The 52,208-nt window shown below is 71.8% G+C and carries 52 protein-coding genes; 27 read left to right on the top strand and 25 right to left on the bottom strand.

What is annotated here, in order from left to right:
* Positions 1-120 precede the first annotated feature (120 nt).
* Both ACLQ26_RS32505 and ACLQ26_RS32500 read right to left on the bottom strand, forming a co-directional pair.
* A complete protein-coding gene (locus ACLQ26_RS32505) occupies positions 121-1,464 on the bottom strand; it encodes a M16 family metallopeptidase (protein ID WP_425748177.1) in 1,344 nt (447 codons plus the stop codon).
* Positions 1,461-2,753 carry a M16 family metallopeptidase gene (locus tag ACLQ26_RS32500; RefSeq protein ID WP_425748176.1) on the bottom strand — a complete coding sequence of 431 codons (1,293 nt, stop codon included), beginning with the start codon at positions 2,751-2,753 and terminating at the stop codon, positions 1,461-1,463. Before ACLQ26_RS32500 ends, ACLQ26_RS32505 begins: the two co-directional genes overlap by 4 nt.
* Positions 2,754-2,860: 107 nt before the next feature.
* On the opposite strand from ACLQ26_RS32500, the gene ACLQ26_RS32495 reads away from it, so the two are divergent.
* Positions 2,861-3,622 (top strand): phosphodiesterase, encoded by a 762-nt coding sequence (locus ACLQ26_RS32495; RefSeq protein WP_425748175.1) that lies wholly within the window; start codon positions 2,861-2,863, stop codon positions 3,620-3,622.
* On the opposite strand, the gene ACLQ26_RS32490 is transcribed toward ACLQ26_RS32495, so the two are convergent.
* Positions 3,589-3,807 (bottom strand): hypothetical protein, encoded by a 219-nt coding sequence (locus ACLQ26_RS32490; RefSeq protein WP_007464321.1) that lies wholly within the window; start codon positions 3,805-3,807, stop codon positions 3,589-3,591. The two genes, ACLQ26_RS32495 and ACLQ26_RS32490, sit on opposite strands and share 34 nt — an antisense overlap.
* A gap of 274 nt (positions 3,808-4,081) precedes the next feature.
* Between ACLQ26_RS32490 and ACLQ26_RS32485 the strand changes: the two genes are divergently transcribed.
* From ACLQ26_RS32485 to ACLQ26_RS32475, 3 genes are all read left to right on the top strand, one after another.
* On the top strand, positions 4,082-5,176 hold the full coding sequence (locus tag ACLQ26_RS32485; protein WP_425748174.1) for a 3-deoxy-7-phosphoheptulonate synthase: 1,095 nt from the start codon (positions 4,082-4,084) through the stop codon (positions 5,174-5,176).
* 260 nt (positions 5,177-5,436) lie between these two features.
* Positions 5,437-5,670 (top strand): hypothetical protein, encoded by a 234-nt coding sequence (locus ACLQ26_RS32480; RefSeq protein ID WP_425748183.1) that lies wholly within the window; start codon positions 5,437-5,439, stop codon positions 5,668-5,670.
* A gap of 50 nt (positions 5,671-5,720) precedes the next feature.
* On the top strand, positions 5,721-5,915 hold the full coding sequence (locus tag ACLQ26_RS32475; RefSeq protein ID WP_363679722.1) for a hypothetical protein: 195 nt from the start codon (positions 5,721-5,723) through the stop codon (positions 5,913-5,915).
* 64 nt (positions 5,916-5,979) lie between these two features.
* Here the strand turns inward: ACLQ26_RS32475 and ACLQ26_RS32470 are convergent, their stop codons facing one another.
* Genes ACLQ26_RS32470 through ACLQ26_RS32460 form a run of 3 tightly spaced genes read right to left on the bottom strand, consistent with a single transcriptional unit; the run spans position 5,980 to position 7,233 of the window.
* Positions 5,980-6,519, bottom strand: a complete 540-nt coding sequence (locus ACLQ26_RS32470; RefSeq protein WP_425748173.1) for a DUF1360 domain-containing protein — start codon at positions 6,517-6,519, stop codon at positions 5,980-5,982.
* A gap of 49 nt (positions 6,520-6,568) precedes the next feature.
* Positions 6,569-6,895 carry a hypothetical protein gene (locus tag ACLQ26_RS32465; RefSeq protein WP_425748172.1) on the bottom strand — a complete coding sequence of 109 codons (327 nt, stop codon included), beginning with the start codon at positions 6,893-6,895 and terminating at the stop codon, positions 6,569-6,571.
* A complete protein-coding gene (locus tag ACLQ26_RS32460) occupies positions 6,895-7,233 on the bottom strand; it encodes a DUF6158 family protein (RefSeq protein ID WP_363679728.1) in 339 nt (112 codons plus the stop codon). Before ACLQ26_RS32460 ends, ACLQ26_RS32465 begins: the two co-directional genes overlap by 1 nt.
* Positions 7,234-7,362: 129 nt before the next feature.
* Here ACLQ26_RS32460 and ACLQ26_RS32455 point away from each other — a divergent pair, with 129 nt between their 5' ends.
* Together ACLQ26_RS32455 and ACLQ26_RS32450 are read left to right on the top strand one after the other, a co-directional pair.
* On the top strand, positions 7,363-7,797 hold the full coding sequence (locus ACLQ26_RS32455; RefSeq protein ID WP_425748171.1) for a hypothetical protein: 435 nt from the start codon (positions 7,363-7,365) through the stop codon (positions 7,795-7,797).
* Positions 7,798-7,823: 26 nt separating this feature from the next.
* Positions 7,824-8,150, top strand: coding sequence for a DUF3817 domain-containing protein (locus tag ACLQ26_RS32450; protein ID WP_007464337.1), 327 nt, complete (start codon positions 7,824-7,826; stop codon positions 8,148-8,150).
* Positions 8,151-8,164: 14 nt separating this feature from the next.
* Here the strand turns inward: ACLQ26_RS32450 and ACLQ26_RS32445 are convergent, their stop codons facing one another.
* Positions 8,165-8,647: a DUF6232 family protein gene (locus tag ACLQ26_RS32445; protein WP_425748170.1), complete on the bottom strand. Its 483-nt coding sequence runs from the start codon at positions 8,645-8,647 to the stop codon at positions 8,165-8,167.
* Positions 8,648-9,173: 526 nt separating this feature from the next.
* Here ACLQ26_RS32445 and ACLQ26_RS32440 point away from each other — a divergent pair.
* Positions 9,174-10,151, top strand: a complete 978-nt coding sequence (locus ACLQ26_RS32440) for an NlpC/P60 family protein (protein ID WP_425748169.1) — start codon at positions 9,174-9,176, stop codon at positions 10,149-10,151.
* 71 nt (positions 10,152-10,222) lie between these two features.
* Here the strand turns inward: ACLQ26_RS32440 and ACLQ26_RS32435 are convergent, their stop codons facing one another.
* The 4 genes from ACLQ26_RS32435 to ACLQ26_RS32420 form a co-directional block, all read right to left on the bottom strand.
* Complete coding sequence (locus tag ACLQ26_RS32435; RefSeq protein WP_363679734.1) at positions 10,223-11,212, bottom strand: sigma-70 family RNA polymerase sigma factor; 990 nt, start codon at positions 11,210-11,212, stop codon at positions 10,223-10,225.
* 400 nt (positions 11,213-11,612) lie between these two features.
* Positions 11,613-12,569, bottom strand: a complete 957-nt coding sequence (locus ACLQ26_RS32430; RefSeq protein ID WP_363679736.1) for an N-acetylmuramic acid 6-phosphate etherase — start codon at positions 12,567-12,569, stop codon at positions 11,613-11,615.
* Positions 12,566-13,480 (bottom strand): MurR/RpiR family transcriptional regulator, encoded by a 915-nt coding sequence (locus ACLQ26_RS32425; protein ID WP_425748168.1) that lies wholly within the window; start codon positions 13,478-13,480, stop codon positions 12,566-12,568. Before ACLQ26_RS32425 ends, ACLQ26_RS32430 begins: the two co-directional genes overlap by 4 nt.
* Before the next feature lie 75 nt (positions 13,481-13,555).
* Complete coding sequence (locus tag ACLQ26_RS32420; protein ID WP_425748167.1) at positions 13,556-14,572, bottom strand: NAD-dependent epimerase/dehydratase family protein; 1,017 nt, start codon at positions 14,570-14,572, stop codon at positions 13,556-13,558.
* Between the two features lie 104 nt (positions 14,573-14,676).
* Between ACLQ26_RS32420 and ACLQ26_RS32415 the strand changes: the two genes are divergently transcribed.
* Entirely contained in the window at positions 14,677-15,369 is a 693-nt protein-coding gene (locus ACLQ26_RS32415) for an SDR family NAD(P)-dependent oxidoreductase (protein WP_425748166.1), read from the top strand.
* Here the strand turns inward: ACLQ26_RS32415 and ACLQ26_RS32410 are convergent.
* A complete protein-coding gene (locus tag ACLQ26_RS32410) occupies positions 15,354-16,121 on the bottom strand; it encodes a dTMP kinase (RefSeq protein ID WP_425748182.1) in 768 nt (255 codons plus the stop codon). The two genes, ACLQ26_RS32415 and ACLQ26_RS32410, sit on opposite strands and share 16 nt — an antisense overlap.
* A 119-nt stretch (positions 16,122-16,240) precedes the next feature.
* Between ACLQ26_RS32410 and ACLQ26_RS32405 the strand changes: the two genes are divergently transcribed.
* The 5 genes from ACLQ26_RS32405 (at position 16,241) to ACLQ26_RS32385 (ending at position 18,733) form a co-directional block, all read left to right on the top strand.
* Positions 16,241-16,888, top strand: coding sequence for a nucleotidyltransferase family protein (locus ACLQ26_RS32405; RefSeq protein WP_363679745.1), 648 nt, complete (start codon positions 16,241-16,243; stop codon positions 16,886-16,888).
* Positions 16,885-17,160 (top strand): hypothetical protein, encoded by a 276-nt coding sequence (locus tag ACLQ26_RS32400; RefSeq protein ID WP_425748165.1) that lies wholly within the window; start codon positions 16,885-16,887, stop codon positions 17,158-17,160. The genes ACLQ26_RS32405 and ACLQ26_RS32400 overlap by 4 nt, the downstream gene beginning before the upstream one ends.
* Before the next feature lie 10 nt (positions 17,161-17,170).
* Positions 17,171-17,947: a metallophosphoesterase family protein gene (locus tag ACLQ26_RS32395; protein WP_007464361.1), complete on the top strand. Its 777-nt coding sequence runs from the start codon at positions 17,171-17,173 to the stop codon at positions 17,945-17,947.
* Complete coding sequence (locus tag ACLQ26_RS32390) at positions 17,938-18,081, top strand: GPGG-motif small membrane protein (protein ID WP_007464364.1); 144 nt, start codon at positions 17,938-17,940, stop codon at positions 18,079-18,081. The genes ACLQ26_RS32395 and ACLQ26_RS32390 overlap by 10 nt, the downstream gene beginning before the upstream one ends.
* Before the next feature lie 157 nt (positions 18,082-18,238).
* Positions 18,239-18,733 carry a TspO/MBR family protein gene (locus ACLQ26_RS32385; protein WP_425748164.1) on the top strand — a complete coding sequence of 165 codons (495 nt, stop codon included), beginning with the start codon at positions 18,239-18,241 and terminating at the stop codon, positions 18,731-18,733.
* Positions 18,734-18,788: 55 nt separating this feature from the next.
* Here ACLQ26_RS32385 and ACLQ26_RS32380 read toward each other — a convergent pair whose 3' ends face one another.
* Positions 18,789-19,562, bottom strand: coding sequence for a peptidoglycan DD-metalloendopeptidase family protein (locus ACLQ26_RS32380; protein ID WP_425748163.1), 774 nt, complete (start codon positions 19,560-19,562; stop codon positions 18,789-18,791).
* Positions 19,563-19,811: 249 nt separating this feature from the next.
* On the opposite strand from ACLQ26_RS32380, the gene ACLQ26_RS32375 reads away from it, so the two are divergent.
* The 5 genes from ACLQ26_RS32375 to ACLQ26_RS32355 all read left to right on the top strand — a co-directional run bounded on the left by ACLQ26_RS32375 (position 19,812) and on the right by ACLQ26_RS32355 (position 26,129).
* Positions 19,812-21,158 carry an ABC transporter substrate-binding protein gene (locus ACLQ26_RS32375; protein ID WP_425748162.1) on the top strand — a complete coding sequence of 449 codons (1,347 nt, stop codon included), beginning with the start codon at positions 19,812-19,814 and terminating at the stop codon, positions 21,156-21,158.
* 70 nt (positions 21,159-21,228) lie between these two features.
* Entirely contained in the window at positions 21,229-22,275 is a 1,047-nt protein-coding gene (locus ACLQ26_RS32370; RefSeq protein WP_425748161.1) for a carbohydrate ABC transporter permease, read from the top strand.
* 1 nt (position 22,276) lies between these two features.
* On the top strand, positions 22,277-23,245 hold the full coding sequence (locus ACLQ26_RS32365) for a carbohydrate ABC transporter permease (protein ID WP_425748160.1): 969 nt from the start codon (positions 22,277-22,279) through the stop codon (positions 23,243-23,245).
* A 68-nt stretch (positions 23,246-23,313) separates the two neighbouring features.
* Positions 23,314-24,360, top strand: a complete 1,047-nt coding sequence (locus tag ACLQ26_RS32360) for a LacI family DNA-binding transcriptional regulator (RefSeq protein ID WP_425748159.1) — start codon at positions 23,314-23,316, stop codon at positions 24,358-24,360.
* A 95-nt stretch (positions 24,361-24,455) separates the two neighbouring features.
* Complete coding sequence (locus tag ACLQ26_RS32355) at positions 24,456-26,129, top strand: glycoside hydrolase family 13 protein (protein WP_425748181.1); 1,674 nt, start codon at positions 24,456-24,458, stop codon at positions 26,127-26,129.
* Between the two features lie 165 nt (positions 26,130-26,294).
* Here ACLQ26_RS32355 and ACLQ26_RS32350 read toward each other — a convergent pair whose 3' ends face one another.
* The 3 genes from ACLQ26_RS32350 to xylA form a co-directional block, all read right to left on the bottom strand.
* The gene (locus tag ACLQ26_RS32350) at positions 26,295-27,713 is read right to left on the bottom strand and encodes an MFS transporter (RefSeq protein ID WP_425748158.1); all 1,419 of its coding nucleotides are present in this window, start codon (positions 27,711-27,713) and stop codon (positions 26,295-26,297) included.
* Positions 27,714-27,797: 84 nt separating this feature from the next.
* Positions 27,798-29,222 carry a xylulokinase gene (gene xylB, locus ACLQ26_RS32345; protein WP_425748156.1) on the bottom strand — a complete coding sequence of 475 codons (1,425 nt, stop codon included), beginning with the start codon at positions 29,220-29,222 and terminating at the stop codon, positions 27,798-27,800.
* Between the two features lie 9 nt (positions 29,223-29,231).
* Positions 29,232-30,419 carry a xylose isomerase gene (gene xylA / locus ACLQ26_RS32340; protein WP_425748155.1) on the bottom strand — a complete coding sequence of 396 codons (1,188 nt, stop codon included), beginning with the start codon at positions 30,417-30,419 and terminating at the stop codon, positions 29,232-29,234.
* 77 nt (positions 30,420-30,496) lie between these two features.
* Between xylA and ACLQ26_RS32335 the strand changes: the two genes are divergently transcribed.
* Positions 30,497-31,735, top strand: a complete 1,239-nt coding sequence (locus ACLQ26_RS32335) for an ROK family protein (protein WP_425748154.1) — start codon at positions 30,497-30,499, stop codon at positions 31,733-31,735.
* A 118-nt stretch (positions 31,736-31,853) separates the two neighbouring features.
* Positions 31,854-33,527 (top strand): SpoIIE family protein phosphatase, encoded by a 1,674-nt coding sequence (locus ACLQ26_RS32330; RefSeq protein WP_425748153.1) that lies wholly within the window; start codon positions 31,854-31,856, stop codon positions 33,525-33,527.
* 30 nt (positions 33,528-33,557) lie between these two features.
* Here ACLQ26_RS32330 and ACLQ26_RS32325 read toward each other — a convergent pair whose 3' ends face one another.
* The gene (locus tag ACLQ26_RS32325; protein WP_425748152.1) at positions 33,558-34,247 is read right to left on the bottom strand and encodes a MarR family winged helix-turn-helix transcriptional regulator; all 690 of its coding nucleotides are present in this window, start codon (positions 34,245-34,247) and stop codon (positions 33,558-33,560) included.
* Positions 34,248-34,304: 57 nt separating this feature from the next.
* Between ACLQ26_RS32325 and ACLQ26_RS32320 the strand changes: the two genes are divergently transcribed.
* Complete coding sequence (locus ACLQ26_RS32320; RefSeq protein ID WP_425748151.1) at positions 34,305-35,435, top strand: PP2C family protein-serine/threonine phosphatase; 1,131 nt, start codon at positions 34,305-34,307, stop codon at positions 35,433-35,435.
* A gap of 10 nt (positions 35,436-35,445) precedes the next feature.
* Here ACLQ26_RS32320 and ACLQ26_RS32315 read toward each other — a convergent pair whose 3' ends face one another.
* The 7 genes from ACLQ26_RS32315 to ACLQ26_RS32285 all read right to left on the bottom strand — a co-directional run bounded on the left by ACLQ26_RS32315 (position 35,446) and on the right by ACLQ26_RS32285 (position 44,050).
* Positions 35,446-36,930, bottom strand: a complete 1,485-nt coding sequence (locus tag ACLQ26_RS32315) for a sugar transferase (RefSeq protein ID WP_393299520.1) — start codon at positions 36,928-36,930, stop codon at positions 35,446-35,448.
* A gap of 213 nt (positions 36,931-37,143) precedes the next feature.
* Positions 37,144-38,898, bottom strand: coding sequence for a substrate-binding domain-containing protein (locus ACLQ26_RS32310; protein ID WP_425748150.1), 1,755 nt, complete (start codon positions 38,896-38,898; stop codon positions 37,144-37,146).
* A gap of 165 nt (positions 38,899-39,063) precedes the next feature.
* Positions 39,064-40,101 (bottom strand): lactonase family protein, encoded by a 1,038-nt coding sequence (locus ACLQ26_RS32305; protein ID WP_425748149.1) that lies wholly within the window; start codon positions 40,099-40,101, stop codon positions 39,064-39,066.
* 147 nt (positions 40,102-40,248) lie between these two features.
* Complete coding sequence (locus tag ACLQ26_RS32300) at positions 40,249-40,851, bottom strand: GTP-binding protein (RefSeq protein WP_425748148.1); 603 nt, start codon at positions 40,849-40,851, stop codon at positions 40,249-40,251.
* On the bottom strand, positions 40,832-41,221 hold the full coding sequence (locus tag ACLQ26_RS32295; RefSeq protein ID WP_425748147.1) for a DUF742 domain-containing protein: 390 nt from the start codon (positions 41,219-41,221) through the stop codon (positions 40,832-40,834). The genes ACLQ26_RS32300 and ACLQ26_RS32295 overlap by 20 nt, the downstream gene beginning before the upstream one ends.
* On the bottom strand, positions 41,211-41,633 hold the full coding sequence (locus ACLQ26_RS32290; protein ID WP_425748146.1) for a roadblock/LC7 domain-containing protein: 423 nt from the start codon (positions 41,631-41,633) through the stop codon (positions 41,211-41,213). The genes ACLQ26_RS32295 and ACLQ26_RS32290 overlap by 11 nt, the downstream gene beginning before the upstream one ends.
* Positions 41,633-44,050 (bottom strand): nitrate- and nitrite sensing domain-containing protein, encoded by a 2,418-nt coding sequence (locus ACLQ26_RS32285; RefSeq protein ID WP_425748145.1) that lies wholly within the window; start codon positions 44,048-44,050, stop codon positions 41,633-41,635. Before ACLQ26_RS32285 ends, ACLQ26_RS32290 begins: the two co-directional genes overlap by 1 nt.
* 349 nt (positions 44,051-44,399) lie before the next feature.
* On the opposite strand from ACLQ26_RS32285, the gene ACLQ26_RS32280 reads away from it, so the two are divergent.
* From ACLQ26_RS32280 to ACLQ26_RS32260, 5 genes are all read left to right on the top strand, one after another.
* Complete coding sequence (locus tag ACLQ26_RS32280) at positions 44,400-44,999, top strand: hypothetical protein (RefSeq protein ID WP_425748144.1); 600 nt, start codon at positions 44,400-44,402, stop codon at positions 44,997-44,999.
* 11 nt (positions 45,000-45,010) lie between these two features.
* The gene (locus tag ACLQ26_RS32275; protein ID WP_425748143.1) at positions 45,011-46,153 is read left to right on the top strand and encodes a hypothetical protein; all 1,143 of its coding nucleotides are present in this window, start codon (positions 45,011-45,013) and stop codon (positions 46,151-46,153) included.
* 199 nt (positions 46,154-46,352) lie between these two features.
* Positions 46,353-48,011: a sodium:solute symporter family protein gene (locus tag ACLQ26_RS32270; RefSeq protein ID WP_425748141.1), complete on the top strand. Its 1,659-nt coding sequence runs from the start codon at positions 46,353-46,355 to the stop codon at positions 48,009-48,011.
* 14 nt (positions 48,012-48,025) lie between these two features.
* Complete coding sequence (locus ACLQ26_RS32265; RefSeq protein ID WP_425748140.1) at positions 48,026-48,334, top strand: hypothetical protein; 309 nt, start codon at positions 48,026-48,028, stop codon at positions 48,332-48,334.
* Between the two features lie 115 nt (positions 48,335-48,449).
* A complete protein-coding gene (locus ACLQ26_RS32260) occupies positions 48,450-48,836 on the top strand; it encodes a hypothetical protein (protein ID WP_363679799.1) in 387 nt (128 codons plus the stop codon).
* A 127-nt stretch (positions 48,837-48,963) separates the two neighbouring features.
* Here ACLQ26_RS32260 and ACLQ26_RS32255 read toward each other — a convergent pair whose 3' ends face one another.
* Positions 48,964-50,766 (bottom strand): glycoside hydrolase family 6 protein, encoded by a 1,803-nt coding sequence (locus tag ACLQ26_RS32255; protein WP_425748139.1) that lies wholly within the window; start codon positions 50,764-50,766, stop codon positions 48,964-48,966.
* A gap of 589 nt (positions 50,767-51,355) precedes the next feature.
* Between ACLQ26_RS32255 and ACLQ26_RS32250 the strand changes: the two genes are divergently transcribed.
* The coding region (locus ACLQ26_RS32250; protein ID WP_425748138.1) for a hypothetical protein at positions 51,356-52,208 on the top strand (853 nt) is incomplete at its 3' end.

Raw genomic sequence — 52,208 nt, 5'->3', positions numbered from 1 at the left:
CTGGGCAACCCCAGCCGAACGCCTGGACCACCTCATCGCCGCCTAACGATTGCACTCACCCCTTGACCCCAAGCCGCGGCGGGTGACGATAACTTCATGATCAACGGGGTCTGGCGCGGGTTAGGGGTGGTTGAGGAGGGTTCCTAGGTTTGCCGACTCTAGGTCGTCGCGGATTACTGCGGCGTCGCCTTCGATGACCAGGGTCAGCGACTCCGGGTGTAGGTGGGTGGCCGCCGCCTCGGAGACCTGGCCGACATCGGCCTTGAGCAGTTCCTCGCGCAGTTGGGCGTGGTAGTCGTCCGGCAGGTCGTGCACCACGAGCGTGGTCAGCGCGGACGCGATCGCCCGAGGGCTCTGCAACTCGACCGAGAGCTGACCTGCCCGCCAGGACCGGGCCACCGCCAGCTCCTCCTCGGTCACGCCGCCGGTCTGCGTACGAGTGATCTCGCCCACCGCCTCGACCAGGGCCGGCGCGGTGACGGCGGTCTGCACGCCTGAGCTGACCGCGAACCGGCCGAACCGGCGCGACGAGGCGAACTCGCCCCGGATGCCGTAGGTGTAGCCGCGCACCTCGCGGATCAGGTGGTTGAGCCGGGACGTGAACGCCCCGCCGAGCACCGTTCCGGCGAGCGTCATCGGCACGTGGTCGGGGTGCGCCCGGTGCGGCGACGGGTGGCCCAGCCGCAGCGTGGACTGCACCGAGCCGGGGCGATCCACCAGGATGATCCGGCGCTCGGCGCGCAGCGGCACCTCGATCGGGCCGCCCCGCTCGGCCGGACCGCCTCCGGTGCCGGCGAACGCCGCCCCGGCCAACGCGTCCAGGTCGATCCGGTCCAGGTCACCGGCGACGATCAGGGTGCCGGGCCGCAGGAACCACTCGGAGTGGAAGACCGTGATGTCCTCGACGTCCAGGGCGGCCACCGAGTCCGGGTCGCCGTACATCGGTCGTCCCCACCTGTTGTCGGCGCCGAACAGGTCGGCGCGCAGAGCGGCGTCGGCGCGCGGGCCGGGGTTGGCCCAGTCCATCCGCAGCGCGGTGGCCTCGTCGTCGCGGACGCGCCGGACGTCGGCCGGGTCCAGCCGGGGCGTCCGGACGGCCTCGGCGAGGAGCTGCACCGCGGCGGTCAGCCGGTCCACCGGGACCTGCACGCTGATCTGGAACGAGTCCCAGTCCAGCCCGGTCACCAGCTCGGTGCCGAGCGCCTCGATGGCAAGCGCGTACGCCGTGGCGTCCCGCTGCGCGGTGCCCTCCTCCAGGGCCTTGGCGAGCACCCCGCCCAGCCCTTCCTTGCCGGTCAGCTCCCGGCCGGCGCCGGCGTCGAGCAGCAGCAACGCGACGGCGAGGTTCTGCCCGGGCAGGTGCGCGGCCACCACCTGGCCACCGCCGGCCGCGCGGCGGACCACCGGCGGGAACCGGTACGGGCGAGCGGCACCCGGGCCGGGACGGTCGGCGATCAGCGTCATGCGGTCTCCTCGGGCAGGTAGGTCAGGGTCACCCGGTCGGCGGCGCCGAGCACCTCGGCGGCCGTCTCGGCGATCTGCTCGGCGGTCACCGCGAGCCAGGCGGGCAGCCGGTCGGCGGCGCGGGCGGGGTCGCCGAACTGCGTGGCGTACCGCCCGAGCGTGTCCGCGCGGCCGTCCACCGTCGACATCTGCCGCCACCACGCCGTGCTCAGCAGCGCCTTCGCCCGGTCCAGCTCGGCGGCGGTGACCGGCACGGTGGCCAACTCGTCGACGACCTCGGCCAGCCCTTCGGCCAACCGCTCGGCGCTCACGCCGGGGCGGGCGGTGGCGGTGGCGATCAGCGGCGCCGGGGCATGCGCCAGGTCCACCCCGTACGCCCCGACCAGGTCGGGTTGGGCGATCCGCTCACCGTCGGCGAGCCGCTGGTACAGCCGACTGCCCCGGCCGCTGCCGAGCACTGTGGCGAGCACTGTGAGCACGTCGTACCCCGGGCTGCCGAACGGGTGGCCACGGTGCGCGACGTAGACGCGCGGCGCCGGCACGTCGGCGGTCACCGTCTCCACGGCGGGCTGGCCGGTCGCCGCGACGGTACGCCCGTCCGGGGCGGCCGGGATGTCGTCGCGGGCGGGCAGCGCGCCGAAGTACTTGTCGGCAAGCGCGAACACGTCGGTGGCCCGGGCGTCGCCGACGACTGTGAGCACCGCGTTGTTCGGCACGTAGTACGTCTGGTGGAACGCCTGGAAGGTGGCGAGGTCGGCGGCGTTCAGGTCGGCCATCGAGCCGATTGTCGAGTGGTGGTACGGATGCCCCGGCGGGTAGAGCAGCGGCAGCAGTCGCAGCCATGCGTCGCCGTACGGGACGTTCTCGTAGCGCTGCCGGCGCTCGTTCTTCACCACGTCGCGCTGGTTGTCGAGCGTCTCCTGGGTCAGCGCCGGGACCAGCCCGCCCATCCGGTCGGCCTCCAGCCAGAGCGCCAACTCCAGGTGCTCGGCCGGGACCGTCTCGAAGTAGTTCGTCCGGTCCGGGTTGGTGGTGGCGTTGAGCGAGCCGCCGGAGCCCTGGATCAGCTTCATGTGCTCGGTCTTCGCCACGTTCACCGAACCCTCGAACATCAGGTGTTCGAAGAGGTGGGCGAAACCGGTCTGCCCGGCCGGCTCGTGCCGGGATCCGACGTCGTACCAGAGATTGACGGCCACCGCGGGGGCGGTGCGGTCCTCGCTCACCACCACGCGCAGGCCGTTGTCCAGTCGGGACGTCTCGATGGGCCAGGGGTAACCACTGTCGGGCATGGCACGACGCTATCCGATCTCGCGGGCGGAAAGGTGACGTGCGGCCGGTCGGCGAGCCGACCTCGCCGGCGGGGCATCGAGTCCGCCCGTCGGGGTACCGCGCAGGAATGACCCCACCGACCCCCGCCCCGCCCGCGCGCCGGCGCAGTGCCGGACCGGCCGCCCGCGCCGTCGCAAGCGCCTCGGCCGCGCTCGGCCGGCTGCGCCGCGGCCGGCTGCTGCATCCGGCCGGTCGCTCGTTCAGCGCCGAGGTCACGATGTGGGGTACGCCCGGACCGCCCACCGGGGTCGCCCTCCTGGACGACCCCGGCCGGTACGCGGCCACTGTCCGGCTCTCCAGGGGGACGCCCACGCCTGATGGCTGGCCGGACGTGCTGGGCCTGGCGGTGCGCGTGCACCTCGACGCCGGCCGCCCGTTCGACCTGCTGGTCAGCTCCAGCGGCGCCGCGCCGGTGCTGCGGAACCTGCCGCTGCCCCGGCGCGACTTCACCGGGACGTACAGCACGATCATGGGTTATCGCACGGCCCGGCGCCGTCTGTGGTTGGCCGCGCTGGCGGACCCGGAAGCTGTCGACCTCGGCCGCGGTCTGGCCGCCCTCGCGGCCGCGGCCCGGACGGACGCGCCGCGCCTGGTGCTCGCGGTCGCGTCCGCCGTGGGGCCGTGGCACCCGGTCGGGCAGGTGACCATCGGTGCTCAGCTCGCTGCCCGGGAGGACGCCGCGCTCGCGTTCGACCCGGTGCGCAACCTGCCACCCGGCCTGCGGGCGGCCGGCCCGCTCGCCTGGCTGCGCGAGCAGACCTACCGGGGGTCACGCCGGGCCCGCGGCGCGGCGACTCAGTCCGGGGGTTCGACGGCGGCCACCGTCTGATCCGAGGTACGCCGCTCCAGCACCGTGTCCGGGGCGGCGTTCTGGTCCTCCTCGCGGATGTCCGACTCGGCGAGGATGGCCTCCGCCTGTGCCTGCGGGTCGTCGCTGCCCGCCGCCACCTCCTCGGGAAGGAGGTGGTGCGCGCGGGACTCCACCCGCTCCTGATCGCTCTGCTCGTCAGTCATGGCACAGCTGTTACCCCCGGCCCGCCCTCGGCACGCGATGTTCACTCCGCATCTTGGGACGATGGGGCGGGCACCCCCACCCGGTCGGGTACGCTGGTTCCCGTGACGCGGACGTATCCATGGTTTAGGCAGCCGGCTCGCAGGCCGGTGACTTCACCATGAACTGACGTCACCACAAACCGAGCCGGCTGGGCAGGAGCTGTCGTTCCTGCCCTTTTGCGTACGAGCAGCCGGCTCGTCCCGGGCACCGGCCCCGGGCACGGTCGGCGGAAGGATGCCCACCGTGACGACCCCGGAGACCGATCGGGTAAGCGATCAGCGGATCGACCGTGTCGTGCCGCTGACCACACCCGCCCTCCTGCACCACGAGTTACCCCTGGACGCACCGCTCGCCGCGGCCGTGTTGAACGGCCGGCGCGCGGTGGGCCGCGTGCTGGACCGCGAGGACGACCGCCTGCTGGTGGTGGTCGGTCCGTGCTCGGTGCACGACCCGGCCGCCGCCCTCGAGTACGCCGAGCGTCTGCGCACCGCCGCCGACCGGCTCGCCGACGACCTGCTGATCGTCATGCGGGTCTACTTCGAGAAGCCCCGGTCCACAGTCGGGTGGAAGGGCCTGATCAACGACCCCGGGCTGGACGGCAGCGGCGACGTCAACACCGGCCTGCGCCGGGCCCGGGCGCTGCTGCTCGACGTCCTGCGCCTCGGACTGCCGGTGGGTTGCGAATTCCTCGACCCGATCACCCCGCAGTACATCGCGGACACGGTGGGCTGGGGCGCGATCGGCGCCCGCACCGTGGAGAGCCAGGTGCACAGGCAGCTCGCCTCCGGCCTGTCCATGCCGATCGGCATGAAGAACCGCCCCGACGGCAGCATCGGCACCGCCGTGGACGCCATCCGCGCCGCCGGCGTGCCGCACGTCTTCCCCGGCATCGACTTCTCCGGCACCCCGGCGATCATGCACACCCGCGGCAACACCGACGGGCACCTGGTGCTGCGCGGCGGTGGCGGTCGGCCCAACTACGACGCGGAGTCGGTGGCCGGCGCGCTCGACCTGCTCCGGGCGGCCGGGCTGCCGGAGCGGCTGGTGATCGACGCCAGCCACGCCAACAGCGGCAAGGACCACCGCAACCAGCCGCTTGTCGCCGCGGACGTGGCCGCGCAGATGGCCGCCGGCCAGCGCGGCATCACAGGCGTGATGCTGGAGTCGTTCCTGCTGCCCGGCCGGCAGGACCTCGACCCGACCCGCGAGCTGGTATACGGCCGTTCGGTCACCGACGCCTGCCTCGGCTGGGACGACACCGCAGAGGTGCTCGACCACCTGGCCACCGCCGTACGGGCCCGCCGGGCCACCCTTCCCACCCCGGCGTGAAGGTGTGACGGCCGGCACTGCGGTGCGCGGAACACGGAACGGTGGAGCCTGGTTAACTGAGGTGTCGGTGTGCTCAGTGTCCCCGGGCCTCACCTAAATAGCCCTCGCGGAATACCGTTCGGCTGGAGCCGCGTCGCGCCACTCGCCGAGAGGCGACCTACACACCGACACCAGCGCCGCCCCCGGCCCACAAGGCTCGGGGGCGGCGCTGTCTGTACGGGGCCACCGGCGCGACGTTTGACCGATTCCGACCCGGGTAGCTGATCGACGTGACCGACGACGCATCAGTGGCCGACGAGCCGGACACCGAAGCCCTCGACGACCTGCTCGACGACATCTTCCGAGGTCAGGAGCGGGTCACCCAGGCGGAGATCTATCGCCGGGCGGTGGCCGCCGAACTTCCCCCGGAACTGCTCGCGCGCATCGACGCGCTGCCCGAGGGCGAGTACGCGGTGGACGAGGCCAGCGACCTGCTGGGCGGCACCGTCGCGTGAGCCGGACCAGCGGAACCAGCGGAACCAGCGACCCCGAAGGGACATCCACCATGACGCACCACGAGGACCGTGACGAGAAGGTCCCGGCGCTGGGTCAACCGCCGAAGGGCAGGGACACCACGCCCGAGCCGGACTTCGCCAACGAGCACGACCGCACTGCGGTGGACCGGGACATCATCACCGGCGAGGACGAGGACGAACGGGAGCCGGAGTCGCCGCACGGCTGGTCCGGTATGCAGCGTTGACGCGTACGACGGCGGGGGCCGGCGAATCCGCCGGCCCCCGCTCCGCTGCGCTCGTCGTGTCGGTTCAGTCGTCGTCGTGTCCGCCCTCAGCGGCCTGCTGCGCGGTGGCGTACGCCATCTGGAGGAAGTCGGACGCGGCCACCGCCGTCAGCGCGGTGGCCACCAGGCGCGTGAGGCGGGGGGCGAGAACGAGGCCCCCGGTCAGCCCCGTGGCCACCCACACCGCCAGGCAGAACGGGCAGCTCAGCAACTCGCCGATGGCGTGCCGGGTGGGGCTGCCCGAGTCGCGGACCTGCTCCATCACCTCACCGCTGCCGATCGGCCGGTCGTAGCGGGTGAACGGCGCCCGCAGTGGGCTGGTGACCGCGTCCTTGGACAGCAGCCGGCTCAGCTTGTGCGTGGCGATGGAGAGCAACACGACGTCGGCGGGGGCGGGACGCTCGGGCACCGGGCGGCCGGTCACCTTGACCAGGCCGGCGAGCACCCCGGCCACCCCCGCGTAGGTGCCCATCGCCGCCACGTAGCCGCCGAGCGGCCGGTGTTCGTGCGGCGCGTACGCCCGGCGCAGCCGTGCCGCCTTCTGTCGCAGGCCAGTGTCGGTCACCGTTCTCCTCACGTGTCGTCGTGGCGCGTAGGTAGCCCGCGGTGGGGTCTCAGCCGGCCTGGAGGTTGTCGGCGACCTCGCGGGCGAGATTGGTGAGCGCCTCGTCGGCCAACTGGTCCGGGTCGGCGCCGGAGCCGTCGGACAGGTCGAGCTGGATCCGTGCCCCACCGGAGTCGGCCGGATCCACGCGGATCTCGGCGGCCCAGTCGGCGTCGCCCCAGCGGGCGCGCAGTTCCTCGCCGCTGATCTCTGCCGGAGGGCTCCCGTCGCCGCGCAGCGGCGCCGGGAGCCAGGCCGAGGCCCGAGCCGGGTCGGTGGCCGTGTTGAAGACCACCTCGGGTGGCGCGGACATGCCGCGCACCACTCGCGCCGGCATCAGGCGTCCCGCAGGCGGCTCGGGTCGACCTCCCGGCCCGGGTGCCGGGCCAGGTACTCGGTCTCCAGTTCCGCCGTGCGTCGCAGGTGGTTGGCGAGCGCGGAGTCCGCCGCGTGCCGGAGGGTGTCCAGCCGGGTGCGGTGCAGGCTGTGCATCTCGCGGATCAGATCCTCGTCGGTCAGCTCCGTCGGGTCGACGCCCAGCGTGTCGCCGTCGAGGTCGGCGCCTCCGGGGTCGGCGAGGTGGTCGCCGCCCCACTCGGGCACCCGCTGCTCCGGGCTCATCTCCGTGCTGCCGCTGGACGGAAAGCCGTCCTCGCGTACCGATCCGGTCATCATCGCCCCCCTGGTCTCGTTTGGGCTGGCGTCTAGACGGATGCCCACACCGGGTGACGCCAAACCCTCCCGCCGCGAGGCAGCTACGACACCGTGTCGGAGAGCGCCGCCGTTCCCGGTACCCTCGACGCCATGAGGTGGCTCTGGACCCCGGCGTGGATCGCACGTCATGTGGCCATGGTCGTGCTGGTCGTGGGCTTCCTCGGGCTGGGCTGGTGGCAGATCAGCCGGGCCGCGGCCGGCAACAGCCTCAGCTGGGGGTACGCGGTCGAGTGGCCGATCTTCGCCGGCTTCGTGGTGTACGTCTGGTGGCGTGAGGTGCGGCTGGCCCGCCGCAACGCGGAGGCCGCCGCCGAGCCACCGGCGGACCCGGCCGACGCACCTGCCGTCGAGCCGGCGCCGGCCGCGACCATCGGCGCCCGACCGGCGGTACGCCGACCGGTGCGGGTGGCCCGGGTGCCGGTCGACGGGGCACCCGGCGACGACGCCGACCTGGCCGCCTACAACGACTACCTGTCATGGTTGAACGCCAATCCGGGCGCCAAGCCCGGTGACTATCCCGGCTGAGCCGGGGCTCGGAAGGACGGACGACTGTGGGCGCAGCCCTTACCCGGTACCGCGTGATCGCCTGGATCGTGGGCGTGGTGCTGATCCTGCTGGTCGTTGTCGGCATGCCGCTGAAGTACGCGTTCGACAACCCGGTCGTGGTGGAGACGGTCGGCCCGGCGCACGGCTTCCTCTACATGATCTACCTGGTGGCCGCGTTCGACCTGAGTCGCCGGGCCGACTGGCCGCTGAAGCGGATGCTCCTGGTGATGCTTGCCGGCACCGTGCCGTTCGTCTCGTTCTACGCGGAGCGTCGCGTCACCGCCTGGCTGGACCGGCCCGTGACCCGTACGCCGGAGCCGGTCGCCAGCTGACGGCCCACGGTGGGTCAGCGGCTGGGCCGCCACGGGTCGGCCGAGGCGAGCGGGTCGACCCAGCCGCCGTACCGGTTGACCTCCCGGGCGCGCAGCAGCGCCCGGGTGACCTGACCGAACTGCCGCTCGTCGTCGGCGCTGAACAGGAGCACCTCCGCGCCCCGGTGCCATCCCCACAGCTCGTACGGCGGTGGACGCCAGCGGTCGCCGACCAGGGCGAGCGCCGCCGGCAGCAGGAACACCGCCCCGAGGATGAGGTACGCCTCGGCGGTCAACCGTTGCAGGCCGCCGCCGAAGCCGAGGAGCAGGCCGACCGCGCCGATCATGGATGCGGTGACCACTACCGCCCGGACGGCGATCCGGTCGTGCGGACCTCGGGTGGTGCGCAGGTGGGTCAGGTCGACGATGCGGTAGCTGGTGCGGCCGACGGTGAACCGGTCGACGGTGACGATGATGCCGGGTCGCGCGTACAGCAGCGTGGACCTGGCTCCGGGCACCGTTCGTTGCGGTCGCGTCCTTGCGCCTTCACGATTCACGGTTCCTCCCGTGGGGGCGGGGTGCCGGGGGTGGGTCCCGTGGGGGCATCGCTGCCCGGGGGCGGGATTCCCGGCTGCGGCTCCATTGTTCTGGGGGACCGCCACTCCACCTGGGCATTTACGGTTCCGGCCCGCTCACGCGTCTGGGGGACATGGCCGCGAAACAGCATCCATTTCGGTTTTTATCGGATATTGCCGGTGACCATCCGGCGGCATCCGCCCGGAACGACGAAAGTCGGATATCGGTCAACGGATGCGAAACCGCGCTTCCGCACGCGTCAGCAGCCCCGCTGGAGTCACCGGGAGCAGCGGCACTTCTCGCCGCTTCGTCAACATTCGCCCCTGCTTCAACTGCGCCACACAACCGTCCCGGGTTAGGTTGGGCGGGCCGGTCCGGCCCAGCGCCATCCACCCGGGTGGCCCCGGCCGGTGTCGCCGAGGGCGTCAGCAGTCCCGTCGGCGGCCGTGGGAGAGGAGCCCTTCGCTCTTGTCATCCCTGAGAACCCTGCTGCGCACCGCGATGCTGGCCGGCCTGTCGGCAGCGCTGATCGCCCCGACGGCGGTGGCACACGCCGAGCCGTCCCCCGCCGACCTGACCCGCCGGATCGAGACGTCCTCCGCCGAGTTGGAACGGATCGTGGAGTCGTACAACAAGCTCGCCGAGGACATCAAGGTCAACAAGACCGCGGTGGCCCGATTACAGGCCCGCATCGGCCCCCTGGAACAGCAGGCCGAGCAGAGCCGGGCCGATGTCGCGGCATTCGCCAACACCGCGTACAAGAGCGGTGGCCTGCATACCGCGGACGCGCTGTTACGTCCCGGCGGCTCGGTGGCTCTGCTCGACCGGCTCGGCGCCCTCGACCAGCTGACCCGCCAACGCCAGGAGCGCATCTCCGGCTTCACGGACAACCAGCGGCGGCTGCTCGACGAGAAGGTGCGCCTGGACGCCACGCTGGCCCGGCAGGCCGCGCAGGCCCGCGAGCTGGCTGCCGGCAAGAAGCGCATCGAGAGTGACCTGGCCAAGCTGTACGAGCTGCGCCGGCAGGCGTACGGCGCCGCCACCGAGAAACCCGCGCCCAAGGCGGCGGAGGCCGAGGCCAGGAACGTGCCCGCCGTGGCCGGGGACGCCGGCATCGCGGTGCGCTACGCCTTCGGCGCGATCGGCAAGCCGTACGTCTGGGCCGCTGACGGGCCCAACGGCTACGACTGTTCCGGGCTGACGCTCGCGGCCTGGCGGGCGGCCGGCAGATCACTGCCGCACAGCGCACGGATGCAGTGGGGCGCGGTCGCCCACATCGGCCGGGGTGACCTGCGCCCGGGTGACCTGATCTTCTACAGCGGGCTCGGGCACGTCGCTCTCTACGTCGGCGGCGGCCAGGTGATCGACGCGCCGAGCGCCGGTCGCAACGTGCTCAAACGTGGCATGAACATGATGTCCATCCACGGCTACGGCCGGGTCAGCTGACCCGACCCGATACGGCGAACGGCCGGCGTCCCCCTATCGGACGCCGGCCGTTCGCCGTCATTACTACCAGGTCAGGCTGCCTGCAGCCCCTCCGCCCGGGCCAACTCCCGGAGCCGGCCGAGGGCCTGGATCTCCAGCTGCCGGATCCGCTCGCGGGACAGCGAGAAGCGGGACGCGACCTCGGTCAGCGAGTGCTCTCGGCCGTCCTCGAGCCCGTAGCGGGCCCGCATGATGCCGGCGGACCGGTCGTCGAGGTGGTTGAGCAGTCCCTCGATGCGCTGCCGCTCCAGGCCGCTGAGAACGATGTCCTCCGGCGACGGAGCGTCGCTGTCGGCGACCAGGTCGCCGAGGTTGGTGTCGCCGTCGTCGCCCACCGGGGTGTCCAGCGAGACGGTGTCCTGCGACCAGCGGCGCAACTCGTTGACCCGCTCGACGGTGACGCCGAGCGACGCGGCGATCTGCTCCGGCTCCGGGTCGCTGCCCAGCTCACGGGTGAGCTGCCGGATCACGTTGCGCATCCGGTTGACGTCCTCCACCAGGTGCACCGGCAGACGGACGGTGCGCTCCTGCTGGGCGATCGCCCGGCTGATGGCCTGGCGGATCCACCAGGTGGCGTAGGTGGAGAACTTGTAGCCACGCTCGTAGTCGAACTTCTCCACGGCCCGGACGAGGCCGGTGTTGCCCTCCTGGATCAGGTCCAGCATGGGCATGCCCGAGCGCACGTAACGACGCGCGATCGACACGACCAGTCGCAGGTTGGCGCGGATGAAGAGGTCCTTCGCGCGCTCACCCTCGACGATCAGCCGCTCCAGGTCGGCCCGGTCGACACCGTCGGGAACGGCGTCCTCGCCGAGCAGGTGCTCGGCGTAGAGGCCGGCCTCGATCGCCTTGGAGAGGTCAACCTCCTTGGCGGCGTCCAGCAGTGGCGTCCGGGAGATCTCGTGCAGGTAGACGCCGACCAGGTCGCGCTCCTCGGCAACCTCGTCGGTTCGCATGCCGATGTTCTTGTCCACGTTGCCCACGGTCCCCTCGCTCGCGCCGGTTGCCCGGTTCCTTGCCATTCCCCACGTCCGGTCAGCCCCTGGTAACTTCTGCTGTGCCCACCGTCGCTGACACCTACACAACAGATGAGACGTGTCGGGGATTCCATGTCGTGAGTCGAAAGTGTCACGAATGCCTGAGTAGTAGCTGAGAGCACGGTCCATGTTTGCTGTCAGCACCCGTCGGGTGGCGCGCCGCTGGGCACCTCGAACGGGTTGGCGGGTCGACGAATCGCCGATCGCCCGCACCATGGCAACACCGCCCGCCGCGCTCACGCAGCGACCCGGGTCACCACCGCGCTGCGATCCTGGTCACTGTCAGATACGCAGCGGTGGACCGGTCGGTTCATCCACGGGGGTGTGATTACCCCCCGCCCCGGTGAACAATCCGGAGCCCCGTTCGCTTCCCGAGCGGCGCCAGCTAGGAGGCGAGCAGGGCGAGAGCCCCGCGAACCTGGTCGGCGGAGCGCGCCAGGGCCGCTCGGGCGGCGGCCACCTCGGCTCCGGAGACCAGCGAGACCAACGCCGTCTTCAGGTCGCCGTCGGCCTCGCCGAGGGCCCGCCGGGAGACCTCCTCGGAGCAGCCGGTCGCCTCGATGAGGATCGAGATCATTCGTCCCCGGAGCTTCGCGTTGGTGGCCACCATATCGATCATGAGGTTCGAGTAGACCCGGCCCAGGCGCACCATGACGGCTGTCGAGAACGTGTTCAGCACCAGTTTCTGCGCGGTGCCCGCCTTCATCCGGGTCGACCCGGTGACCACCTCGGGTCCGGTGTCCACCCCGATGAACACGTCGACCGACCGGGCGGCCTCCGCCTCCGGATTGGCGCACAGCAGCACCGTCGAGGCGCCTGCGGCGCGGGACGCGGCGAGCGCCCCGAGGACGTACGGTGTGCGTCCGCTGGCCGCCAGACCGACCACCAGATCGCCGGCTCGCACACATCCGCCGGCCTCGGCCGCCCCGTTCCGGTCGTCGTCCTCGGCGTCCTCCACGGCCCGCCACATGGCGTCCGGGCCGCCGGCCAGGTGGGCGCAGAACCAGTGCCGCGGCGAGTTGAAGGTGGGAGCCAACTCGGCCGCGTCGAGCACGCCCAGCCGGCCGGAGGTGCCGGCCCCGAAGTAGTGCACCCGGTGGCCACCGCGCAGCGCCGCGACTGCCAGATCGACTGTGGTGGCGATCTCGTCGAGCACCGCGGCGACCGCCGCGGGCACTCGCCGATCGGCCTCGTTGATCACGGTGAGCACGTCCCGCGTCGACATCAGATCGAGGTCGACGCTGAGGGGGTTACGTCGTTCGGTGGGCGCGCCCACCCGGACCGTCGGGCGGGCGAGCGGTGCTGACATGTCCTCGTCCGGCTCCACCGAACCGGGCGTCATGCCCGCCTCCGACTGGCACCCACCCGGTGCGACTGGACCGCCTCGGCGGTCGCCTCGAGGGCCTTGCGGGCCCGGGACCGGTTGCGGGCGGCCACCCCGACGAAGAGGCAGTCGACGACGGTGAGCTGAGCGAGCCGGCTGGCCGTCGCTCCGGAGCGGTAGGTGGTCTCGCGTGCCGCGGTCGTCAGCACGAAGTCGGCGACCTCGGTGATCGGCGAGCGCGGGAAGTTGGTGAGCGCCACTGTGGCCGCGCCCCGCGTCCGGGCCTGCTCCAGCACCTCGATGACGTCGGAGGTGGTGCCGGTGTGGGAGATGCCGATCGCGACGTCACCGCGGCCGAGCAGGGCGGCCGAGGTCAACGCGGTGTGCACGTCGGGGAAGTAGAAGGCGATCCGGCCGATGCGGTGCAGCTTCTGCTGGAAGTCGGAGGCGACGAACCCGCTGGCGCCGGCGCCGTAGATGTCGATCCGGCCGGCGCCCGCGATCGCCTCGACCACCTGCTCGCAGATGGCCGGGTCGAGCTGCTCGGCGGTCTCCTCGACGGCTCGGGCGTCGTTGAACGCGATGGTGGCGATGATCTGGGCGAGGTCGGCGCCGGGTGGGATGTCACCTCCGACGACCCGGGCGTCCGGCGGCTCGATGCGACGGGCGGCCTCGGCGGCCAGCCGGATGCGCAGCTGTGGATAGCCGTCCATGCCCACCGATCGGCAGAACCGGATGACTGTCGCCTCCGACGTCTCCGCTGCGGTGGCGAGGTCTGTGATGGTCCGCCGGGCGGCGGCGGCCGGGTCGGACACGACCAGCCGGGCGACCCGCTGCTCGGCGGGCGACAGCGATGGCAACAGCCCGCTGATGTGGACGATCAGCCCACCAGGCTCGTGACTCGCAGAAATCTTCGGACTCTTCGCCACGGGTGAAACTTACTTTCACGAGGCGTGAGCGTCAACCATGACCGTATGTGGTGGGAATAGTGTCGACGACCCGGATCACGCGTTTCGCACAGCTTGCCACTCCCTGAGGATCGCCGCCTCATCCGCCGGGTCGAGTCCACCCTGCCGTACGGCGTCGGGCCGCGCTGTCATCCAGGACGCGGTCGCCCGAACGGTGTCGGGCAGCGGCCGGACCGTCAGACCCGCGTCCAGCGCCGGCCGGGCATCGCGGTCCATCAGACCGGCCCACTCCGGCAGGCGCACCCACAGCGGGAGCGCCCGCTCCCCCGACCACTCGCGCACGTCGTGGGCCGCCAGGAAGTCCTGATCGACCCAGGTGAGCTGCGGGTCGGCGACGCCCAGGCCGGCCGCCACACCGGTCAGCAGCTCGGCGCGGGACAGCGCCGGGCCGGTGCCGTCGTACGTGCCGGCGAGGCGGGCGCCTGCGGCGTGCAGCAACCAGCCGGCCAGGTCGGCGACGTCCACGAACTGCACCCGGTCGGTGGGCCGGCCGGGCGCGAGAACCTCGCCGCCGTTCGCCAGCCGTCGCAGCCAGTACGGAAAGCGGTCGCTCGGGTCCTCCGCGCCGACGATCAGCCCCGCGCGGCAGATGAACGACAGGTCCGCGCCCATCCGCTCGCGGACCAGCTGCTCGATGCTGACCTTGCACTCGCCGTACCAGCGGTGGTCCGGGCCGACCGGAGCGTCCACGTCCGGCGGAGCGGGCGGCAGCAGCGGCGCGTCAGCCGCTGTCTGACCCGGTGTGGTGTTGTCCGCGTACACCGAGATCGTGGACACGAACGACCAGTGACCAACATGGTCGGCCAGCGTGGCGAGCGCGTACCGGGCATGGCTGACCTGACGGGTCACGTCGACCACCGCGTCGAAGCCGTCGTCGGCGAGTGGCACCAGCGCCGCGGGCTCGTCGCGGTCGACAGGCACGAACCGCGCACCGGCCGGCACGACGCCGGACACGCCCCGGGCCGCGCAGGTCACCTCGTGGCCCTGCGCGACGGCCAGTCGGGCCAGCGCCCGGCCGAGAAACCGGGTGCCACCGAGAATCAGGATCCGCATCCGCCGATCCTGCGCCGCCGAACGCCGTTCACGCCAAGAACTCTGCTGTGGGCAGAGCGCCGGCCGGCAGATCGGCAGTCGCGACGGGCGCTAGCGTGTGGCGCATGGCAGAGCGCAGCGTGGTGGTGACCGGAGGCACTGGTGGCCTCGGCGGGGCGGTCGTCGCCTCGTTCGTCGACGCGGGCTGGCGGGTGGTCGTACCGCAGCGGGCAGCCCGGTCGGGGTCGGAGCCGGCGGCGGACGGGCTGGTCCGGGTCGTCGCGGACCTGACCGACCCGGCCGGCGCGGCGGCCGTCGTCGAGGCCGCCGTCGGCGACCCGGCGGCGCCGCTGCGGGCGGTGGTCAACCTCGTCGGCGGGTACGCGAGCGGCGGCCTGGTGCACGAGACTCCGGTCGAGGAGTTCGAGCGGATGCTCACCGTCAACCTGCGACCCACCTACCTGGTCACCCAGGCCGCGCTGCCGCACCTCGTGGCGGCCGGCGGTGGCGCGGTGGTGTGCGTCTCGGCCCGCGCTGCGGTCAGCCCGTTCGCCGGCGCGGCCGGCTACGTCACGGCCAAGGCGGCGGTGCTCGCCTTCGCCAACGCGGTAGCGGTGGAGTACCGCTCCCGCAACGTGCGCTGCAACACCGTGCTGCCCAGCGTCATCGACACCCCGGCGAACCGGGCCGCGCAGCCCGACGCCGACCACTCCCGCTGGGTGACGCCTGCCGAGATCGCGCCGGTGATCCGCTTCCTCGCCTCGACGGACTCCGCGCCGACCACCGGGGCCAGCGTTCCGGTCTACGGACGCGCCTGAACGAGCAGCGAGGCGACGCCGTCGCGCCCGACCCGCTCCTGCGTCGGCGCGGCGGGCGGTGCGGCCGGGGGCGCCGGCTGCGGTACGTCGGTGGGCACCGGCCCCTCCGACGATCGGGTGGGGTCGGGGCGGACGTCCTCCGGCAGCCAGGTCGCCAGGTGCGCCTGGATCTGCTCGGTCACCTCCTCGGCCGAGCGGCCCGCGTCGACGAGGACGAAGCTCGGATACTCGGGCAGGGTCCGGTAGGCGGTGTCCGCCGCGGTGAGCCAGCCCATCGACTCGTGGTCGGTGCCGCGCTCCTCGATGCGCTGGTACGCGACGGCCGGGTCGACGGCGAGCAGGAAGGTCACCTGCGGCGTCGGGAAGAGGCGGTAGCCGGCCCGGGCCAGCCGCTCCCAGCGGTGCCCGCCGTGCGCGCGGATGCTCACATACTGGCAGGCCGAGTAGCGGTCCATCACCGCCGTCCGACCGGTGAGCAGGCAGCTGAGCAGGGCCACGGCGATGGCCAGCCAGCGCAGCACGGACTCCACCGCCAGGACGCCGTCCCGCCCGACGAGCCGTTGCGCGTCCGGGAGGCCGAGCCGGTGCGCGATCCGGCCGAGCCAGCGCCGCCCGCTGGCGTTGCGGCGGTACGCCGCGGGACGCCCGGCGGCGGTAAGCGCGTCGGCCAGCCGGTGCGCCTGCGTGGTCTTGCCCGAGCCGTCGATGCCGATCAGGGCGACGGTGCGCAAACGGGCCCCGCCGCGTCGCATCCCCGATGATCTGGCCACCCTCGACAGGTTATCCGACCCATGCTTGCGCCCCACGACGTTTGTACCTCTTTGTCACCGTTGTCGCCTGACCGCGCCGGCGGCAGGTGTGGGCGACCGGAATGCCGGGTACGGGAGTTCGAATCCAACCGCCTGTCCACCAACACGACCGACGGGAGATCCAGATGGCTGAGCGCGGGGACGAGAGTCTGGTGCACACCCTGAAGAAGGTCGCCGCCGTGCTCAAGCAGTCCGAGATCCCGTTCGCCCTGGGCGGGAGCTTCGCCGTCTACGCCCACGGCGGCCACTCGAGCGACCACGACGTCGACTTCCTGATCCGCGAGGCCGACGTCGAGCGGTCCCTGGAGGCGCTCGTGGCCGCGGGTTTCCGCGCCGAGCGGCCACCGGAGGACTGGCTGGTCAAGGTCTTCGACGACGGGCGGATGGTGGATCTGATCCACCGGCCGATCGAGACGCCGGTGACCGAGGAGACGTTCGCCGACACCGTCGTGCGGCCGGTGGACGCCATCCACATGCCGGTCCTGTCCGCCACCCAGCTCATGGTTCACAAGCTGCTGAGCTTCTCCCAGCACTACTGCGACTTCGCCCGCGGCCTGCCGTTGGCCAGGTCGCTGCGGGAGCAGATCGACTGGGAACGGGTACGCAAGGAGACGCAGCACTCGCCGTACGCCGAGGCGTTCCTGGTGCTGCTGGACCGGCTGGAGGTGGTGCCGGAACCCGGCGCCCCGGCAGGAGAGGAGACACCGTGACGAACGATCAGGCCGGTGGCGTGGCGCCACCCGACGAGTACGTCGACGCGGAGATTCAACGGCTGCTCACCGAGGATCCGGCCGTCGCCGAACAGGGGATCACAGTCGTCCGGCGGGAAGGTGCCCTCGTGCTGTACGGCGAGGTGGAGAGCCCGCACCGGCGGGAGGAGATCCTGCGCCTGGTGTCGGAGCGCTTCCCGGACGTGGCGATCACCAGCGACATCGGTGTGATCCGCGCCCAGGCGCCCACGGAGATCGAGCAACTGCCCTGAGGGAGGTTTCATGGTGATCCGGATCGCCGCCGTGGGCGACGTACATCTGGACGAGGACGTGGTCGGCAGGTTCCGCCCGGCGCTGGAGGAGCTGCCGGAGTGCGCCGACGTGCTGCTGCTGGCCGGCGACCTGACCCGGCACGGCACCGAGGCCGAGGCGCGCTGCGTGGCGCAGGAGTTCGGCGGGTTGGCCGTGCCGGTGGTGACCGTGCTGGGCAACCACGACCACCAGTGTGACCAGGTGCCGCAGGTGGTCAAGGTGCTCGAGGACGCGGGCATCACCGTGCTGGAGGGCGACGGCGTGGTGCTGGACTGCGCGGGCGGCCGGCTCGGTATCGCAGGCGTCAAGGGCTTCGGCGGTGGGTTCGCCGGCCGGTGCGCGAGCGACTTCGGCGAGCCGGAGATGAAGGCGTTCGTCCGGACCACAAACGAGAGCGCGGATCGCCTCGGAGCGGCCCTGCGCTCGCTTGACTGCGACATGCTTGTCGCGCTCACCCACTACTCGCCGGTTCCGGACACGCTTGTCGGCGAGCCGCTGGAGATCTACCCGTTCCTGGGGTCGTACCAGCTCGGGCAGGCGATCGACTCGGCGCCCACGGCGCTGGCCGTGCACGGGCACGCGCACGCAGGCACCGAGCGCGGCACCACCCCGGGAGGGGTACGCGTCCGCAACGTGGCGCACCCGGTGATCAAGCAGGCGTACAGCGTCTTTCATGTCGGGGATCAACTCGACACCGACCAGGTTTCCCCGATCGGAGGGTCGGGTAGTCAGAGGTCATGGAGCTGATTCTCTGGATTCTCGCAGTCGTACTCGTGGTCGCCGGCATCCTCGCGCTGTTCCGCCGGCAGATCCTGTGGGGCATCGTCCTCATCGTCGTCGGGCTGTTGGTCGGCCCGGGTGGTGTCAGCATCTTCAATTGACGTTCGTACCCCTTAAACCAACACTTCTTCACAACACCGGGACCCGTCGGGGTCGCCGTGGCCGGAGCTTTCGTCCTCCCGACAGAAGCACCGGCCGCGGTGGCCCCGGCGCTTTTTTGTGGGTTTGACCGGACGACAAAGCGGCAATATCTCGACCATGGAGATATCTCGCGAGGCACGGCCCACGTCCGGCCGACGGTCGCGCTGGGCGCTCGCCGGCTTCGCGGCAGCGGTCTTCGTCGCGGCGGCGATCGGCGGGCTGGGCGTGCAGGGCACCACCGACGAGTACGCGAACCTGCGCCAGCCGGGCTGGGCTCCGCCGTCCTGGCTCTTCGGCCCGGTCTGGACGGTGCTCTACGCGCTGATCGCCGTCGCCGGCTGGCTGGTGTGGCGTCGGGTCGGCTTCTCCCCCGCGCTCTGGGCGTGGACGGCCCAACTCGTCCTCAACGCCATCTGGACGCCGCTGTTCTTCGGCGCGGGGCAGTACGGGCTGGCGTTCGCCGAGATCGTGGTGATGTGGCTGGCGATCGGCCTCACCGTCGTGCTCTTCGCCCGGGTGTCCCGGGTCGCCACAGCGCTGCTGCTGCCGTACTGGGCGTGGGTCACGTTCGCCGCCGCGCTCAACCTGTCGATCTGGCAACTGAACACCTGACCGACGCCGGTCCTCCGGCGGGAGGCAGCCCCGCCGCCGGAGGACCGTTCGGGCGTCAGCAGCGGGGCACGTTCGGGATGTAGCCGTCGTAACCGGTGTAGACGTACGCGTCGGCGATGTAGCGGCCGCTGCCGATGCGGTCCCAGATCGAGCTGGTGCCGTACGTGCCGGTGACCGTGGTGCCGCTGGTCTGGCAGGCGATGGTCACCCGGGTGCCGTCGGCGACGGTGCCCACCGAGGCGTACCCCGTGCCGGGGCCGGAGCGGACGGTAAGCGGCGTGCCACTGGTGTCGACAGTGGCGTTGCCGGAGCCCGAGCTGCAGTTGTTGTCGCTGGTGTAGGTCTTGGTGCCCCAGTACAGGCCGAGGGTGCCGTTGAACCTGACCTGGATGTCGTTGCCGTTGAGGCGCTGCTCGTAGTGCAGGTGGGGGCCTGTGGACCCGCCGGTGCTGCCCACCCAGCCGAGCACCTTGCCGTAGCCGACGGTCTGCCCCACCGAGACGTTGAAGCCGTTGAGGTGGGCGTAGTAGGTCGAGTACCCGCCACCGTGGTTGATCCGGACGTACTTGCCGTAACTGGTGCCGCCGAGGTCGGTGACCCGGTCGACGGTGCCGGGGGCGCTGGCCACCACCGGGTCGCCGACGTCGTCGGTGCGGTTGAAGTCGACCGCGTTCGCCGGGCTGTGGTCCGACCGGGTCTGCCCCGACCAGGACTGGCCGCATGGGAACGGCACCTTGAAGGTCGGCGCGGCCAGCGCCGGGCTCGCCGGCGCGAGGACTCCTCCGACGAGCAGGCCCGTCACCAGCAGGCTGATCCACCGCTTGCGCATCCAGCTCCTCCTATGTTCAAAACCTTCGATGAAGTGGCCCTAGCCTGACAGATATCGCCAATCTTCGAAAGAGTCCCGATCTTCACGCGGGAGCCCGCCCAGCCGCTGGACACAAGGTTTCGGGATTGTTACTCGCTCGTGTCTGACAGGGGGTGGACCAGACCGGATGCAAGCGCTTACATGTGTGCACGCCCAATCGGACCGGCGAGGGTCGTCAGCGAGACCACGCCGGCTAGGAAGGAGGACGGCATGGCGGTCTTTACCAGACCACGCCAGGCCTTCGTGATCGCCGGTGTGCTCGGGCTGGCGCTCAGCGCCACCGCTTGCGGTACCGGTGACGACAAGAAGAGCGACAAGGCGGGCTCCGCGGAGTGCGCCCCATACGAGAAGTACCAGGGCAACGACGGCAAGAAGGTCTCCATCTACGCGTCCATCCGTGACGCCGAGGCCGACCTGCTCGAGCGGTCGTGGTCGCAGTTCACCGAGTGCACCGGCATCAAGATCGCGTACGAGGGCAGCGGCGAGTTCGAGGCCCAGCTCCCCGTCCGGGTCGACGGCGGCAACGCTCCCGACATCGCCTTCGTGCCCCAGCCGGGCCTCGTGAAGCGGTTCGCGGACGCCGGCAAGCTGAAGCAGCTCGGCGCCGACACCAAGACCATGGCCGAGCAGAACATGCCTGCCGACTGGCTGAAGTACGGCACCGTCAACGGGACGCTCTACGGCGTGCCGCTCGGCGCGAACGTCAAGTCCTTCGTCTGGTACTCGCCGAAGACGTTCAAGGAGAAGGGCTGGGAGGTCCCGACCACCTGGGAGCAGCTCATCACCCTGAGCGACAAGATCGCCGCCAGCGGCATGAAGCCGTGGTGCGCGGGCGTCGAGTCCGGTGACGCCACCGGCTGGCCGGCCACCGACTGGATCGAGGACGTGCTGCTGCGGACGGCGGGCCCCGAGGTCTACGACCAGTGGACCACCCACGCCATCCCGTTCAACGACCCGCGGGTCGTCGACGCGGTGGACCGCGCCGGCACGATCCTCAAGAACGAGAAGTACATGAACGGCGGCTTCGGCGGCGTCAAGAGCATCACCACCACCGCCTTCCAGGAGGCGGGCCTGCCGGTGACCACCGGCAAGTGCGCGATGCACCGCCAGGCGTCGTTCTACGCCAACCAGTTCCCCGAGGGCACCAAGGTTGCCGAGGACGGCGACGCGTTCGCCTTCTACTTCCCGGCCATCGACGCCGCCAAGGGCAAGCCGGTGCTGGGCGCGGGCGAGTTCGTCGTCGCGTACGCCGACCGTCCCGAGGTGCAGGCGGTGCAGACCTACCTGGCCTCCGCCGAGTACGTCAACAGCCGCGCGAAGCTCGGCAACTGGGTCACGGCGAACAACAAGCTGGACATCGCCAATGTCGCCAGCCCGATCGACAAGCTCTCCGTCCAGATCCTCCAGGACAAGACCAGCGTCTTCCGCTTCGACGGATCCGACCTGATGCCGGCCGCCGTCGGCACGGGGACGTTCTGGAAGGGCATGGTCGAGTGGCTGAACGGTAAGCAGACCGCCCCGGTGCTCCAGGGCATCGAGAGCAGCTGGCCCAAGTGATCTCGACGGTGGCCCGGCTCGCTGTCGCGGGCCGGGCCACCGTTCGAACTGGACCCGGAAGGGAGGGTTGATGGAGTTCGATTTCGCCGAGGAGCAGCCGAAGCTCCTCATGCTGATGTACGGGCTGATCGCCTTCGTGGTGGTGGTGGGCGGTCTGCTCCTGCTGCTCGACGTCGTGCCGGCCTGGTTCGCCCGGCGACGGGAGGCGCAGCTCGTCGCCGCCTCGGCGAGTGGAGCTCCTCTCCCCCGCCGGTACAAGCCGCGGGAGGGGATCTTCGCGATCTTCTTCCTGCTGCCCACGCTGTTGCTGCTCACCATCGGCCTGGTCGTGCCGGCCATCCGCACCGTGCTGCTCTCCCTGATGAACAGGACCAGCGACGAATGGGTGGGGTTGGACAACTTCGGCTGGATGTTCTCGGACGACGCGATCGTCCGGGTCCTGATCAACACCCTGGTCTGGGTGCTCCTGGTCCCACTGGTGGCGACCGGATTCGGCCTGATCTACGCCGTACTGGTGGACAAGGCCCGGTTCGAGGCCGTGGCCAAGTCACTGATCTTCCTGCCGATGGCCATCTCCTTCGTCGGCGCCAGCATCATCTGGAAGTTCGTCTACGCCTACCGAGGTGAGGGCGACCAGATCGGTCTGCTCAACCAGATCGTGGTCAGCCTGGGCGGTGAGCCCAAGCAGTGGCTGCTCGAATCGCCACTGAACACGCTGCTGCTGATCGTCATCATGGTCTGGATCCAGGCCGGCTTCGCCATGGTGGTGCTCTCCGCCGCGATCAAGGCGATCCCCGGCGACATCGTCGAAGCCGCCCGGCTTGACGGGGTCAGCCCATGGCAGATGTTCTGGCAGATCACCATGCCGAGCATCAGGCCGGCGCTGATCGTCGTGATGGTGACCCTCACGATCGCCACGCTCAAGGTCTTCGACATCGTCCGGACCACCACCAACGGCAACTACGACACCAGCGTGATCGCCAACGAGATGTACAACCAGGCGTTCCGGTACAGCGAGAACGGGCGGGGTTCCGCGCTTGCGGTCTTCCTCTTCATCCTGGTCATCCCGGTCGTGATCTACCAGATCCGTAACCTCCGTCAACAGCGGGAGGGCTGAGATGACCACCGCAACGCCCACCGTCGCCGCCGGCAGCCAGCAGGTCGACGGCACAGCGTCCACCACCGCCGGGCGGGTTCGTCGGCGACTCAACAGCCGTACGGCCACGCTCGTCTCGATCGTCATCGCGATGGTCTGGACCATCCCGACGTTCGGCCTGCTCGTCTCCTCCCTCCGGCCGGAGGACGAGATCAAGACCACCGGCTGGTGGACCGCCTTCACCAACCCACAGTTCACGCTGGAGAACTACCAGCAGGTGCTGTTCGGGCGGTCGTCCTCATCCGGGCAGCTCGCCAGCTACTTCATCAACTCGCTGGCGATCACCATTCCGTCGGTGCTCTTCCCGCTCGCCTTCGCGTCCCTGGCCGCGTACGCGCTGGCGTGGATCAAGTTCCGCGGGCGGGACTGGCTCTACATCGCGATCTTCGCGTTGCAGATCGTCCCGCTGCAGATGGCCCTGGTGCCACTGCTGCGGTTCTTCTCCACAGGCGTCTCCCTCGGCGGCGTCACGCTGATGCCGGCGTGGGACCTGGTCGACGAGCAGAAGTTCGCCCAGGTGTGGTTCGCGCACACCTGCTTCGCGCTTCCGTTCGCCGTCTTCCTGCTGCACAACTTCATCTCGCAGCTCCCCGGCGACCTGATGGAGGCGGCCCGGGTCGACGGGGCCACCCACCCGAAGATCTTCCGCACCATCGTGTTGCCGCTGATCACCCCGGCGCTTGCCGCGTTCGGCATCTTCCAGTTCCTCTGGGTCTGGAACGACCTGCTGGTCGCGCTGATCTTCGCCGGTGGCGGCAACGAGACGGCCCCGCTCACGGTTCGCCTGGCCGAGATGGCAGGCACCCGGGGCAGCGAATGGCAACGGCTGACCGCAGGCGCGTTCGTCTCGATCGTTGTACCGCTCGTCGTATTCCTGTCCCTGCAGCGCTTCTTCGTGCGAGGTCTGCTCGCCGGCAGCGTCAAGGGCTGACCCGCTTTGCCCGCCGCCGCCTGGCCCCTGAAGGCGGCGGCGGGCGACGGGTACCGAGCGGGGGAACCGTGACGAAGATTGATGATGTCGCCCGGCTGGCCGGGGTCTCCACGGCAACCGTCTCGCGGGCCCTGCGCGGGCTGCCGACGGTCTCGGCCGCCACCCGACACAGAGTGCTCGCGGCCGCCGAGCAGCTCGACTACGCGGTCTCGCCGAGCGCGTCCCGACTCGCCGGTGGCCGCACCGGCACGGTCGCGGTGGTCGTACCCCGGATCACCAGGTGGTTCTTCAGCACCGTCGTCGAGGCGGTCGAGGATTACCTGCACCACTCCGGCTACGACCTGCTGCTCTACAACCTGGGCGGTCGGGAGCAGATCCGCCAGCGGGTGCTGCGCACCGCCAACCTGCACAAGCGGGTGGACGCCATGATGCTCGTGGCCACGCCGCTGCGCCCTGCGGACCTGACCGCGCTGGCCTCCCTGGACCTGCCCGGCGTGACCATCAGCTCGGGGAGCAGGGTCCCCAACTGGCCGTGCGTACGCATCGACGACGTGGCCGCCGCACGGACGGCCACCCGCCACCTGCTCGACCTCGGTCACCGGCGGATCGCGCACATCTCCGGCGACCCCGACGACGAGTTGGCCTTCACCACCCACCTCGACAGGCGCCGGGGCTACCAGGCGGCGCTGCGGGCCGCCGGTCTGCGACCCGATCCGAGCCTGGACGTCGAGTCGTCGTTCACCATCGACGGCGGCAACCGGGCCACCGCCGAACTGCTGGCCCGCGGTGTTCCGCCGACAGCGATCGTCGCCGCCTGCGACGAGATGGCGATGGGCGCGATGACGGCCCTGCGCGACGCCGGGCTGCGCGTACCGCAGGACGTCAGCGTCGTCGGCATCGACGACCACGACCTCGCAGGCGTGCTCGGACTCAGCACCATCGCCCAGCCCGCCGCGGAACAGGGCCGCCTGGCCGCCCGGATGCTGCTCGACCCGCTCGGCGCCCGCAGCCTGAGCCCGATCGTCGGTCAACGAACCGCCGACGGCGACACACCGGTGATCCTGCCCACTCGGCTGGTGGTGCGAGAGTCCACCGCGCCGCCCCGGGCAGACTGAACCCCAACCATCCGCCGCCGGCCGGCGGCTGGCGGCGACGCGGCCGGCAGCAGCACCGCCGGCAGTCCACCCACCGCGCGACATGGGAGACGACCCTGAACACCGATCCGACCCAGCAGACCTCCTCCGGTCACCCGATCACCGGCTGGTGGACCGAGGCCGCCATCTACCAGATCTACCCGCGCTCGTTCGCCGACTCCGACGGCGACGGCATCGGGGACCTGCCGGGCATCACCGCCCGCCTCGACCACCTGGCCGAGCTGGGCGTGGACGCGGTGTGGCTCTCCCCGTTCTATCCGTCGCCGCAGGCCGACGCGGGCTACGACGTGGCCGACTACCGCGACGTGGACCCGCTGTTCGGCACCCTCGCCGACGCGGACAAGCTGATCGCCGAGGCCCGCTCCCGGGGCCTGCGGGTGATCGTCGACCTGGTGCCGAACCACACCTCGTCGGCGCACCGCTGGTTCCAGGCCGCGCTGGCCGCCGCGCCGGGCAGCGTCCAGCGGTCCCGGTACATCTTCCGCGACGGCCTCGGCCCGGCCGGCGACCAGCCGCCGAACGACTGGCAGAGCGTCTTCGGCGGCCCGGCCTGGACGCGGACGGTCGACCCGGACGGCCGACCCGGCCAGTGGTACCTGCACCTGTTCGACACCGGCCAGCCCGACCTCAACTGGGACAACCCGGAGGTGCACGAGGAGTTCCTCGACGTCCTTCGGTTCTGGCTGGACCGCGGGGTGGACGGCTTCCGCGTCGACGTGGCCCACGGCCTCGTCAAGCAGGCCGACCTGGCCGACTGGCAGGAGCCCCAGGAGATCCTCTCCGGCAATGAGATCGACAAGCCGCGCCCGCCGATGTGGGACCAGGACGGCGTGCACGAGATCTACCGGCAGTGGCGGCGAGTCCTGGACAGCTACCCCGGTGAGCGGGTGCTGGTCGCCGAGGCGTGGGTGGAGCCGGCCGAGCGGTTGGCCCGCTACGTCCGCCCGGACGAGATGCACCAGGCGTTCAACTTCGAGTACCTGCTCGCCGCGTGGACCGCGCCGGCCCAGTACGCGGTGATCACCCGCTCCCTGGAGGCGACCGACTCGGTGGGCGCGCCGACGACCTGGGTGCTGTCCAACCACGACGTGGTGCGGCACGCCTCTCGGCTCGGCCTGGCGGTAGGCGGCGGCCGACCCAACGGCATCGGCATCGGCGACCCGCAGCCGGACGCCGCGCTCGGTCTGCGCAGGGCCCGGGCGGCCACCCTGCTGATGCTCGCCCTGCCCGGCTCCGCCTACCTCTACCAGGGCGAGGAGCTGGGCCTGCCCGAGCACACCACGATGCCCGACGAGGCCCGGCAGGACCCGACCTGGGCGCGCAGCGGGCACACCCAGCGGGGCCGCGACGGCTGCCGGGTGCCGATCCCGTGGGAGGCCGACGCCCCGTCGTACGGCTTCGGGCCCACCGACGCCAGCTGGCTGCCGCAACCCCCGTCCTGGGCGGAGTACGCGCTGGACCGGCAGCGCGACGTGCCCGGTTCGACGTACGAGCTGTACCGCACGGCGCTGCGGCTGCGCCGCGCCCACGGCCTGGGCCGGGGCACGCTGGAGTGGCTGCCCTCGGGCGACGAGACGCTCACCTTCCGCAACGGTGAGCTGACCGTGCTCACCAACTTCGGCGACGCCCCGGTGCCGGTACCGGCCGGTGCCGAGGTGCTCGCGTCCAGCGGCCCGCTGGACGACCACGACGCCGTCCCCACCGACGTGACCGTCTGGCTGCGCGACTGATCCAACCCGAGCACCCCGCCGACGGCCCCGCGACCATGCTCGCGGGGCGGTCGGCGGGGTGGTGCCGACTCCCTTTGGAGCTGATGTCGCAGACGAATCACGCCGCCGGGACCCGGCGCGCGCCCGCGCCGCCGCACCCGCGTCGCCCCACGGCGGCGGACGGCGTCAGAGGCGGTCGGCGCGGGTGTGCAGCAGGTCGTGCACGTTGTCGATGTCCGCCGGCGAGGTCCGCGAGGCGAGCCAGTACATGACGCCTGTGGGGATGAAGAAGAGCTGGAACGCGGCCAGCCCGACGGCGAAGTTCAGCGGTGGCGGGAACGCCGCGCGCAGCCCCTGGAAGGCGACGCCGACCACCCCGTTGCCGGCGGCCCGGCCGACGCCGTTGACCAGGTTGCCGAGGCTGTAGACGGTGCCCCGGTGCTCGGGCGGATTCACGTCGGCGATCAGCGCGAACCAGTTCGGCGAGTTGGCCGAGGTGAGCGCCAGCGCCACCACTGCGGTGAGCAGGCTCAGACCGACCGACGGCTCGGTGAACACACTGGACAGCACCGCGCCGATCACCGCGCCGCCGCCGGCGCCGTCGGGCACGTCGATGGTCACCGGCACGAAGAACAGCACGAGGTAGAACGGCACGGCCGCGAGGATTCCGACGGCCGCGACCAACGCCCGGCCCCGAGGGGTACGCCGTTGCACCGCGTCGCCGACCAGCCCGCCGACGATGGAGAGCACGCCGCCGAGCTGGAACAGCGTGGCGAAGACGCTGCCCACCACCACCGCCGTCGACTCGGAGTAGCCCTGTGCCTCGGCCCGCTCGGCGAAGAGCCTCGGCAGCCAGACCAGTGAGCCGAAGGCAGCCTGCGCGGTCAGGCCCTGCAGGATCAACCACCTGTTGGTCCGCCGGGCCAGGATGCGCGGCAGATCGGCGCGGCTGATCCGGTAGTCGTACTCGGCGCCGGTGTCCAACGCGCCGGCCAGCTCCGGTTCGCTCTGGCCGCGCCGGATGTCATAGGTGAACAGATACGCGACTGTGGCGACCAGGCCCACGCCGGTCAGCACCCAGAACGGTCGCCGCCAGTCGGTCGCCCCGAGCAGCCCGCCGACCAGCGTCCCGGCCAGCGTGCCGACGCCCTGCGAGAGCCCCCAGAAGCTCATCACCAGCCCGCGCCGGGTCGGTGAGATCAGGTCGGTGACCACCGAGAAGCCCACCGAGCCGACCGCGCCGAGACCGACCGCCGCGACGAGCTGGGCGGCGAGGAACGTGGCGTACCCGCCGGCGAGGGCGCTGCCGCCGGTGCCCGCCGCCCAGAGCAGAGTGCCCACCATCAGCAGCGGTTTGCGGTTGGTGCGGTCGCCGACGTACGCCCAGCCGACCGCGGCCACCGCGCTGACCAGGAAGCTGACCGCGGTGACGAGGCCAAGCAGCCCGCCCGACACGTCGAACGCGTCGGAGATCGGCCCGTACAGCGGTGGGACCAGCCCGATCGCCACGTTGTCGAGCGAGGCGAGCAGCACGAACACCACGATGCTGTACAGCCGGTGCGCTCGGCCGCCGCCCCGGCCGTGCCAGCCCCTGGTCACCGTCATGACCGGCAGCCAACCAGACCCCGACGACGGGGTCGCCACGCGGGTGGGTGCCGGTCGGCTCCCACCCGCGTCGACTCCGAGGTGTCAGCGGCGGTCGAGGACCAACCCGCGGGCCGCGGCGTACTGCTCACGGACTGCGGGGACGGGCTCCGCCGCGTACTCCTCAGTGCCCTTGACCTCCCACTGCGGCGGTGTCACACCGCCGAGGGCGACCCAGGCGGCCTGGCGGGCGGCGCCGTCGGCGACGTACTCCCCGGCGGGCGGGACGACCACCGGGCAGCCGAAGACCTGCGGTGCGATCCGGCGGACAGCGGCCGACCGTGCCCCGCCGCCGACGAGGATGACCCGGCGGACGGTGGCACCCTGCGCGGTAAGCGCGTCCAGGCCGTCGGCGAGCGCGCAGAGCATGCCCTCCACTGCGGCCCGGGCCAGGTGCGCGGGGGTCGACGTGCGCAGGGTCAGCCCGTGCACCGCGCCGGTGGCCAGCGGACGGTTGGGCGTCCGCTCACCCTCCAGGTAGGGCACCATGACCAGCCCGTCCGCGCCGGCCGGCGCGGAGAGCGCCAGGTCGGCCAGCTCGTCCAGCCCGACGCCGAGCATCGTGGCGGCGGCGTCCAGCACCCGGGCGGCGTTGAGCGTGCAGACCAGCGGCAGGAAGCGGCCCGACGCGTCGGCGAAGCCGGCCACCGCGCCGCTCTCGTCGGCGGCCGGCACGTCGGCAACGCTGAACACCGTGCCGGAGGTGCCGATCGAGACGACCACGTCACCGGGGCCGGCTCCGACGCCGAACGCGGCGGCGGCGTTGTCACCGGTGCCCGCGCCGAGCAGCGCGCCGCTCCCACCCAGCTCGTCGGCGAGCGTGCCGGCCGACTCGGCCGGGCCCAACACCTCGGGCACGACGAGCTGCCGACCGAAGGCCCGTTCCAGCAGATCGGGCCGGTAGGAGCCGGTGGCCGGGGACCAGTAGCCGGTGCCGCTGGCGTCACCCCGGTCGGTCCGCAGCGCCGCCAGCCCCGGCGCACCGGCCAGCCGCCAGGTCAGCCAGTCGTGCGGCAGGCAGACGGCCGCCACCCGGGCGGCCTGCTCCGGCTCGTGCCGGGCCAGCCAACGCAGCTTGGTGATGGTGAAGCTCGCCACCGGCACGCTGCCGGTGGCCTCGGCCCAGAACCGTCGTCCGGCCGCGCCGCCGCCGGCCTCCTCGATCAGGTCGGCGGCGGCGTCGGCGGAGCGGGTGTCGTTCCACAGCAGGGCCGGGCGGACCACCCGGCCCGCCTCGTCGAGGCAGACCATGCCGTGCTGCTGGCCGGCGACCGAGATCGCCGCGACGTCGGCCAGCCCGCCGGCCTCGTCGGCGGCGCTGCGCAGCGCCTCCCACCAGGCTTCCGGGTCGACCTCGGTGCCGTCCGGATGCGGTGCCCGGCCCTGCCGGAGCAGGTCGCCGGTCTCCGCGTCCCGGATGACCACCTTGCAGGACTGGGTGGACGAGTCAACGCCTGCGACCAACGGCATGGCGGGGCCTCAGCGGGCGCCGAGCAGGTGCTCGACGGCGAGCTGGTTGAGCCGGACGAAGGCGAAGCCCCGCTCGGCCACCGCGTCCACGTCGACGTCCTCGAACGCGGACCGGTCGGCCAGGAACTCCTCGTAGCCCTCGCCCTCGTTGAGCGTCGGCGTGTTCAGGTCGCCGACCTTGCTGGCGGCGAGCGCCTCGACCACCTCGGGGTCGGCGCGGAACGCCGCCGCCCGCTCCTTGAGCAGCAGGTAGGTGCTCATGTTGGCCGCCGCGGAGGCCCAGACGCCGTCCATGTCCTCGGTGCGGGAGGGCTTGTAGTCGAAGTGCCGGGGGCCGTCGTAGGCGGGGCCGCCGTTCGGGCCGCCGTTCTCCAGGAGGTCCACCAGGGCGAACGCGTTCATCAGGTCACCGTGGCCGAAGACCAGGTCCTGGTCGTACTTGATTCCGCGCTGGCCGTTGAGGTCCAGGTGGAACAGCTTGCCCTGCCAGAGCGCCTGGGCGATGCCGTGGGCGTAGTTGAGCCCGGCCATCTGCTCGTGACCGACCTCCGGGTTGAGACCGACCAGCTCCGGGTGGGCCAGCTGGGAGATGAAACCGAGCGCGTGCCCGATGGTCGGGAGCAGGATGTCGCCGCGCGGCTCGTTGGGCTTGGGCTCCAGGGCGAACCGCAGGCCGTAGCCCTTGTCGATGGAGTACTGGGTCAGCAGGTCCACCGCCTCGCGGTAGCGGTCCAGGGCGGCGCGGACGTCCTTGGCGAGGTCGTACTCGGAGCCCTCGCGGCCACCCCACATCACGAAGGTGCTGGCACCCAGCTCGGCGGCCAGGTCGACCTGACGCAGCACCTTGCGCAGCGCGAAGCGACGGACGTCGCGGTCGTTGCTGGTGAAGCCGCCGTCCTTGAAGATCGGGTGGGTGAAGAGGTTGGTGGTGACCATCGGCACCACCAGGCCGGTCTCGTCGAGCGCCTTGCGGAACCGCGCGATGTGCTGGTCGCGGGTGGCGGCGTCGACCCCGAACGGGATCAGGTCGTCGTCGTGGAAGGTGATGCCGTACGCGCCCAGCTCCGCGAGCCGGTGCACCGCCTCGACGGCGTCGAGCTCGGGACGGGTCGCGTCGCCGAACGGGTCGCGGGCCTGCCAGCCCACGGTCCAGAGCCCGAAGGAGAACTTGTCGGCGGGGGTGGGACGGGGTGCCATGAGCTACCTCCGGGTGGTGGTGTCAGCTATTTGTTCAGCGATTGAATTATTTGCCCGCCCTATGGCACTGTCAAGGGGTGAGCCCCACCCACGCCCCTGCCGGCGCAGCCCGTCAGGGGAGCCTCCGCGAGCTCAACCTCGCCCTGGTTCTCGGCCGGATCGCCGCCGCCGACCGTCCCCCGTCCCGGGCCGACCTGGCCACCGCCACCGGCCTCACGCGGGCCACCGTCTCGGCGGTGGTCGAGGACCTGCTCGCGGGTCAGCTGGTCAGCGAGGCCGACCCGGCGCCCCGGGCGGGCGCCGGCCGACCGGCCCGGGGGCTGGTGCTGGCCGACCAGGGCCCGGCGGGGCTCGGCCTGGAGGTCAACGTCGACTACCTGACGGTGTGTGTCGTCGACCTCGCCGGGCAGGTCCGGCACCGCACCGTGCACCGAGCCGACCTGCGCCCGGTCGCCCCCGCCGACGCACTGGCCCGCCTCGTCGACCTGGCCGGGCAGGCCCGCGCCGACGCGGCCCAGCAGGGCCTCACCCTGGCCGGGGCGGCGCTCGCCGTACCCGGCCTGGTGGACGACGCCGGGCTGGTCCGGCTCGCGCCGAACCTCGGCTGGCGCGACGTCCCGGTCCCCCAACTGCTCAGCGGGCACCCGGCCCTGACCGACCAGGTGCCGGGCGTACCGGCCCTGGTGGTGGACAACGAGGCCAACTTCGCGGCACTCGGCGAGCTGCACTCCCGGCCGCCCGGCCCGGCCAGCTTCCTGCACATCTCCGGCGAGGTCGGCATCGGCGCGGGGATCGTCCTGGACGGTGCCCTGTTCCGCGGGGTGCGCGGCTGGAGCGGCGAGATCGGGCACCTCCCGGTCCACCCGCAGGGGCGGCCCTGCCGGTGCGGCGGTCGTGGCTGCCTGGAGCAGTACGCCGGCCAGGAGGCGATAGTTGCCGCCGCCGGACTGCTGCGGGCGGAGCTTCCCGCGGACACCGCGACGGCGCGGCTGGCCGAGTTGGCCGAGGCGGGCGACCCGGACGCGCTGCGGGCACTGCACGACGCCGGCACGGCCCTCGGGGTGGCCGTCGCCAGCGTGGTCAACCTGCTGGACCTGGACACCGTGGTGCTCGGCGGTGGGTACGCCCCGCTGGCACCCTGGCTGTGCCCGCCGGTGCTCGCCGAGATCGCGGCCCGGGTGCTCACCGCCGCGTGGTCACCGGTCACGGTCCGGCCCTCGACCCTCGGTCCGGAGGCGGCCGCCGTCGGCGCTGCCGAATCGGTGGTCCGGCGGATCGTCGCCCGGCCCGCCGGCTGGCTGGGCCGCTCCGGCTGACGCGCTCTGGGCTTGCCCCGGTGCGGCTCGGTACGCTTGCCGTCGGGCAACTACCAGCAGGCGAGGAGTGCAGGAGCAGCATGCGTACAGGTCGTCAGACGCGGGCCGGCGTCGGACGGTGACCACGACCCGACGGGGCGGCCGCGCCGGTCCGGTCGACGGCGACGGGCAGGCCCCGCGCCGACCGACCCGCCAGAGCGCCGGTGGTGCGCTGCCGGCCGACTCGCCGCTGGCCCGCGAACTGCTCGACGGGCTCGCCGAGGCGGTGCTGACGACCGACGAGACCGGCCGCGTCACCCTCGTCAACGCCCGGGCGGGAGACCTGCTCCCGGAGATCGTCGCGGGCGTCGAGCTGTCCCGGTGCCCGGTGCCCGCACTGGCCCGAGCCGTCTCCGACGGCACCGAGAGCTTCGACGCCGAACACCACGGCCGGCACCTGCGGGGCGGTCGACGGCAGCTCGCCGGCAGCCGGTACGCCTGGTACGTCCGCGACGTCACCGAGGAGCACGCCCGCACCGACGCCCTGCTGGCCGAGCGCTCCCGCACCGCGTTCCTCGCCCAGGCCGGCAGCCGGCTCGGGCTGTCCCTGCACCGGGACCAGACACTGCGCACCACTGCCACCCTCGCCGTGCCGTACCTGGCCGACGCCGCCGTGGCGCTGCTCCGGCCGCCCGCGCCGGCCGAGCCGCACCCGCGCTGGACGCGGTACGCCGACGGCGAGTCGGCCCCGGTCACCGGGCTGGCCGGCCCGGAACTGACCGCCGCCGTCCCCGGCCTCACCGAGGCGCTCGACGGCGTACCCACCGAGCCGAGCCGCTGGCCGGACGCCGAGGTCGCGGACCTGACCGCCGTGCTTCCACAGGGGTTCGGCCGGCCGGGCGCGGTGCTGGTCAGCCCGATGCCCGGTCCCGGAGGGTCGGCCGGCGCGCTGGTGTTGGTCCGCCGTGCCGGCCGCGCCGGCTTCGACCCACGCGACGTCGAGCTGGCCCGCGAGTTCGCCGCGCGGGCCGGCGCGGCGCTGGCCGCCGCCGAGCTGTACGGCGAGCAGGCCCACCTGGCCCGGGTGTTGCAGACCAGCCTGCTCCCGCCGGAGCTGCCGACGGTGCCCGGCGTGGGCATGGCTGGTGGTTACCGGGCCGCCGGGGACACGTTGCGCATCGGCGGTGACTTCTACGAGGTCTTTCCGCACTCGCGGGGCGCGCTCTTCGCGGTGGGTGACGTGTCCGGCAAGGGCGTCGGGGCGGCCGTGCTGACCGGCCGGGTCCGCCAGTCACTGCAGACCCTACGACTGGTCGAGCAGCGACCGTTGGAGCTGATCCACCTGCTCAACCGCACGCTGTTCGACGCGCCGGACGCGGCACGGCGCAGCCAGCTCACCACCCTGCTGCTCGGTTCACTGGAGCGCGGGCCGGCCGGGGTGGACATCCGGATCGCGGGCGGCGGTCACCCCGCGCCGCTGCTGGTCACCACCGCCGGTTCGGTAGTCCCGGTTCCGGTCGGCGGGATGCCTGTCGGCGCACTTGCCGACGCCCGGTTCGCCGAGGCCCGGGTGCACCTCGACCCGGGCGACCTGCTCCTCGCGTACACCGACGGGGTGACCGAGGCGACCGGCGGCCCGGTCCACGTCGAGAAGTTCGGCGAGCACCGGCTGCGCGCTGCGCTCGCCGCGGCGGCCGGGCTGCCTCCGGCCGCCCTGGTCGACAGGCTGCTCCGGGTGGTGGACGAGTGGGTGGGCGGGCAGGCTCACGACGACGTCGCCATGCTGGCGGTGTGCGCGTCGACGCCGACCTGAGTCGGGTGGGCCGGTCGACGGGGGCCTGAGTCAGGCGGTCCGGGCCACCGGCGGTTCGCCGGTGGGCCAGTCGCGCGGCGTGCCCAGCGCCCGCTCGGGGCCGGTCGGCCCGCTGTGCCACACCGGTCGGGTCGACCGCTCCGGGTGCTCCGAGGAGTCCCGCGCCGGCCCGGTGGGCCGGTCCGGATCCCGCGGGTCCCCGTCGTCCGGCAGGTCTCCCGGGCCAGGGGGCCGGTCCCCATCGTCCGGCACCGGGCCGCTCAGCGTCCGCTGCCGTCGTGCGGCCTCGTCGAACTCCCGCATCCCGTCCACAAGCGCGGCACGGCCCGCCGGGGTCATCGTCGCCAGCACGGCGGCGATCCGCTCCTGACGGTCGGCCCGCAGCTCGGCGAGGAGTCGACGGGCCTCCGGGGTGAGGTGCAGGGAGATCTCGCGCCTGTCGAAGCGCCCCGGCTCGCGTTCCAGCATGCCGGCCGCGACCAACCGGTCGCAGAGCCGGCTGGCGGAACTGAGCAACATGTCCAGGCGGGTGGCGAGCCGGCGTAGGTTGATCCCGTCGTGTTGCTCGACCACCATCACAGCCCGTAGTTGGGCTCCGGAGACCCGGCTGGCGGTCGCCTCGCGGGCGGAATCCCAGACGCCCAGCAGGGCACCCGCCGCCGCGTCCAACGCGGCGGCCATACTCGTCGCAGGGTCCGGCGGACCGTGTTTCTCGGCCATGGTTGCCCGAGAATACTCCGAAGCCACTGGTAGTCGAGCTTTGATCAAGGAGGCCTGATGAGCGAACCGGTCAATCGGGCACGGCGTGGCCTGAATGAGACACCCGCCGACCGCCTCGTGGGTGGTATCGGGGAAATCCTCGCCGAGGCGTACGGGATCACCGAGACCGAGCTGTACCAGGTCGACTACCGCCTCTCGGAGCTGCTGCCACTCACCGACGGTGACTCCCTCCGGGGGGCCGGGCACCCGGCCTGGCGGGCCTTCGACCACCAGTCGCCCCTGTTGGCCGACGGCACCGCCTGGTTGCCGGTGAGCATGCGCGGCGAACGCCGGGGCGTCCTGCGCCTGGCGCCGGTGGCCGACGACCCGGCCGTGCTCGGCGAGCTGGCCGACATCGCCACCGCGCTCGCGCACGAGCTGGCCGCAGTGTCCCCCGGCACCGACGTCTACAGCGTCGCGCGACGCAGCCAGCGGCTCACGCTGGCCGCCGAGATGCAGTGGGACCTGCTCCCCGGCCGGAGCCGGATCCGGCCCTCGTTCAGCCTGGCCGGCCAGCTGGAACCGGCGTACGCCGTGCGGGGGGACAGCTTCGACTGGTCCGACGACGGAGAGAAGCTCTGGCTGTCGACCGTCAACGGGACCGGCGAGGGTGTCGCGGCGTCCCTGCTCACGTCGCTGGCCACCCACGCGCTGCGCAACGCCCGCCGGGCCGGCCTCGGTCTGGGCGATCAGGCCGCTCTCGCCGACCAGGCCATCTACGACGAGTACCGGGGCAAGCGGCACCTCTCCGTGCTGTTGATGGAGCTGGACCTGCGCTCCGGGAGGATGACAGTGGTGGACGCCGGCTCGCCACGGCTCGTCCTGCTGCGCGACGGGGAGGTCACCGAGCAACCGCTGGAGGCGCAGTTCCCGCTCGGCATGTTCGAGGCGACCGACTACCACGAGCAGACGTTCACGCTGGAACGCGGCGACCGGCTCTTCGTGGTCAGCGACGGCGTGGTGGAGGCCACCGGGCGGAACGTGCGCTACGGCGAGACGGCACTGGACCGGTTCCTGCGGCGGACGGGCCCGATGGAGCCGCTGGACGCCGTCCGCTCGCTGATCGGTGACCTGCGCGCCTTCGTGGCCGGCGACCTCGTCGACGATGCCGTGGTGGTCTGCCTGGACTGGACCGGCCCGCAGGCGTGAACGGCGGCGGTCAGTACGCTCCGCGGCTGTTCAGCACGGCGCCGGCGGTCTTCCAGAGGATGGTGAGATCGGCGGCGAGCGACCAGTTCTCCACGTAGTAGAGATCCAGTCGGATGCCGTCCTCCCAGCTCAGGTCGGACCGGCCACTGACCTGCCACAACCCGGTCATGCCGGGCTTCACCAGCAGCCGGCGGGCCACGTCGCCGTCGTAGCGGGCCACCTCCGAGGGCAGCGGCGGGCGCGGCCCGACCAGGCTCATCTGGCCGAGCAGCACGTTTACCAGCTGCGGCAGCTCGTCCAGCGACCACTTGCGCAGCAGTCGACCGACGCGGGTCACCCGGGGGTCGTCGCGCATCTTGAACATCAGGCCGTCGGTCTCGTTGCGGGCCGCCAGCTCGGCGAGCAGCGCATCGGCGTTGACCACCATCGTCCGGAACTTGAAGACGCCGAACTCCTGACCGCCCCGACCCACCCGGACCTGCCGGAACAGCACCGGCCCCCGGCTGTCCAGTTTGATGGCCAGCGCGATGACCGCGATCAGCGGCAGCAGCAGCGCCAACGCCAGCGACGACGCCGACCGGTCGACGAAACCCTTGACCAGCTTGCGCGCACCCCGGAACTCGGGCGCCTCGACGTGGATCAGGGGCAGCCCGGCGACCGGACGGGTGTGGATCCGCGGGCCGGCCACATCGGTGAGCGCGGGTGCCACGACGAGGTCGACGCCGGTCCCCTCCAGCTGCCAACCGAGCCGACGCAGTCGGGTCGCCGTCAGCTCACCGGAGGCGGTCACCGCGACGGTGTCCGCGCCGATCGCGGTGGCCGCCTCCGGGATGCCCCGGAACGATCCCACCACCGGCACGTCACCGAGCCGCTGAGCCACCGGCGCGAGCAGCGCGTCGGGGATGCACGCGCCGACCACCTGATAGCCGGCGTACGGCTCCCGGCGCAGGGTGTGCACCAACTCCAGGACGTGGGCCGTGTCGCCGACCACGAGCACCTTGCGGGACCAGCCGGCACCCTTGGAGCGGGCCCGGTGCAGGCGTTTGCGCACGACGAACCGGGTCACCTCCAGCCCGACCGTGCCCACCGCGAACGAGATGCCGAGGAAACCACGGGAGACGCCGACGTCGGCGATGTAGCCGGCGATGGCGATCGCGCCGGCCAGCCGCAGGCTCGCCGAGCTGACCCGTCGGTACTCGTCCGCCCCGTAACCGACGACCCGGTCGTCGTAGCAGCCGAGCGCCTTGAGGGAGATCAGCCAGGCGAGGACCAGCCCCGGGGCCACCAGCACGTACGGGATCTCGGAGCCGACCGGCTCATCGTCACCGAACCGGCCGACGTACCCGATGAACAGGGCGATGATGAGGATGGTGGTGTCCAGCACGACCAGGACCCGGACGTAGGAACGTTCGTCGGCGCGCGCCACCAGCCCGCTGGGCGGGCCTTCCGGCGTGGCCGAGGTGCTGGCGGGGGTCAACAGTGTCGCCGCGGTCACCGGCCCTCCCACTCTGCTCAGGACGGCCCCGGCCGACGAGTCGGGCCGGAGGCGGACGGACGATGCCGGAACACGTCGATATCCTGCCTTGATAACTATGACTGCCGATTGCTTCCGACGTATTGCCGTCACTTTTCTTCAACCCGGCGGCCATAAAAGGAACCCGCCGTACCGCTGACGCGGTACGGCGGGTTTCTCCCGTTTCGCGGCCGGTCAGCGCGGCGCCGGGGGGCGGCGCGCGATGGCGGTGAGGAAGATGCTGCCGATCTCGCTCGGGTCCTTGGTGACGAAGACGTCGCCGCCGGTCACCTTGGTGATCGACTCCAGCTCGGTCTTGCTGACACCCTCGCCGATACCGATCATGATGACCTGCACAGGCCGCTCCGGGTCGGCGATCTGCTTGAGCTTGGCGAGCAGTTGCTGCTGGTTGAGGCCGTTGTCGTCCTCGTTCTTGCCGTCGGTGAACAGCACGATCGAGTTGACCCGGCCGGGCTGCCAGTCCTCCTGTACGGCCTGGTAGGCGGCCAGCAGGGTGTCGTAGAGGCCGGTGTCACCGCTGGACGGCTTGATGGTGGCGAGTGCCCCCTCCAACTGCGCCCGTTGGCCGGAGAGCGGCCCGATCGGGACCAGTTGCCGGTAGTCCCGGTTGCCGACCAGCTTGGTGGAGAAGGTCCACAGGCCGATGGACCAGGAGTCGTCGAAGAGGCTGAGGCCGCGGCTGGCCGCGTCCACGGTGACCTCTTCCCGGCTGCGGTTGTTGGCGCTGGGCACCCCGTTCTTCATCGAGCCGGAGACGTCGATGACGGCGAGCATCCGACCGGACTGGGTCGCGATCGACCAACTCGAGACGACACGCTGTATCGCGGCCGGGTCCAGGCCGCCCGCCGCGGTGCCGCCGGCCGCCGGGGCTGTCGACGCGCCACCGGCCGGGCTCGGAGCGCCCTGCGGCGCGTTGAAGCCGGCACCCCAGTTGCCGTCCGGACCGCGCAGCGACTGTGCCGCCAGCCGGTCGCGGAACTTCGGGGCGGTGAGCAGCTCGAACAGCACCTTAGCCGCCGCCGCCTTGGTCGGCTCGATGCCGGGCAGCACCGCGTACGGGTAGTCCAGCGGCATCGGGGCCGGCTCCATGTACAGCGCCGCGAGCGGCACCGGGGGCTTCTTGCTGTTGTAGGCGATCACGTCTTCCTCGGACAGCGCCGCCGCACCGAGCGCGCTCGCGATGGACGTGGGGTCCGCCGCGGTCGGGAAGCGGGCCAGCAGGTCGTTGCGGAGCGAGGAGCGACCCGTGGCCAGCGCCCGCAGTGCGCCGACCGTGCTGCGCTGGGTGTCCCCACCGGCCCCGCTGGCGGCAGCCACGAGCGAGAGCAGGCCGGACAGGCCGGCCGCGTCGCGGGTCGGCTCGACGATGCCGGTACGCAGGGACTTGCTGCTGTTGACCTGCTTGAGCAGATCGGTCCAGGTGAACTTGGCGTTGGGCCAGCCCAGCCGCGTGGCCACCGGCTCCGGCATCGCCACGACGACCGGGCTGCGGGCAATGGAGGCACCGTTGGTCGGCGCGAACGCCGTCGCGTCCTTCTTCAGCCGCAGCAGCCAGGTCGAGGAGTCCGGAACCCAGACGTCCGGGGTGACAGCCGTGCCGCTGGCCTGCCCGACGCCGGCCAACACGGCACCGTGCCTGGCGGCCACCACAGCCGCCACGTCGACCGGGTCGGACGCCGAGACGTCCACGCGGATGCAGGTGGGACCGACCGCGGCGCCGTCCTTGACCCACTGGGAGGCAGCGGCGTCGACCGCGGGCGCCAGCTCGGAGGCGACCGCCACGGCGAGGCGAATCTCCCCTGAACAGCTGGGCTGGATCAGCTCCTTATAGCCGAACCAGACGCCGGTGGTGACGACGAGAACCGTCGCCGTCGCGGCGGCGGCTGCTAGGTGGAGTTTCGAACGCATGCGATGGCGGCCTGCTGACACGCTGACCATCTTGCGTATTAGGTGCCGTCTCTGCCACATCCGTTCGGACTAAAGTTACGCAGGAGCAACAGTTGATCACCAATTGGCGACAGAGGGTGACGAGGTGGCCCCACGGTGTTGCCAATCCGGTTTCCTGTTCACGTCCGGTCCCGCCGTCCGACCGACTCAGGGCAGCACGCAGGTTGGGCTCGCCACCGGCACGGGCTCGCCGACCGGGGCCGGCACGCCTGTGCTCGCGTCCCGCCGGAAGACCCGCACCATGTCCGCCCGCTCGTCGGCGACGTACAGGTGCTCCCCGACGAGCGCGAAGTGTCGCGGCCACTCACCACCGGTGTCCACTTCGGCCACCAGCTCGGGCAGCTCGCCGGTCAGGTGGAAGACGGCGATGGTGCCGACCCCACGGTTGGCGACGTAGAGGAAACGGCCGTCCGGATCGACCGCCACCTCCGACGGCTGGACGTGGCCCGCCCGCTCACTCGCATCGACCCGCCCACGCTGGTGCAGCGCCCCGTCGTCGGTCAGCTCGTACGCGGTGACCGTGCCGTCCAGCTCGCCGACGAGATAGCAGCGCCGGCCGTCGGGATGGCGGGCCAGGTGCCGGGGCCCGGCGCCGGGCGCCGTACGCATCCGTGGACCGCGCGGCACCAGCCGCCCGCTCGGGCCGTCCAGGTCGTACCGGTAGACCGAGTCGGTGCCGAGATCCACCGCCAGCAGCGGCCCCCGACCCCGGCCCGGGGAGACCATGTGGGCGTGCGCCCGGTCCTGGCGCTCCGGGTCGGGACCGTGCCCCTCGTGCACCACCAGATCGGTGCGCTCGCCGGGCACGCCCTGCGCGTCGAGCGGGAAGACCGCCACGCTGCCGCCGCCGTAGTTGGCCGCCACCAGGTGCTCACCGTCGGGCAGCACGGCCAGGTGACAGGGCTCGGCGCCGCCTGTCGACCGGCTGCCGAGGGCGTCCAGCGCGCCGTCCGGCCCGACCTGCCAGGCGCTGATCTCCCCGTCGGTCAACTCGTTGACCGCGTAGAGCACCGGACGCGTGGGGTGCCGCACGAGGAACGAGGGCGACGGCGTGACCGCCACCGTGCCGAGGGGGGTCAGGGCCCCGGTGGCCGGGTCCCGGCGGGCGGCGACGATGCCGCTGCCCCGCCCGCCGCTCTGCGCCGTGTAACCCCCGATGTGGACGATCTCGCCCTGACCAGTCACGCTGCACCCCTCCGCCGACATCCTCCGTAGATCCAACCAGAGCTGCCCACGAAGCCGACGCGCTAACCGGCTTTCCGCGGGCCGGATCGGTGCGGATCCCCGCCGGCACGGGCGACCCCCGCCCGCTACCCGCGCGGCGGAGCCGGGTCAGACGGCCGGCACCGGCTCACCGCGCTGGCGGGCAACGTGCTCGACCAGGGAGATCAACACCAGCTTGCCGGACTGCCGGTCCCGGGCGTCGCAGAGCACCATCGGCACGTCCGGATCCAGGTCGAGCGCCCGGCGTACGGTTTCCAGGTCGAACCGACGGGCGTCCTCGAAGCAGTTCACACCCACCACGAACGGGATGCCGCGCTGCTCGAAGTAGTCGATCGAGGGGAAGCAGTCGGCAAGCCTCCGCGTGTCGGCGAGCACCACCGCTCCGAGGGCGCCGAAGGCCAACTCGTCCCAGAGGAACCAGAACCGGTCCTGGCCCGGGGTGCCGAACAGGTACACCTGGAGGTCGTCGTTGATCGTGATCCGGCCGAAGTCCATCGCCACGGTGGTGGTCGACTTGCCCTCCACCCCGGAGGTGTCGTCGGTGCCGATTCCGGCGTCGGTGAGCACCTCCTCGGTCTGCAACGGTCGAACCTCGCTCAACGCGCTCACAAGCGTCGTCTTGCCGGCGCCGAAGCCTCCGGCGATGAGGATCTTCAGTGCCAGCGGGACGGTGACCGAGGTGCCCGCCTGGTCATAGCGCACGGAGTCCACTGACCACCGCCTTGAGGATGTCGTCGTCGGGAAGATCGCTGCCGGCCGGCGGCTCGTGCACCGCCACCAGCCCCTGAGCGAGAAGGTCACCGAGCAGCACCCGGATCACTCCGACCGCGAGGTCCAGGTCGGCCGCCAGCTCGGCCACCGACACCGGGCGCCCGGCCAACGTGACCAGCCGCCGATGCTCCGGCGGTAGCTGCGGGTGGGCCGCCAGGTCGAGGTCCGCGCCGGCCAGCACGAACGCGACCAGGTCGAACCCGTCGACGGCCGAGCGCACCCGGCCGCCGGTGAGCGTGTACGGGCGGACCACCGGGCCCGCGTCGCCGTCCAGCCACTCGTGCTGGGGGCCGGGCGGCTCAGTCCGCATCACCGGCATCCGTCGACGGTCGGGCGGCGGCGGTGAGGTTCTCCCCCACGCGAATGACGAGCATCGCCATCTCGTACGCGACCAGACCGATGTCGGCGTCGGCATCGCTCACCACTGCCAGGCAGGCGCCCTGCCCGGCGGCGGTGACGAAGAGGTACGCCGCCTCCATCTCCACCACGGTCTGCCGGACCGGACCACCGTCCACGTGTCGGCTCGCACCCCGGGCCAGGCTGGAAAAGCCGGCGGCCAGCGCGCAGAGGTGCTCGGCGTCGGATCGCTCCAGCTCGGCCGAGGCGCCGAGCAGCAGCCCGTCGGCGGAGAGCACCACGGCCTCCCGGGCGGCCGGTACGCGTTGCACCAACTCGTCGAGCAACCAGTCCAGGCTGTCGCTCTGCTTCGTCGTCTGCCGCACTAGGCGTCCCTCTCAGTCGCGGTCGGAGGTTCGGAGGCCGTCGGAGGCGCCGGAGCCGGGCCAGCGGCGGCCGGGGTCGCACCCGGCCGGCTCGCCGGGACGGCCGTGCCGGGCGCGTCGCCCCGAGCGGCCGGGCCCGGGACGACGACTGTGGCCCTGCCGCGGGCGGTGCCGGCCTGGAGAGCCGCCATGACCCGGCGGACCTCCTCCGGCGATCGGGGCGTCGGCGCGTCGGCGACGGTGGACCGGGGCAGGGCCTTCGGGGTACGCCGTCGCACCCGGCGGGGCAGCCCCTCCAGGTCGTCAGTCGTTCCGCCGGACGGCGATTCGCCGTCGACTCCCGACGCGTCGGCACCCGGGCGGTCGGGATGCGGGCCCGTGGGCAGGGCGAGCGTGGGCAGGTCGTCGGTGGCGATCGCGGCCGCGCTGGTACGGCCGGCGCGGGGCCGGGGCACCGCGCCTCGGCGCACCGGTCGGGCCAGACGCCTGTCGCCCGAGGGCGCGGCAAGCGTGGCGGGGTCGGGGCCGGCCGGCGGCTCGGTGGTGACCAGGTCCGTGGGGACCAGCACCACGGCGGTGACGCCGCCCGCCTCGGAGGGCCGCAGCCGTACGCGGACGGCGTGCCGGGCAGCCAGCCGGGCCACCACGAACAGGCCGAGTCGGGCGCTCTGCGCCGGGTCGAACTCGGGCGAGCTGGCCAGCCGGGTGTTGGCGCTCTCCACCGCGGCGGCGGACATTCCCAGCCCCTGGTCGGTGACCTCCAGGACGTACCCGTTGGCGACCTGCTCCCCGCTGATGGTCACTCGGGTGTCCGGCGGGGAGAAGGCGGTGGCGTTCTCCACCAGCTCGGCGAGCAGGTGGATGATGTCGCCGACCGCCCGGCCCAGCACGCCGACCGGCTGCACGCTGGCGATGTCCACCCGGTCGTACGCCTCGACCTCGCTGATCGCGCCGCGGACCAGGTCGACCATCGCGACCGGGTTGCGCCACCCGCGGCCCGGCGCGGACCCGGCGAGGATCACCAGGTCCTCGGCGTGCCGGCGGAGTCGCGTCGCCAGGTGGTCCACCTGGAACAGTTCGGCCAGCTCGTCCGGGTCCTCGGCGCGACGCTCCATCCGGTCCAGCAGGTGCAGCTGCCGGTGCACCAGGCCCTGGCTGCGTCGGGCGATGTTGAGGAACACCTCGTTGAGCCCTCGGCGCAGGGTGACCTCGTCCACGGCGGCCTGGACGGCGGTGCGCTGCACCTCGGTGAAGGCCCGCCCGACCTCGCCGATCTCGTCGTTGCCGTACTCCAGGGGTGGGGCCTCCCGGGCGACGTCGACCTGCTCGCCGCGGCGCAGTCGGGTCACCACGTCCGGCAGTCGGTGCTCGGCCAGCTCCAGGGCGGCGGTGCGAACCCCGCTGAGTCGCCGGACCAGGGTGCGGCCGACCCGCAGCGCCACCAGCACGGAGACCACCACGGCGGCGAGCCCGAGAACCCCGGCGGCCGCCAGTCGGATCAGGATCCAGACGGCCATCGGCACCGAACGGTCGGTGAGCCCGTCGGCCTCGGCCAGCTCGAAGTCGCGCAACTGCTGCTGTACGGCGTCGTGGCTGGCCTGCCACGACGCCGCGTCCACAGGTGGCCGACCGGACCTGTTGGCCCCGATCAACGCGTCCTGCATGACGCGCAGGCTGGTGAACGCCGGCCCCTCGGTCAGTCGCTGGTACGCGGCCCGCCCGGCCTCGGGCAGGTCTGCCACCGCGCTCTCGGTGAGCCACCGCTGGTTGCCGATGGCCTGCACGAGAAGGGCGTGCTCCCCCTCGGCGAACTTCCCGGCGGTCAGCACGCCGGCCAGCATGGCGTCGGTCTGGCCGAGCAGCTCCCGGGAACGGCCCAGCGAGGTGAGCGCGAGCGCCTGTCGGTTGATGGCCGGATCGCTCAGGTTAGCCATCGCGGAGAACGCCTGGAAGGCCGCCGAGACCATGCCGCTGTAGAGGCCGAGGGCGCCGGCGCGGTCCATCAGGCCGTCGTCGATGAAGTCCCGACCGGTCGGCAGCGCCGCCAGGGCGGCGACCAGCCGGTCGATCCGGTCCTCCAACAAGTCGTCGGCGGCGTCGCGCAACGCCTCTCCGTCGACCCGGCGACGCAGCTCGGCGACCGCCCGATCCGTACGTTGGCGCTGCTCGGTCAGGGCGGGCAGTTCGGTGGTACCGGCGAGCTGCACCACCGACAGTCGACGCTCCCGTTGCAGCTCGGTGACGACGGCCTCGCCGGGGCGGCCCAGGTCGTACAGCAGGGTGCGCGCGGAGAGCAGGTTGAGGGCGGGGCCGAACGTCAGCGTCGTCGCGAAGATCCACAGCGCGAGGAGCGCGGTCACCGGAGCGACGACCAACGCGGTCAGCTTCGAGCGGATCGGCCAGTCGCGGGTTCTCATCAGACCTCGCCCGTACAGGGGTGGCAGGAGGGGCGCCGGCACCGCCGGGCAACGCGCTCGCCGGTCGCGCACCCGGCCGTCGGGCCGGGCACCGGCGCGGGCGCCTTGGGCAGGATACGTAATCGCGCCCGGTTGCACTACCGCCCGTCGCGCCGACATCGACGCTGCGACATGCGCCCGCGCCGGTACGACGGACCCCATCGTGCGTCACCAACCAGGCGCACCATCTGGAATGAGTCAGGTTTTCCCGGGATGTGGCGACGGCGGATCGGGATCGGCGAGGAAAGTGCCCCGGATCGGGATTGGCGATCAGTGCGCGGAGGGAATACCAGGTGACGAAGGAGGAGCCATGTCGCCCACGCAGATAATCGTCATCGTGCTCGTCGTGCTGGTGATCGTCGCGGCGCTCGCCGTGGCCGTCCGGACGATCGGCCGTCGCCGCGCGCTGCGCAGCCGGTTCGGGCCGGAGTACGACCGGGTGGTGCAGGAGCAGGACAGCCGGTCCGCCGCGGAGCGCGAGCTGCGCGACCGGGAACGCCGGCACGCCGAGCTCACGCTCACCCCGCTCAGCCCGGAGTCCCGGGCCCGTTACGCCGCCGCCTGGGAAGAGCTCCAGATCCGCTTCATCGACTCGCCGAACGAGACCGTGGGCGACGCGGACGAACTGGTCACCCGGCTCATCGAGGAGCAGGGCTACCCGACCGGGGACTTCTCCGACCAGATCGCCCACCTCTCCGTCGAGCACGCCCGGACGCTGACGAACTACCGGGACGCGCACGAGATCCACCTGCGCAACTCCCGGGGGGAGGCCAGCACCGAGGAGCTGCGCCAGGCGGTCGTGCACTACCGGGCCCTCTTCGCCGACCTGCTCGGTGAGGAGCCGGTCGGCAAGCGCACTTCCGAACAGGGTTCCCACCCGGACACTCCGCACGACGCCACGAGCCGCTGAGGAGGCCACCGATGCGCCACGAAGAGCAGCAGGTGAGCAACGACCATCCGGAGGCCGTCCGGTCCGCGCCGGTGCCGGTGCCGCCGACGGGTGACCGGGCCGCCAGCTCGGACGTACCCGAGGATGCCCTGGACGACCGGGGCACCTTCGACGACCCGACCACCGACCACGACCCGACCACTGGCCACGACCGCGCCAACGGCACCGACCCGGGCACTCTGCGCGACCGCGCCGACGACGACCGCGCCGACGACGACCGGATTGACGCCGAGGACCGCGCCGAGACCGGGTGGGCCGACGACCAGCGGGACGAGGACACCGAGCGCCGGAACCGGCCCGACGACGAGGGCGGCTTCCACGAGCCGGGGCCGCTCCCGACCGCGTTCGGCGCCACCACGGTGGCCGACGCGGTGGCCGCGTCGGCGCTGGCCAGCCCGTACCCGCAGGACCAGCCGGACCCGCGGGCCGAGCGGACCGCCCAACCGGGCGACGGCGCCGAGGACGGCGAGCGGGAGGGTCTGCGCGCCGACCCCACCGCCGAACTGCACCGCCGCGACGGCAGCCTGGAGACCGACCGGGACGCCGCTCCGGCGACCGACGAGGCCGCCGACCTGGACGTCGACGACCGGCGCGCGGACACCGACACCCCGTCTCGGACCGTCGTCGCCGCGGACAGCACGGACGGCGCGGCCGAGCGCCGCGGCGACCTGACCGACTGGGCCGGCGATCCGGACGCGGCGACCGCGGGCGCGGCCGGCTACGGCAGCGCGTCGCCGGAGATGGTCGACCCGGACGCCGACGCCGAACCGGTCACCACCGAGGCGGCCGGCGCCTCCCTGGAGTCCGCCGGGACGTCGCGGCCCGCCGGTTCGACAGTCGCCGCCGAACCGGCAACGCTCCTCGACGGAGACACCGCGCAGGGTTTCCGGGACCGCTGGCGGGACGTGCAGCTGCGTTTCGTCGACGATCCGCAGGCCGCGGCCGGCGAGGCGCAGTCCCTGGTCGAGGAGGCCATCCAGGCTCTCGCCTCGGCACTGGCCGCGCAGAAGAACACCCTGGGCGGGTGGCAGGACGCCGGTTCGGCCGACACCGAGCAGTTGCGGATGGCCGTCCGCAACTACCGGGACTTCCTGGACCGCGTACTGGGTCGCTGAGGCGACACGATCGGAAGGGCGCTCCGGCCTACCGGCCGGGGCGCCCTTCGGCGTCCTGACAGGTGACGCACACCGTCGGCCGAGCCGCGCAAGGGGGCGCGAACGCATCGCACCGGGCGAGCAGGCATGAAACCTCGCGTAGTGGGTAATACGGCGCGCGCATCAAACCGGTGCCAACGTCGGGACGAGGGGTGACGGGATGGACGGCGGCGGTCTGCGGCTCAATATGAACGGGCTGGACTACCTGATTCTTGCGCTGTACTTCGTCACCGTCCTCGGGGTCGGCTTCGCCGCCCGGCGGGCGATCCGGACCAGCGTCGACTTCTTCCTCTCCGGCCGCTCCCTGCCCGCATGGGTGACGGGCCTCGCGTTCGTCTCGGCGAACCTGGGGGCGCTGGAGATCATCGGCATGGCGGCGAACGGCGCCCAGTACGGCGTCATGACGGTCCACTACTACTGGATCGGCGCGGTGCCGGCGATGGTCTTCCTGGGCATCGTGATGATGCCCTTCTACTACGGTTCCAAGGTCCGCAGCGTGCCCGAGTACCTACGGCTGCGCTTCAACCGACCGACCCACCTGCTGAACGCGCTCAGCTTCGCCGTCGCCCAGGTGCTGATCGCCGGCGTCAACCTCTACGCGCTGGCCCTGGTCATGCAGGCACTGCTCGGCTGGCCGCTCTGGACCGCGATCGTGGTGGGCGCGGCGATCGTGCTGGCGTACATCACCATCGGTGGTCTGTCCGGGGCGATCTACAACGAGGTGCTCCAGTTCTTCGTCATCCTGGCCGGCCTCATTCCGGTCACCGTGATCGGCCTGGTCAAGGTCGGCGGGGTGAGCGGGCTGATGGACGCGGTCCGCGACTCGAAGCTCGGCGAGGCGGGTCTGCACGCCTGGCAGGACACCGGCAGCACCGACAACCCTCTCGGCGCGCAGTGGCTCGGCATCGTGTTCGGCCTCGGCTTCGTGCTCTCGTTCGGCTACTGGACGACCAACTTCGCCGAGGTGCAGCGGGCGCTGTCCGCGAAGAACATGAGCGCCGCCCGGCGTACGCCGATCATCGCCGCGTACCCGAAGCTGTTCATCCCCCTGGTCACGATCATCCCGGGCCTGGTGGCCCTGGTGACGGTGAAGGGGCTCGGCGCGGACAAGGGCGACCTGCAGTACAACAACGCGATCCCGCTGCTGATGCGGGACCTGCTGCCCAACGGCGTGCTCGGGGTGGCGGTCACCGGCCTGCTCGCCTCGTTCATGGCCGGCATGGCGGCCAACGTGAGTGGTTTCAACACCGTCTTCACGTACGACATCTGGCAGGCGTACGTCCGCCGTGGCAGGTCCGACGAGTACTACCTGCGGATCGGTCGGTGGGCGACGGTCGCCGCAGTGGTGATCGGCATCGGGACGGCGTTCATCGCGTCCGGCTTCAGCAACATCATGAACTACATCCAGGCCCTCTTCTCGCTGTTCAACGCGCCGCTGTTCGCCACGTTCATCATCGGCATGTTCTGGAAGCGGATGAGCGCGTTGGCCGGCTTCTGGTCGCTGCTGCTGGGCACACTGGCCTCGCTGGCCACCTACCTGCTCTACAAGGGCGGCGTGATCGGCTTCAACTCCGACCTGGAGGAGAGCTTCTGGGGCGCCGGCATCGCGTTCGTCACCGTGGCGGTGGTCGCCGCCATCCTCACCCCGCTCACCGCCGCGAAGCGCGACGAGGAACTGCGCGGGCTGGTCTACGGGCTGGGCGGCGTCGACCTGAAGGGTGACGTGCTCGCCGGCGACGCCGTCTGGTACCGCTCCCCGGTGCTGCTCGGCGTGATCGCGGTCGCGCTCGCCGCCCTCTTCTACATCCCGGTCTTCTAGAAAGGAGTCGGCAGATGAGCAACGACGGCCAGCCGGCGCAGGACCCGCTGATCGACGAGACGCAAGCCGAGGAGCGCCGCTCCGCCGCCGCCCGACTGTTCGACATCCGTCGGGTGATCGGTGGCCTCTTCGTGGCGTACGGAATCATCGTGTCTCTCATCGGCGTCTTCGACAGCCGGGCCGAGATCGACAAGGCCGAGGGCGTCCGCATCAACCTGTGGGCAGGTCTGGTGATGCTCGCCTTCGGCCTGCTGATGCTGCTCTGGCAGTGGGTGCGCCCGGCCGAGGCGCCGAACCCGAACGAGCAGCAGCCCGACAGCTGACGCCAGGCCCGCCGCCGGCGCCGTCCACGCGGGCGGCGCCGGCGCGCGCATGGGCGCGGACGCACGGGGTACGCCAGGGGGATCAGGCAACGTGTCGGACACAGGAGGCAGCACCATGACCGATCGCGACCGCCGACCGCCGCTGGAGGAGAGCCCGCAAACGGCAGCTGCGGTGGACGACGACAGCACCGTCCCGCAGTTGCGGACCGGGGGCGGGCCCGACCGTGACACGCCTACCTTCACCGAGCCGCGCGACCGGCCGGAGGACCTCGCTCCGGACACCGATGACCTGATCGGGGACCCGTACGGCGCCGGCACCGGCGCGACCGGAACGGGCACCGGCGCGGGCGGCGACAACATCCGTACCGGGGCGGAGCAGCCCTGGGAGCCGGAGGACCTGGTGATGGCCCGCGGCCAGGACCTCACCCCGGAGAACCTGGACAAGGCCCGCCGCGACCTGGCCGAGCAGGGCCGCGCGGCGATCGAGCGCATCGTGCCCTGACCGGGGTACGGAACGGGGGTGGGGTCCCCGGCCCGACCGTGATGGTCGGACCGGGGACCCCGGGGGAACCTGCCGCCGGCAGTGCCTCACCTACTGCCGGCGGCGGGTTGGTGCGTGAGCTACCCGCTCAGAGAGCCGGGTAGGCGTTGCGCATGAGCTCCTGGAACTGCGCGGAGAACCACGCTCCGGAGATCGGGGCGTCCGGCAGGGCGCCCGACGGGTTGTTGCCGTTGCGGGCGTTGCCGCCGTACGTCGGGTCACACATCCGGTCGAAGCCCTTGCCCTCGTTGTTCGGGATCTCCTTGCTGGAGCCGTCCGACTCGCCCGGGGGCTTCACCCAGACGTACGCGTCGATGCCCGTCGCCGGGTTCGCCCGCGGCCGCTCACCGAGACCGGCACCGGCCTGGTTGCACCAGTTACCGGCGTGGGCCCGGCGGTCGATCCGACCACCGTTGACGTACGTGTCGACGCTCGTGGTCGCACCCGGGCCGGTGGGCCGGGCGGAGCCGCCCCAACCGTTGCGGGACGTGTCGATCAGCATGCCGATGTTGGAGTTGAAGCCGACCGAGATCAGCTTGGTACGGAACGCCTGGGCGAAGGACAGCTCGTCGACGTAGAAGTTCCAGTCGATCCACTTGGACTGCCGCACCGTCTGGCCGTTCACGTTGTCGGTGACCTTGAAGTACGGCTCCGTGAGCGCCGAGTAGTTCGCGGTGTTGGTGATGAACCCGTGCACGTTGTTGACCGTGCTGCCGGAGGCGACCGCGGCGGTCTTCAGGATGTCGGCGGTCGGACCGAAGTTCGAGTCCCAGCCGAGCCAGCCGTGGTGACCGGCGTCGATGTAGTTGTAGACGTTACCGATCGCGCCCAGCTTGGCCAGGGCGTAGCCGACACCGTTGACGTACGCGCCGTTGGCCTTGACCGTGTCGCACATGACCGTGCCGCCGGGCTGACCCGAGGTGTTGGTCACGATGTTCGGCAGCGAGTCGATCTCGATGACGTTGATGATCCGGATGTTCCGGTACTTCGCGTCGGACTGGATCGCCGCGATCGGGTCGATGTACTCGGCCTTGTACCGGGGCAGCTCGTCCGGGCCCAGCTCACCGTTCGAGGAGAGCGCGGAGCAGTCGCGGCCGGGCAGGTTGTAGATCACGAACTGGATGTAGCCCGCGCCCTGGCGCAGCGCCTCGTCCAGGTGCTCCCGCACCCCGAACGCGCCGTTCGAGCTGCTGTTCGGCGTGCCGTTGATGGCGGCGATCCGGTCCAGCCAGATGGCGGTGGGGTTGTTGGAAACCCGGCTGCCGCCCGCCTCGGCGTCCGCCTTGGCCTTCCACTCCGGGTTCACGTAGCCCTTCACACCGGCGTACGGGTTGTCGACCTTGGTGCCCGGAGGGGGCGTGGTCGGCGGAGCCGTGGTCGGCGGAGCCGTGGTGGGCGGCGCCGTCGTCGGCGGAGCGGTGGTCGGCGGGGCCGTCGTGGGCGGAGCAGTGGTGGGGTTACCGCCGCCGTTGCAGACCACGCCGTTCAGGGTGAACGAGGTCGGCTTCGGGTTGCTGCCGCTCCAGGCGCCGTTGAAACCAAGGGTGGTCGACGCGCCGGTGGCGAGGCTGCCGTTGTAGGACATGCTGCGGGCGGTGACCTGGCTGCCGGACTGGGTGAACTCGGCCGACCAGCCCTGCTGCACCCGCTGGCTGGAGTTGGGGAACGTCCAGCCCAGCGTCCAGCCGTTGATCGGGTCGCCGAGGTTCTTGATGCTGATGTTGGCGGTGAAGCCACCCTGCCAGTCGTTGGTCGTGTACGCGATGTCGCACTGCGTCGCGGCCTGCGCCGCGGTGACCGGGATCGTCACCAGCCCGCCGGCGACCAGGACGCCCGCCCCGGCGAGCGCCAGGGTCCGGCGTGGGCCGGACAGCCTTCTCCACACATTCATGCCACTGATCTCCTTGGGCGAGACCGGGCTCAGGTACGGCCCGGCGAGACGGCCCGGTAGGTGTCCTGCACGGACGGCCTCCGGCGCCACGGGATTCATTGGGGGGTGCCCGACCCGGACGGGCGGTGGTGGTGGTGGTGATTGGCCGGCGCGAGGCCGACCGATGACGGCCGGTTGTCGTCCGGCGAACCGGATGCCCTCGACGCCCTGCCTGCGCGGTGTGGCTCCCCGAACCGCGTGCGCCGATTCTTGCATGGGAGCGCTTCCATGGCAATGGCTCGATGCGCGGCCCCGCCCTCAACTCGGACGATACCCCCGGCCGGCGCGAGCGGCACCTGCCGCGCGTTACCGGATGACCACTGCGGGTCGAGCACTGCGGGGCGGCAACACCGCCTGTCGCCCGCAACGGTGCGCAGTGCCCGAGACGGCACTGCGAGCGGGAGAAAGCCGCGTAACACCCCATCGCCGCTTACCACCAGCAAAGGTCAAAACGCGAATCTTTCACTTCATAAGTCATGAAACCGTCTAACGTCGGTCTTAGCTCGGTTGTCGCCGGGCTCAGGACAACAGGGATGGAGTGACGCAGGTCATGGCTAAGAAGATGCTCGGGAAGGTCGTTGCGGGCGCCGCACTCGGCGGCGCGTCTCTCCTGGTGTTCGCGCCGGGGATCGCGTTCGCTGACGGGCACCACGACGAGGACGGCAAGGTCTACGCCAAGCCGCACGTCGTGAAGGCCGGCGACGAGGTCAAGCTCCTCGAGATCTGCCCGGATCGGCAGGAGCACGCCTACGTGTGGTCCAAGGTCACCGGCAAGGTCAAGCTCAAGCCGGCACGGGACGACCGGGGCGAGGACCGCGGCGAGTGGAGCGAGGAGGAGGACTCCTACGACCACGACGACAAGGGCAAGGACGAGCACGGCAAGGACGACGAGGGCAAGGACGAGCAGGGCAAGGACGAGAACGGCAAGGGCGAGCACGGCAAGGACGACAAGTCCAAGGACGAGAACGCCAAGGACGAGCACGGCAAGGACGACAAGTCCAAGGACGAGCAGGGCAAGGACGACAAGTCCAAGGACGAGCAGGGCGAGGGCCACGAGGACGCCCAGCCCGGCGGCCAGGGCGGCGGCGCTGCCGCCGACGCCTACGGCGACGAAGACAGCAAGGACTGGAAGGGCGAGGAGCACGCCCAGGACGCGGACGACAGCGACGAGGGCAAGAAGGACTGGGAGTCCAAGGACGAAGGCAGCAAGGACTGGGAGTCCAAGGACGAGCACGGCTCCAAGGACGAGCACGGCTCCGACAAGGGCGACGAATACGGCTCCGACAAGGGCTGGGAGTCCAAGGACGAGCACGGCTCCGACAAGGGCGACGAATACGGCTCCGACAAGGGCTGGGAGTCCAAGGACGAGCACGGCTCCGACAAGGGCGACGAATACGGCTCCG

Origin of the sequence: Micromonospora sp. DT43 (assembly GCF_049841645.1) — a bacterium.
In the GTDB taxonomy this organism is placed as follows: Bacteria; Actinomycetota; Actinomycetes; order Mycobacteriales; family Micromonosporaceae; genus Micromonospora.
This window is presented reverse-complemented; position numbering and strand designations above follow the sequence as displayed.

Excerpts from the sequence above, each read along its gene's own strand:
- ACLQ26_RS32255 (WP_425748139.1), bottom strand. The coding sequence starts at position 50,766 with ATGAATGTGTGGAGAAGGCTGTCCGGCCCACGCCGGACCCTGGCGCTC.
- ACLQ26_RS32320 (WP_425748151.1), top strand. The coding sequence starts at position 34,305 with ATGAGCGAACCGGTCAATCGGGCACGGCGTGGCCTGAATGAGACACCC.
- ACLQ26_RS32505 (WP_425748177.1), bottom strand. The coding sequence starts at position 1,464 with ATGACGCTGATCGCCGACCGTCCCGGCCCGGGTGCCGCTCGCCCGTAC.
- ACLQ26_RS32395 (WP_007464361.1), top strand. The coding sequence starts at position 17,171 with ATGGTGATCCGGATCGCCGCCGTGGGCGACGTACATCTGGACGAGGAC.
- ACLQ26_RS32415 (WP_425748166.1), top strand. The coding sequence starts at position 14,677 with ATGGCAGAGCGCAGCGTGGTGGTGACCGGAGGCACTGGTGGCCTCGGC.
- ACLQ26_RS32465 (WP_425748172.1), bottom strand. The coding sequence starts at position 6,895 with ATGCCGGCGCGAGTGGTGCGCGGCATGTCCGCGCCACCCGAGGTGGTC.
- ACLQ26_RS32500 (WP_425748176.1), bottom strand. The coding sequence starts at position 2,753 with ATGCCCGACAGTGGTTACCCCTGGCCCATCGAGACGTCCCGACTGGAC.
- xylA (WP_425748155.1), bottom strand. The coding sequence starts at position 30,419 with ATGGCACCCCGTCCCACCCCCGCCGACAAGTTCTCCTTCGGGCTCTGG.
- ACLQ26_RS32390 (WP_007464364.1), top strand. The coding sequence starts at position 17,938 with ATGGAGCTGATTCTCTGGATTCTCGCAGTCGTACTCGTGGTCGCCGGC.
- ACLQ26_RS32460 (WP_363679728.1), bottom strand. The coding sequence starts at position 7,233 with ATGATGACCGGATCGGTACGCGAGGACGGCTTTCCGTCCAGCGGCAGC.
- ACLQ26_RS32350 (WP_425748158.1), bottom strand. The coding sequence starts at position 27,713 with ATGACGGTGACCAGGGGCTGGCACGGCCGGGGCGGCGGCCGAGCGCAC.
- ACLQ26_RS32380 (WP_425748163.1), bottom strand. The coding sequence starts at position 19,562 with ATGCGCAAGCGGTGGATCAGCCTGCTGGTGACGGGCCTGCTCGTCGGA.
- ACLQ26_RS32370 (WP_425748161.1), top strand. The coding sequence starts at position 21,229 with ATGGAGTTCGATTTCGCCGAGGAGCAGCCGAAGCTCCTCATGCTGATG.
- ACLQ26_RS32405 (WP_363679745.1), top strand. The coding sequence starts at position 16,241 with ATGCCGGGTACGGGAGTTCGAATCCAACCGCCTGTCCACCAACACGAC.
- ACLQ26_RS32455 (WP_425748171.1), top strand. The coding sequence starts at position 7,363 with ATGAGGTGGCTCTGGACCCCGGCGTGGATCGCACGTCATGTGGCCATG.
- ACLQ26_RS32295 (WP_425748147.1), bottom strand. The coding sequence starts at position 41,221 with ATGCGGACTGAGCCGCCCGGCCCCCAGCACGAGTGGCTGGACGGCGAC.
- ACLQ26_RS32280 (WP_425748144.1), top strand. The coding sequence starts at position 44,400 with ATGTCGCCCACGCAGATAATCGTCATCGTGCTCGTCGTGCTGGTGATC.
- ACLQ26_RS32435 (WP_363679734.1), bottom strand. The coding sequence starts at position 11,212 with ATGGCAAGGAACCGGGCAACCGGCGCGAGCGAGGGGACCGTGGGCAAC.
- ACLQ26_RS32275 (WP_425748143.1), top strand. The coding sequence starts at position 45,011 with ATGCGCCACGAAGAGCAGCAGGTGAGCAACGACCATCCGGAGGCCGTC.
- ACLQ26_RS32325 (WP_425748152.1), bottom strand. The coding sequence starts at position 34,247 with ATGGCCGAGAAACACGGTCCGCCGGACCCTGCGACGAGTATGGCCGCC.
- ACLQ26_RS32285 (WP_425748145.1), bottom strand. The coding sequence starts at position 44,050 with ATGAGAACCCGCGACTGGCCGATCCGCTCGAAGCTGACCGCGTTGGTC.
- ACLQ26_RS32430 (WP_363679736.1), bottom strand. The coding sequence starts at position 12,569 with ATGACGCCCGGTTCGGTGGAGCCGGACGAGGACATGTCAGCACCGCTC.
- ACLQ26_RS32495 (WP_425748175.1), top strand. The coding sequence starts at position 2,861 with ATGACCCCACCGACCCCCGCCCCGCCCGCGCGCCGGCGCAGTGCCGGA.
- ACLQ26_RS32420 (WP_425748167.1), bottom strand. The coding sequence starts at position 14,572 with ATGCGGATCCTGATTCTCGGTGGCACCCGGTTTCTCGGCCGGGCGCTG.
- ACLQ26_RS32385 (WP_425748164.1), top strand. The coding sequence starts at position 18,239 with ATGGAGATATCTCGCGAGGCACGGCCCACGTCCGGCCGACGGTCGCGC.
- ACLQ26_RS32270 (WP_425748141.1), top strand. The coding sequence starts at position 46,353 with ATGGACGGCGGCGGTCTGCGGCTCAATATGAACGGGCTGGACTACCTG.
- ACLQ26_RS32485 (WP_425748174.1), top strand. The coding sequence starts at position 4,082 with ATGCCCACCGTGACGACCCCGGAGACCGATCGGGTAAGCGATCAGCGG.
- ACLQ26_RS32410 (WP_425748182.1), bottom strand. The coding sequence starts at position 16,121 with ATGCGACGCGGCGGGGCCCGTTTGCGCACCGTCGCCCTGATCGGCATC.
- ACLQ26_RS32265 (WP_425748140.1), top strand. The coding sequence starts at position 48,026 with ATGAGCAACGACGGCCAGCCGGCGCAGGACCCGCTGATCGACGAGACG.
- ACLQ26_RS32365 (WP_425748160.1), top strand. The coding sequence starts at position 22,277 with ATGACCACCGCAACGCCCACCGTCGCCGCCGGCAGCCAGCAGGTCGAC.
- ACLQ26_RS32260 (WP_363679799.1), top strand. The coding sequence starts at position 48,450 with ATGACCGATCGCGACCGCCGACCGCCGCTGGAGGAGAGCCCGCAAACG.
- ACLQ26_RS32490 (WP_007464321.1), bottom strand. The coding sequence starts at position 3,807 with ATGACTGACGAGCAGAGCGATCAGGAGCGGGTGGAGTCCCGCGCGCAC.
- xylB (WP_425748156.1), bottom strand. The coding sequence starts at position 29,222 with ATGCCGTTGGTCGCAGGCGTTGACTCGTCCACCCAGTCCTGCAAGGTG.
- ACLQ26_RS32375 (WP_425748162.1), top strand. The coding sequence starts at position 19,812 with ATGGCGGTCTTTACCAGACCACGCCAGGCCTTCGTGATCGCCGGTGTG.
- ACLQ26_RS32475 (WP_363679722.1), top strand. The coding sequence starts at position 5,721 with ATGACGCACCACGAGGACCGTGACGAGAAGGTCCCGGCGCTGGGTCAA.